The organism is Streptomyces rubellomurinus (assembly GCF_000961885.1).
Classification (GTDB): Bacteria; Actinomycetota; Actinomycetes; order Streptomycetales; family Streptomycetaceae; genus Kitasatospora; species Kitasatospora rubellomurina.
Map to the genome: position 1 here is coordinate 1 of NZ_JZKH01000048.1, position 57,624 is coordinate 57,624.

General features: G+C 73.7%; 43 protein-coding genes and 1 pseudogene. 29 read left to right on the forward strand and 15 right to left on the reverse strand.

Annotation, left to right across the window (positions count from 1 at the left end; translation table 11 throughout):
* Positions 1–196, reverse strand: a 196-nt coding sequence (locus tag VM95_RS22380; RefSeq protein ID WP_045699726.1) for a hypothetical protein, incomplete at its 3' end; no start/stop codon positions are given.
* A 103-nt stretch (positions 197–299) separates the two neighbouring features.
* On the opposite strand from VM95_RS22380, the gene VM95_RS22385 reads away from it, so the two are divergent.
* Both VM95_RS22385 and VM95_RS22390 read left to right on the forward strand, forming a co-directional pair.
* Positions 300–770: a flavodoxin family protein gene (locus VM95_RS22385; protein WP_045699728.1), complete on the forward strand. Its 471-nt coding sequence runs from the start codon at positions 300–302 to the stop codon at positions 768–770.
* Between the two features lie 164 nt (positions 771–934).
* A complete protein-coding gene (locus VM95_RS22390; protein ID WP_045699730.1) occupies positions 935–2,644 on the forward strand; it encodes a flavin monoamine oxidase family protein in 1,710 nt (569 codons plus the stop codon).
* A gap of 67 nt (positions 2,645–2,711) precedes the next feature.
* Here VM95_RS22390 and VM95_RS22395 read toward each other — a convergent pair whose 3' ends face one another.
* The 5 genes from VM95_RS22395 to VM95_RS22415 form a co-directional block, all read right to left on the reverse strand.
* Positions 2,712–4,478, reverse strand: a complete 1,767-nt coding sequence (locus VM95_RS22395; protein ID WP_157882165.1) for a tetratricopeptide repeat protein — start codon at positions 4,476–4,478, stop codon at positions 2,712–2,714.
* A 136-nt stretch (positions 4,479–4,614) separates the two neighbouring features.
* Complete coding sequence (locus VM95_RS22400) at positions 4,615–5,505, reverse strand: alpha/beta hydrolase (protein WP_425265344.1); 891 nt, start codon at positions 5,503–5,505, stop codon at positions 4,615–4,617.
* A gap of 204 nt (positions 5,506–5,709) precedes the next feature.
* Positions 5,710–6,810, reverse strand: a complete 1,101-nt coding sequence (locus VM95_RS22405) for a D-TA family PLP-dependent enzyme (protein WP_045699734.1) — start codon at positions 6,808–6,810, stop codon at positions 5,710–5,712.
* A 165-nt stretch (positions 6,811–6,975) separates the two neighbouring features.
* Complete coding sequence (locus tag VM95_RS22410) at positions 6,976–9,642, reverse strand: RICIN domain-containing protein (protein ID WP_078860351.1); 2,667 nt, start codon at positions 9,640–9,642, stop codon at positions 6,976–6,978.
* Positions 9,643–9,817: 175 nt separating this feature from the next.
* The gene (locus VM95_RS22415; RefSeq protein WP_208615509.1) at positions 9,818–11,098 is read right to left on the reverse strand and encodes an ROK family transcriptional regulator; all 1,281 of its coding nucleotides are present in this window, start codon (positions 11,096–11,098) and stop codon (positions 9,818–9,820) included.
* A gap of 181 nt (positions 11,099–11,279) precedes the next feature.
* Between VM95_RS22415 and VM95_RS22420 the strand changes: the two genes are divergently transcribed.
* The 15 genes from VM95_RS22420 to VM95_RS22490 all read left to right on the forward strand — a co-directional run bounded on the left by VM95_RS22420 (position 11,280) and on the right by VM95_RS22490 (position 28,269).
* Complete coding sequence (locus VM95_RS22420; RefSeq protein WP_045699739.1) at positions 11,280–12,596, forward strand: ABC transporter substrate-binding protein; 1,317 nt, start codon at positions 11,280–11,282, stop codon at positions 12,594–12,596.
* A gap of 98 nt (positions 12,597–12,694) precedes the next feature.
* Entirely contained in the window at positions 12,695–13,639 is a 945-nt protein-coding gene (locus VM95_RS22425; protein ID WP_045699740.1) for a carbohydrate ABC transporter permease, read from the forward strand.
* Positions 13,636–14,499: a carbohydrate ABC transporter permease gene (locus VM95_RS22430; protein ID WP_045699741.1), complete on the forward strand. Its 864-nt coding sequence runs from the start codon at positions 13,636–13,638 to the stop codon at positions 14,497–14,499. The genes VM95_RS22425 and VM95_RS22430 overlap by 4 nt, the downstream gene beginning before the upstream one ends.
* 11 nt (positions 14,500–14,510) lie before the next feature.
* On the forward strand, positions 14,511–16,520 hold the full coding sequence (locus VM95_RS22435; protein WP_045699743.1) for a hypothetical protein: 2,010 nt from the start codon (positions 14,511–14,513) through the stop codon (positions 16,518–16,520).
* Between the two features lie 128 nt (positions 16,521–16,648).
* Positions 16,649–17,521 (forward strand): SIS domain-containing protein, encoded by an 873-nt coding sequence (locus VM95_RS22440; RefSeq protein WP_045699745.1) that lies wholly within the window; start codon positions 16,649–16,651, stop codon positions 17,519–17,521.
* Complete coding sequence (locus VM95_RS22445; protein ID WP_045699747.1) at positions 17,518–18,438, forward strand: ROK family protein; 921 nt, start codon at positions 17,518–17,520, stop codon at positions 18,436–18,438. The genes VM95_RS22440 and VM95_RS22445 overlap by 4 nt, the downstream gene beginning before the upstream one ends.
* Positions 18,435–19,367, forward strand: a complete 933-nt coding sequence (locus VM95_RS22450) for a 1-phosphofructokinase family hexose kinase (RefSeq protein WP_045699749.1) — start codon at positions 18,435–18,437, stop codon at positions 19,365–19,367. Before VM95_RS22445 ends, VM95_RS22450 begins: the two co-directional genes overlap by 4 nt.
* On the forward strand, positions 19,367–20,209 hold the full coding sequence (locus VM95_RS22455) for a class II fructose-bisphosphate aldolase (protein ID WP_045699750.1): 843 nt from the start codon (positions 19,367–19,369) through the stop codon (positions 20,207–20,209). Before VM95_RS22450 ends, VM95_RS22455 begins: the two co-directional genes overlap by 1 nt.
* Positions 20,210–20,409: 200 nt before the next feature.
* The gene (locus tag VM95_RS44550) at positions 20,410–22,095 is read left to right on the forward strand and encodes an ABC transporter substrate-binding protein (protein WP_244178894.1); all 1,686 of its coding nucleotides are present in this window, start codon (positions 20,410–20,412) and stop codon (positions 22,093–22,095) included.
* Positions 22,092–23,018, forward strand: coding sequence for an ABC transporter permease (locus VM95_RS44555; protein WP_045699754.1), 927 nt, complete (start codon positions 22,092–22,094; stop codon positions 23,016–23,018). The genes VM95_RS44550 and VM95_RS44555 overlap by 4 nt, the downstream gene beginning before the upstream one ends.
* A complete protein-coding gene (locus VM95_RS22470) occupies positions 23,015–24,007 on the forward strand; it encodes an ABC transporter permease (RefSeq protein WP_045699756.1) in 993 nt (330 codons plus the stop codon). The genes VM95_RS44555 and VM95_RS22470 overlap by 4 nt, the downstream gene beginning before the upstream one ends.
* On the forward strand, positions 24,004–24,816 hold the full coding sequence (locus VM95_RS22475) for an ABC transporter ATP-binding protein (RefSeq protein WP_052707500.1): 813 nt from the start codon (positions 24,004–24,006) through the stop codon (positions 24,814–24,816). The genes VM95_RS22470 and VM95_RS22475 overlap by 4 nt, the downstream gene beginning before the upstream one ends.
* A complete protein-coding gene (locus VM95_RS22480; RefSeq protein WP_045699758.1) occupies positions 24,813–25,778 on the forward strand; it encodes an ABC transporter ATP-binding protein in 966 nt (321 codons plus the stop codon). Before VM95_RS22475 ends, VM95_RS22480 begins: the two co-directional genes overlap by 4 nt.
* Positions 25,778–27,058 carry an alpha/beta fold hydrolase gene (locus VM95_RS22485; protein ID WP_208615513.1) on the forward strand — a complete coding sequence of 427 codons (1,281 nt, stop codon included), beginning with the start codon at positions 25,778–25,780 and terminating at the stop codon, positions 27,056–27,058. Before VM95_RS22480 ends, VM95_RS22485 begins: the two co-directional genes overlap by 1 nt.
* Positions 27,059–27,087: 29 nt before the next feature.
* Complete coding sequence (locus VM95_RS22490) at positions 27,088–28,269, forward strand: M6 family metalloprotease domain-containing protein (RefSeq protein WP_244178895.1); 1,182 nt, start codon at positions 27,088–27,090, stop codon at positions 28,267–28,269.
* A gap of 174 nt (positions 28,270–28,443) precedes the next feature.
* Here VM95_RS22490 and VM95_RS22495 read toward each other — a convergent pair whose 3' ends face one another.
* Complete coding sequence (locus tag VM95_RS22495; RefSeq protein WP_045699799.1) at positions 28,444–29,154, reverse strand: TetR/AcrR family transcriptional regulator; 711 nt, start codon at positions 29,152–29,154, stop codon at positions 28,444–28,446.
* Positions 29,155–29,287: 133 nt separating this feature from the next.
* Between VM95_RS22495 and VM95_RS22500 the strand changes: the two genes are divergently transcribed.
* Together VM95_RS22500 and VM95_RS22505 are read left to right on the forward strand one after the other, a co-directional pair.
* Positions 29,288–29,989 (forward strand): NAD(P)-dependent oxidoreductase, encoded by a 702-nt coding sequence (locus VM95_RS22500; protein ID WP_045699762.1) that lies wholly within the window; start codon positions 29,288–29,290, stop codon positions 29,987–29,989.
* A 219-nt stretch (positions 29,990–30,208) separates the two neighbouring features.
* Positions 30,209–31,426 carry a M6 family metalloprotease domain-containing protein gene (locus VM95_RS22505; protein ID WP_045699765.1) on the forward strand — a complete coding sequence of 406 codons (1,218 nt, stop codon included), beginning with the start codon at positions 30,209–30,211 and terminating at the stop codon, positions 31,424–31,426.
* A 49-nt stretch (positions 31,427–31,475) separates the two neighbouring features.
* Here VM95_RS22505 and VM95_RS22510 read toward each other — a convergent pair whose 3' ends face one another.
* The gene (locus VM95_RS22510; RefSeq protein WP_045699767.1) at positions 31,476–32,423 is read right to left on the reverse strand and encodes a LysR family transcriptional regulator; all 948 of its coding nucleotides are present in this window, start codon (positions 32,421–32,423) and stop codon (positions 31,476–31,478) included.
* A 356-nt stretch (positions 32,424–32,779) separates the two neighbouring features.
* On the opposite strand from VM95_RS22510, the gene VM95_RS22515 reads away from it, so the two are divergent.
* The 3 genes from VM95_RS22515 (at position 32,780) to VM95_RS22525 (ending at position 36,098) form a co-directional block, all read left to right on the forward strand.
* Positions 32,780–33,874 carry a sugar ABC transporter substrate-binding protein gene (locus VM95_RS22515; RefSeq protein WP_045699770.1) on the forward strand — a complete coding sequence of 365 codons (1,095 nt, stop codon included), beginning with the start codon at positions 32,780–32,782 and terminating at the stop codon, positions 33,872–33,874.
* Positions 33,875–34,044: 170 nt separating this feature from the next.
* On the forward strand, positions 34,045–34,833 hold the full coding sequence (locus VM95_RS22520) for an ATP-binding cassette domain-containing protein (RefSeq protein WP_078860353.1): 789 nt from the start codon (positions 34,045–34,047) through the stop codon (positions 34,831–34,833).
* Positions 34,830–36,098, forward strand: coding sequence for a sugar ABC transporter permease (locus VM95_RS22525; RefSeq protein ID WP_045699774.1), 1,269 nt, complete (start codon positions 34,830–34,832; stop codon positions 36,096–36,098). Before VM95_RS22520 ends, VM95_RS22525 begins: the two co-directional genes overlap by 4 nt.
* Positions 36,099–36,197: 99 nt before the next feature.
* Here the strand turns inward: VM95_RS22525 and VM95_RS22530 are convergent, their stop codons facing one another.
* Genes VM95_RS22530 through VM95_RS22540 form a run of 3 tightly spaced genes read right to left on the reverse strand, consistent with a single transcriptional unit; the run spans position 36,198 to position 41,651 of the window.
* Complete coding sequence (locus VM95_RS22530; protein ID WP_045699776.1) at positions 36,198–38,027, reverse strand: alpha-keto acid decarboxylase family protein; 1,830 nt, start codon at positions 38,025–38,027, stop codon at positions 36,198–36,200.
* Positions 38,024–40,144, reverse strand: a complete 2,121-nt coding sequence (locus VM95_RS22535; RefSeq protein WP_052707501.1) for a flavin monoamine oxidase family protein — start codon at positions 40,142–40,144, stop codon at positions 38,024–38,026. The genes VM95_RS22530 and VM95_RS22535 overlap by 4 nt, the downstream gene beginning before the upstream one ends.
* A gap of 16 nt (positions 40,145–40,160) precedes the next feature.
* Positions 40,161–41,651, reverse strand: a complete 1,491-nt coding sequence (locus VM95_RS22540) for a Dyp-type peroxidase (protein WP_045699778.1) — start codon at positions 41,649–41,651, stop codon at positions 40,161–40,163.
* A 496-nt stretch (positions 41,652–42,147) separates the two neighbouring features.
* On the opposite strand from VM95_RS22540, the gene fusA reads away from it, so the two are divergent.
* A complete protein-coding gene (gene fusA / locus VM95_RS22545; RefSeq protein WP_045699780.1) occupies positions 42,148–44,211 on the forward strand; it encodes an elongation factor G in 2,064 nt (687 codons plus the stop codon).
* Between the two features lie 178 nt (positions 44,212–44,389).
* Entirely contained in the window at positions 44,390–45,109 is a 720-nt protein-coding gene (locus VM95_RS22550; RefSeq protein ID WP_045699782.1) for a hypothetical protein, read from the forward strand.
* Positions 45,110–45,120: 11 nt separating this feature from the next.
* On the opposite strand, the gene VM95_RS38985 is transcribed toward VM95_RS22550, so the two are convergent.
* A complete protein-coding gene (locus tag VM95_RS38985) occupies positions 45,121–45,858 on the reverse strand; it encodes a hypothetical protein (RefSeq protein WP_244178896.1) in 738 nt (245 codons plus the stop codon).
* Between the two features lie 148 nt (positions 45,859–46,006).
* Complete coding sequence (locus VM95_RS38990; protein WP_052707503.1) at positions 46,007–48,313, reverse strand: FG-GAP-like repeat-containing protein; 2,307 nt, start codon at positions 48,311–48,313, stop codon at positions 46,007–46,009.
* Between the two features lie 239 nt (positions 48,314–48,552).
* On the opposite strand from VM95_RS38990, the gene VM95_RS22565 reads away from it, so the two are divergent.
* The 4 genes from VM95_RS22565 to VM95_RS22580 all read left to right on the forward strand — a co-directional run bounded on the left by VM95_RS22565 (position 48,553) and on the right by VM95_RS22580 (position 54,503).
* Positions 48,553–49,674 (forward strand): sugar ABC transporter substrate-binding protein, encoded by a 1,122-nt coding sequence (locus VM95_RS22565; RefSeq protein ID WP_045699784.1) that lies wholly within the window; start codon positions 48,553–48,555, stop codon positions 49,672–49,674.
* A gap of 69 nt (positions 49,675–49,743) precedes the next feature.
* Entirely contained in the window at positions 49,744–50,523 is a 780-nt protein-coding gene (locus VM95_RS22570; protein WP_045699786.1) for an ATP-binding cassette domain-containing protein, read from the forward strand.
* Positions 50,524–50,594: 71 nt separating this feature from the next.
* Positions 50,595–51,863 carry a sugar ABC transporter permease gene (locus tag VM95_RS22575; RefSeq protein WP_045699807.1) on the forward strand — a complete coding sequence of 423 codons (1,269 nt, stop codon included), beginning with the start codon at positions 50,595–50,597 and terminating at the stop codon, positions 51,861–51,863.
* A 534-nt stretch (positions 51,864–52,397) separates the two neighbouring features.
* The gene (locus VM95_RS22580) at positions 52,398–54,503 is read left to right on the forward strand and encodes a SpoIIE family protein phosphatase (protein ID WP_078860357.1); all 2,106 of its coding nucleotides are present in this window, start codon (positions 52,398–52,400) and stop codon (positions 54,501–54,503) included.
* 3 nt (positions 54,504–54,506) lie between these two features.
* Here the strand turns inward: VM95_RS22580 and VM95_RS22585 are convergent, their stop codons facing one another.
* Positions 54,507–55,475 carry an NAD-dependent epimerase/dehydratase family protein gene (locus VM95_RS22585; protein WP_045699789.1) on the reverse strand — a complete coding sequence of 323 codons (969 nt, stop codon included), beginning with the start codon at positions 55,473–55,475 and terminating at the stop codon, positions 54,507–54,509.
* A 246-nt stretch (positions 55,476–55,721) separates the two neighbouring features.
* On the opposite strand from VM95_RS22585, the gene VM95_RS38995 reads away from it, so the two are divergent.
* Positions 55,722–57,110, forward strand: a complete 1,389-nt coding sequence (locus VM95_RS38995; RefSeq protein WP_157882166.1) for a serine/threonine-protein kinase — start codon at positions 55,722–55,724, stop codon at positions 57,108–57,110.
* A gap of 234 nt (positions 57,111–57,344) precedes the next feature.
* Here VM95_RS38995 and VM95_RS45680 read toward each other — a convergent pair.
* A pseudogene (locus VM95_RS45680) lies at positions 57,345–57,470 on the reverse strand (transposase); the annotation flags it as partial.
* Positions 57,471–57,624: the final 154 nt, after the last annotated feature.

A 57,624-nucleotide genomic window follows, 5' to 3' on the forward strand; every position in this document is an offset into this window, starting at 1 on the left:
GGAGGTAGCCGAGGTAGTCCTTGCCGCTGCGCCCGTCCGGCGCGCGCAGCAGCGCCTCGACGGCCTGGTGAACCGTCACCTTCATGGTGCCGTGGAGGGTGTGGGCGAGGCGGGCGGCGGCGCGCTCCGCCAGAGCTGTGTGCCGGCGGTACGCGGCCGGGTTGCACGAGGGGGGTGGGTCGAGCGCGTCACGCACGACCCACCCCCGCTGATTCACCTAGTGGTTGGCACCGTGTCACACCTGGCGGCGCTGCGCTGTCCTTCTTGCGGAAGCGGAAACGAGAGAAGGGATCGTGAGGATGAAGGCCGTCATCGTGTGCGCGTCCGTGTCGCACGGCAATACGCGTCGTGTCGCCGACAGCATGGCCGAGGTGCTGGGCGCGAGGGTCGTTTCCCCGGAGGGGGCCGACCTGGCGGAGCTGGCTGCCGCCGACCTCGTGGGATTCGGCGCGGGTGTCTTCCACGGCCGGCTCCACCCCCGGCTGACCGAGTTCGTCAAGGCGCTGCCCGGCGGGCGGGGCCGGGCGTTCGTGTTCGCCACCAGCGGGTTCCCCGAGCTGCCGCTGGCGCCTTTCACCCGCCCGCTGGTCCGGCTCCTCGAACGCAAGGGCTTCGAGGTGGACGGGAGTTTCTCGTGCCGGGCGCTCGACACCTGGGCGCCGTTCAAGCTCGTCGGCGGCATCAACAAGCAGCGGCCCAACGCCGGTGACCTGGCCGCCGCGCGGGCGTTCGCCGAACGACTGCGGGACGGGCGGGGGAGGTCGTCCTGACGGGCGGGCGGTCGGTCCTCGGCCAGTTCTGCGGCGATCTTCGGCCCCGGGGTGCCGTTCCGGTGCGAACCGGTCGTGGACGGCCTGGTGGGTGGCGATGATGGCGGTGGCGGCGTTCCTGCCGGAAGTCCTGCCCGGCCCCGCCCAGGAGAGAGGACCTGTCCATGGCGCGCACCCCCCACCTCCGGAACCTCAAGCGGTTGATCGCCGACCACGCCGTCGCCGAGCGGCTGCGGATGCCCGTCGACGAGTACCGCGGGCTGCGCGGCGAAGCCCGGGCCGAGTCGGACGGGCCCTCCCGGCGGGCCCTGCTCGCCCGGGCGGCGGCGCTCGGCGTCGGTGTGAGCGCGGCGGGCGCGGTGGGCGCCGCGCAGCCGGCCGGTGCCGCGCAGCCGGAGCCCGTGACCCGCTCCGGCGCGGCGCCCCGGGTCGCCATCGTGGGCGCCGGCATCGCCGGGCTCAATGCCGCGCTCACCCTGGCCGACCGCGGCATACCGTCGACCGTCTACGAGGCCAACCCCGGCCGGATCGGCGGCCGGATGTACTCCGGCGGCGGCGCCGGCTCGCCCGGCCTCTGGGAGCAGGGCCAAGTCTCGGAATTCGGCGGCGAGTTGATCGACACCGCGCACAAGACGGTGCAGCGGCTGTGCCGCCGCTTCGGGCTGGGCCTCACCGATGTCCTCAAGACGGCGCCGGCCGGTGCCGACCAGGTCCGGTGGTTCCACGGCCGCTACTACCCCCGCTCCCGGGCGGACCAGGACTTCGCGCCGGTCTGGAAGGCCGTCCAGGCGGACGTCCGGGCCACCAGCGGGTCGCCGACCTGGGACCGGCACACCGCCCGCGACGTCGCGATGGACGCCCTGTCGGTCCGGGACTGGATCGACTCCCGGGTGCCCGGCGGGTACTCCAGCGACCTCGGCGCTCTCCTCGACGTGGCCTACGCCGTCGAGTACGGCGCCGACACCACCGCCCAGTCCGCGTTCGCCCTGCTCGGGCTGATCTCCGAGCAGGCGGACCCGGCCCACTTCTCCGTCTGGGGCGCCTCCGACGAGCGCTACCACGTCGACGGCGGCAACGACCGGCTCCCGCGGGCCATCGCGGACCACCTGCCGCGCGGCACGGTCCGGCAGGGCTGGCGGCTGCAGGCGGTGGCCGCGAACGCGGACGGCAGCCAGTCCCTCACCTTCGCGGTGGACGGCGGCCGCACCCGGACCGTCACCGCGGACCACACCGTGCTGGCCCTGCCGCTGCCCGTCCTCCAGCGGGACGTCGACCTCTCCCGGGCCGGGCTCGACCCGAGGATGCGCGGCGTGCTCGCCCACCTGACGATGGGCCACTGCACCAAGCTCAACATGCAGTTCACCGCGCGCCCGTGGCAGGGCACCGGCCCCTGGCCGGGCGTCTCCGCCGACGAGTGCTTCGCGGACCTGCCGTTCCAGCAGGCCTGGGACGTCACCCGCGGCCAGCGCGGATCCCACGGCATCCTGGTGCAGTACGGCGGCGGCACCCCCGCCGCCTCGCTCACCCCGCCGCGGGCCTTCACCGACGCCTCGGTGCCGTACACGGCGGGCCTCGTCCGCAGCAACCTCGGCCAGATCGACCGGGTGTGGCCGGGGACCGGGGCGGTGTGGAACGGGCGGGCGACCCTCTCCGCCTGGCACCTCGACCCGTACACCCACGGGGCCTACTCCTACTGGCCGGTGGGCTACCTCACCACGTACGCCGGGTACGAGGGGACGGCCCAGGGCCGGCTGCACTTCGCGGGCGAGCACACCTCGTACGACTTCCAGGGCTTCATGGAGGGCGGCGCGGAGTCCGGTGCCCGGGCGGCCGGGGAGGTGCTGACGGCGATCGGCGCCCGCCCGAAGCCGTGACGACGGGCGGGGCCGGCGCGGCGTCGAGGTCCGCGCCGGCCCCGCCGGTGGGTGGCCGGGGCCGGCCTCAGCGGCGGCGCAGGGCGGCCGCGGCGCGGGCGGCGGCGCGGCCGTGGCGGCGGTGGCCGCGGGTCTTGAGGTACCAGGCGAGCCAGTGCAGGGAGTCGGCGAGTCCGGCGAGTTGGGCCCGGGGCGCGGTGCGCAGCGGGCCGTCGAGCAGGGCCAGGACTTCGTCGACCAGCGCCGGGACGGGCGCGGTGTGCTCCAGGCGGGCTTCGCGCAGCGCCAGGTTGCCGAGGGCGTGGGCGAGCCCCGGGAGCTCGTCCACCGGCGGTGGGGCGCCGCGGTAGCGGGCCACCGACTCCCGGGACGCGGTGCGGGCGTCCTCGTGGCACTCCAGGTCGGCGCAGCGGATGCTCAGGTTGTTGAGCATCCTGGCCAGTTCCCGGGGCTGCGCGGCGGGGTCGGTCCCGCCGTGCAGCCCCGAGAGGCTGCCGGGGCGCGGGGCGTCCGCCGGTGCGTCGACGGCGAGACGCATCAGCTGGACGGCCTCCGCCGTCGCGGCGAACGCGTCGCGGTGGCGTCCGCAGGAGGCCAGGCGGGAGCCGAGGGCGTCGAGGGAGCCCGCGAGCAGCGGGCGGACCGGCGCGGGGAAGGACCGCAGCAGCCGGCGGTGCAGACCGATCGCCTCGGTCAGGGGTGCGACCGCCTCCGCCGGGCGGCCGACCGTCCCGAGGAGGAGGCCCAGGTCGTGGAGCGTGGCGGCCAGCCCGAGGACGGCGCGCGGGTCGTCCTGGCGCAGCCCCCGGCAGTAGGTCACGGCTTCGCGGCGGGTGGCGAGTGCCCCGGCGAGGTCCCCGCGCGTGCTCTGCTCGCGGGCTCGGCGGGCCAGTTCCTCGATCCGGTCCCACGGGGCCGGTGACGCGTCCTCGGGGGGCGCGGACCGGCCGTGGAAGCCGGTCTCGTCCATCGTGAAGCCGCGGCTGCCGAGCAGGGCGTTGACGGCGGCCAGCCCCGCGGGGCTCTCGACCGCGAGGCGCCGGTGGACGGTCGCCATCAGGGCCCGGCACTCCCGGGCCTCGGGCCCCTCGCCCGCGCCGGTCTGCCGCAGCGCCTGCGCGAACACCGACAGCGCCGCCCAGTAGGCCTCGCCGTCCGCCTGCCGGGCCGCGTCGAGCGCCTTGTAGCGGGCCACCGCCTCGCGCAGGACGTCGACGGCCCCGGCGAACGCGCCGCTCTCACCGAGCAGGATGCCGAGGTCCGCCAGCGCGGAGGCGAGCCCGTTCCCGCTCGCCGGGCCCGGCCGTACCCGGGCCTCGACCCGGCGCAGTTCCAGGGCCTCCCGGACGGTCTCGACGGCCTCGGCGCGGGTGGCGTGCGGGGAGAGCTGGTTCGCCAGGTTCTCCAGGGCGGCGGCGAGCAGGCGCCGGTACTCGTCCGGCTCCTCGGCGGCCAGCGCCCGGAACAGGGCGACGCCCTCGCGGGCGGGCGCCACCGCCTCCGCGCGGCGCCCGCGCACGCCGAGGCACCTGGCCTGCTCGACCAGCGCCTGCGCGAGCCAGGGCCGGCAGTCCTCGTCCACCACGACGAGCCGTCCGAGGGCGACGCGCTCGGCGAGCACCGCCTCCAGCTCGTCGAGCCGGGCCGGCAGGTTCGCGGGGCCGCTGAGGAGTTCGCTCAGCCGGTCCAGGGCCTCCGCGAGCTCCAGCTGGTGGCGCAGCCGGGTCGCCCGCGGCACGTCGCCGTCCAGCCGCAGCCGCTCGACGCAGAGCTCGACCTCCATCCGAGCTCGCGTCAACTGCCCTTCCAGGTCGGTTCCTTCGTGCTGGTTCATCGGCCCCCCGCCTCGCGCTCCCAGTCGGCACGGTCCAGCGTAGCCGGGCGGGCCGCCGACGCGACCGTTCCGCGGCGGGACCGTCCGGCCGGGGACGGCGGTGGACGGCGGTGGACCGCCCGGGCCGGTCGCGGTGTCAGCCATCGCTCTGGGGGCCGGCGAGGTTCGCGGTGAGCCATTCCAGGGCCTTCGGGATCATCTTCGCGAAGTCCACGGTCAGGTGCTGGCCGCCCGGTTGCTCGTAGTACTCGACGGTGGTCGGGGCGGCGGCCCTGGCCGCCCAGTTCTTGACCAGCTCGGCCTCGAAGGCGTTCGCCCCGCCGGCGGTGGCGAGCAGCCGAACGTCGGCCTTGCCCTGACCGACCAGCACGTCCGGGCTGTTGGCGGCCTGTTCGGCCTCGTGGCCCTTCCAGAGCGTGGAGTCCGGCTTGAAGTAGCCGTCGACGAGCGCGGCGGCCTTGTAGAGGTCGGGGCGTTGCAGGGCCAGTTTGGCGCTGCAGAAGGCGCCGTTGGACACGCCCAGCAGGCCCCAGCTGTCGCGGCCTTCGAGGGTGCGGAAGTTGGCGCGGACGAAGTCCGGGACGTCTTCGGACAGCCAGGTGCCCATCCTGGGCTGGCCGGGGATGTCGGAGCAGTCCAGGGACCGCTCCACGTCGCTCGTCAGGTTCTGCACCGGCATGATCATGATGAAGGGGTGGGCCTTCTGCTGCTGGACGAGCTGGGCGTCGATCTCCTGGACCGGCAGCTGCTCGTTCGCCCAGGTGTTGTAGCCGTTGCTCTGGCCGCCCGCGTAGAGGGTGAGGACGGGGAAGCCGTACGCGGCGTACTTCGGGTCGTCGTACTGCGGCGGCGACCTGCGCCTCGGAGAGGTCCTCCCAGTAGCGCAGCACCACCACGGTCCGCTGCCGCAGGGGCAGCCCCGGCGAGCGCGGCGAAGAGAACCTGGCGCTGGTCGGTCTGCGTCAGGCCCTCCGCGTCGTGCCGGTTGCCGGTCAGCAGGTACGCCGTCCGGACCAGCGCGTTCCACCGGCCCTGGACGAAGTCGTTGACCTCCGCCTCCTCCCCGCAGCTGGCCACAGCATCACCTCCCTCACCCGTACGGACCACACGATCCGTTGATCAGGTTGCCTGCCTCCGCCCCTCGGGTTTCGGCCGCCCGGCGAGGCGGCCGAAACCCGGGCCGGCGGCTGCGGGGGAGGGCGTACCGGGGCGTCCCGGTCAGGCGTTCCGGTCAGGCGTTCCGGCCGCGGGCGGCGACCCGCCAGCGGTCCACCAGCTCGCCGCCGCTGACCACGGCGACGTCGTCGACGAGGTTCACCGCCACGCAGACGTGATTGGGGATCACCCGCAGCCGCGCGCCGAGCGCGGGCAGGTCGGTGCCGGCGGGCCAGACCACGGTGGCGTGGTGCTCGGACAGCGCCGTGATGCGGGCGTCGGGGTGGTCCATGAGCCGGCCGAAGCCCGTCGTCCACGCGGGCCGGTCGCCGCCGAGCACCTTGCTGCCCGCGTCCAGGACGAGCCGCCGGGGCGTGCTGTCGTCCCCCTCGTGCCGGCTGACGACGGTCGCCGCGACCGTCAGCGCGATGTCCGCCGTGCGGCACCGGCCGAGTTCGAGCTGCTGGGCGTCGCCGAACACGTAGACGCCCGGGCGCGCCTCGGTGGCCGTCGAGGCCCCGGTCAGCTCCGCGGTCGGGGTGGAGCCGCCGCTCACCCGCGTGACCTCGAAGCCCGCGGCGGCGAGCAGGTCGGCGGCCTGCCCGAGGGCCTGCTGCTCCTCCTCGGCCGCCTTCGCCGGCATGCCCGGCGCGTAGCCGTGGCCCGGGAAGGTGAACACTCCCGCGACGCGCAGCCCGGCCCGGGCCGAGGCCCGGGCCACCGCCACGGCCTGTTCCGGGCGGACGCCGCTGCGGTGGTGGCCGCTGTCGATCTCCACCAGGACCTCGATGTCGGCGGCCGAGGCCCCGAGGTGACGGCCCGCCGCCTCGGCGGCCTCGACGGAGTCGGTGCCGATCGCGATCCTCGCCGTCGCGCCGAGCCGGCGCAGGCGCTCCGCCTGCCGGGGCCCGATCCAGAGCGGATAGGCGATGAAGAGGTCGGTGGCGCCGTGCTCGGCGAAGACCTCGGCCTCCCCGATGGTCGCCACCGTCAGCCCGACCGCCCCCGCCGCGAGCTGCCGCGCGGCGACCTCCGGCATCTTGTGGGTCTTGGCGTGCGGGCGCAGCCCCAGGCCCTTGGCCCGGAGCGCCGCCGCCATGCGCTCGATGTTCCGTTCGAGGACGTCCCGATCGACCAGGATGTCGGGGGTGTCGATCTCCGCCGGGATTGTGCTCATCTGCTTCCTTTTCGACTCGGTTCGCGCAGCACGCATTCTCGCTCCCCGGGGATCGGTTCGACCAAATCCTCCGGGGCGGCCCGGGCGGGGAGCGGCGCGGACGCGGCGCAGGCCGGTGGGAGGCCTGCGCCGCGCCGGGGTCGGAAGGGCAGCGGGGTCAGCGGGTCAGTCGAGGGTCCACTGCTGCAACGGCGAGCCGGTGTCCGGCTGTTGGGAGAGCAGGGCGCCGTCCGCGCTGCCGGAGGTGGTCAGCAGCAGTCCGGTGCGGACGTTGGTGAGGGTGTAGGCGCCGCTCGGGAGCCGGGTGGCCGTCCAGTGCTGGTTGTCGTTTCCGGTGCAGGTCCACTGGATGACGGGGGTGCCGGGGGCGGTGGCGCCGCCCTGGTCGTCGGCGCACAGCTGGGAGTGGGCGTTGGTGAGGGTGTAGGAGCCGTCCGGCTGCCGGGTGAAGGTCCAGCTCTGGTTCCGGCCGCCGTTGGTCGTCCAGGTGTCGAGCCGGGTGCCCGGGGCCGTGGACCAGTCGGGGTCGTCCAGCGCCTTGCCGGAGCCGGAGACGGAGGGGACGTGGGTGCCGTCGAGGCCGGGGGCGGTGGTGGTCGGGGTGAGGGCGAGGGTCTGGGCGGCGACGGGGCGGGTGTCGCCGCCGGTGCCGGGGTTGTCCCAGGTGCGCTGGGGCGAGGTGGCCACGGCGCGGGTGCCGGTGGTGCCGGCGGTGAGGCTGAGCGCCAGGTCGCTGTAGCGGTTGACCAGGCGGTAGCCGCCGGCGGGGGTGGACGGCCCGCTGCTCGCCGGGCTGCTGACCAGGGTCTGGACGGACCACTGCTGGCCGGTGGTGGGGCTCGCGCCGCGCGGCTGGAGGGTCGGGGCGGCGCCCCAGGCGCGTCCGGCGTCGGCGGTGGAGTCGACGCCGAGCAGGCGCCCGGAGCCGGTGTTGGCGATGGTGTAGAAGCCGTCGCCGGTGGGGGTGAAGGTCCACTGCTGGGCGGTGGTGCCGGCGCTGGTGGAGGTGGTGAGGGCGTTGCCGCTCTGGGCCAGGTAGCGGCCGTTGCCCGCCCCGAGCTGGTACGACACGCCGCTGCTGACCGGGGCCGGCGGCAGGGTGGTGGCGGCGGTCGGGGTGACGGTGACCTCGGCGTACTCGCCGTCCCCGGTGGAGCAGCTCCACCAGCAGTACGAGCGGAAGGTCTTGCCGACGACGGTGGTGCCGGTCCTGCTGCCGGAGTCCACCAGCCAGCGGTACCAGGAGCTCTGCGGCCCGCCGGCCGTGCCGATGTCGGTCCACCGCTGGGTGGCGAGGTCGTCGGTGACGTAGAAGTGCTGGGGCTGGTTGGAGCCGGCCTCGTTCTCGGGGGTGCCGATGTACCGGCCGAGGTAGGCGTCCCAGGCGATGTTCAGCACGGACAGCTGCGAGGGGGCGGGCATCGTCCCGGCGGCGATCTGGGTGCTGATGCTGCCCGCCCTGGCGGGGGAGTAGCTGTCGCCGGGGGCGAGGTAGCCGGTGCCGACGCCCTGGGCGGGGACGAGGTCGCTCTCGGCGCCGCCGACGCCGGGGGTGGACCAGGAGCCGTCGTGCCACTTGGTCCAGGAGGCGGCGGTCATCTTGCCGGAGATCGGCGCGCGGGCGACGTGCTGCTCGAAGCCGCCCCAGCCGCCGTGCTTGTCGACGGCCCGGGACATGTAGAAGACGTAGAAGTAGCCGGAGCGGTAGTCGGTGAACAGGCGCGGGTCGCCGTCGCCGTAGGAGTAGGTGCTGTTCGGGAAGGTCGCGTCGTCCCCGCGCACCGTGCTGTACGGGGTGGTGATCGCGTGGTCGGTGATGGCCCAGGTGCGGCCCTGGTCCTTGGAGACGGCGGAGTCGATGGCGTCGTAGTGCAGGCCGTCGCCGAACGGCTGCGGGGTGAACTCGTTGTGGACGAGCCCGTACCACCAGCCGGTGTCGGGGTCGACCCAGACGCCGACCAGGTCGCAGTAGTTGCGCTGGGCGTAGCCGGAGCCGGCGGGCGCGTTGGTGGCGGCCAGGCCGGTGGGGCTGTTGTTGCAGCGCCAGGTGGTGTCGGCGTTGCTGTCCTGGGGGTTGCCCGGGTTCACCGCGCCGCTGATCGGCGCGCGGGTGGCGGTGTCGAAGTTCGAACCGCTGTAGAACTGCCAGCTGCGGCCGTCGGTCGCGCCGTACAGCGAGTGCGCCGCCTGGTAGTAGAACCGCCCGTTGGCGTCGGTGTAGCCGGCGGCCGGGGTGTCGTCGGCGTTGCCGAACGCGACGGGCTTGCCCGCCGAGAGGGTGTACGGCGCGGGCGGGGCGGCGGTGCCGCCCCAGACCTGGGCGGCGGACGGGGTGCACGGGGCGAGGCCGACGCGGGCCCGGTCGACCGCCGAACCGCCCTGGACGGCCAGGCACTTGGCGGACTTGACGGCGTAGACGGTGCCGTCCGGGAGCCAGCCGAACTTCTGGTTGGCGCCGGAGTTGCAGCCGTAGAGCTGGAGCAGCGCGCCGGTGGCGTTGGAGGCGTCGGTGACGTCCAGGCACTTGCCGAAGGCGGTGACGCTGCCGTCGGTGTGCCAGGTCCACTGCTGCCCGGCCGTGCCGTTGCAGCCGAGCAGCTGGACGGGGTTGCCGTCGGCGGTGCCGGCGTTCGCGTCGTCCAGGCACGTGCCGCCGATGGTGACCGTTCCGGCCGTACCGGCGGCTGTGGCAGCAGGCGCGGCAGGGGCAGCAGGGGCGGCGGGCGCGGCGGTGGCGTTCGTCGCGGAGGTGAGGGGGAGGCAGGTCGCCGCCGCCAGGGCGAGGACCGGCACGAGCGAGGCCCGGGCCGGCCGAGACGTCGTCCGTCTCATCGGGGGATCCTTCCGGAGGCGCGCTGCCTGCGGTGCGGGGGTGGCAGCGCGGACTGGCGATTAGTTCCGCCAGAATCCGAACATATTGGCCCGGGTGTCAACCCCCGTGCACGAGAACGGGTCCCCCGCGGGCGCCCGGTGGTCGCCCGGCGATCCCCCGGCGAGCGGCGGGCGGTCAGTGCCGATCGGGCGTCATGGCGCTGGTCGGGTCCTGGTAGACGGCGTCCAGGGCGAGCAGGGCGCCGCCGCGCGCGGTGCCGGTCAGGCCCGTGCCGGACAGCACGATCTCGCAGCCGCCGGCGTCCGGCGCCATCACCCGCTCGCGCACCCGGGCGGTCACGCCGTCGAGCAGGTACTCGCCGAAGAAGGCGAAGTGGCCGCCGAGCACGATCAGCCGCGGGTTGAGGATGTCGGCCAGCAGGGCCAGCCCGGGGGCGAGGTTGTCGCCGATCCGCCGCAGCGCCTCCAGCGTGCGGGCGTCCCCGGCGCGGGCGCGCTCGCGCAGCTCGGCCAGGCGGCGCTCCAGGTCCACCATCGGGTCCCAGACCAGGTCGCCGGGGTCGGCGGCGTACCGCAGCAGGGCGCCGCGGCCGATGGTGGTCTCCCAGCAGCCGCGCCGGCCGCACGCGCACAGCTGCTCGGAGGGCACCAGCTGCAGGTGGCCGACCTCGCCCGCGTGGCCGCGGGTGCCGCGCAGCAGCTGCCCGCCGGCGATGATGCCGACGCCGACGCCGGTCTGGCCGGTGACGAAGACGAGGTCGCGCACGCCCGCGGCGGAGGCGGTCACGTACTCGGCGAGCGCGCCGAGCTTCGCGTCGTTCTCCAGGTGCATCTCCGGGGCGCCCGGCCCCAGCCGCTCGCGCAAGCCGGCGATGGCCGGCACGTCCCGCCAGCCGATGTTGGAGGCGAACCGGACCGTGCCGGTGGCCAGGTCGGTGGCGCCGGGGGTGGCCAGGGTGACCCCGGCGACGCGGCCGCCGTCGCGGCGCAGCGCGTCGATCTCCCGGGCGACCAGCTGTGCGGTGGTGTCCAGGGTGGCGTCCGGCCCGGCGGCCCGGACGTCGAAGGGGATCCGCTGCTCGGCGGTGACCTCGCCCTTGAGGTTGAGGGCGAGCAGGCTGACGTAGTCGACGTTGATCTCGGCGCCGATGCCGTGCACCCCGCTGCCGTCGATCTCCACGGCCTGCCCCGGCCGGCCGACGGTGCCCCGGTCCCGCTCGGCCTCGCCCTCGCGGATCAGCCGGCCCTCCAGCAGCTCCGCGGTCAGATTGGAGACGGTGGCCTTGGGCAGGCCGGTGTCCTCGGAGATGCGGGCGCGCGAGCGGGGGCCCTCGTCGCGCAGCAGGCGCAGCACCATGCCGAGGTTGGCCCGGCGGGAGGACGAGCGGTCGCGGGCGACGGCCGGCCCCGCCATGGCCAGGCTCCGTACGCCCGACCCCTGAAGTGCTGCCTTCACCAACGGCTCCTTGTCTGCGTCCGCACCGGGGCCGGTCGGGCTCGTGCCGCGTGACCGGTGGTCACGGGCCCCTCCGGTGGTGCTGTCGCCACCTCTTGACTTTATCAGGGTTGGTTCAAACAATAACCGAACGAATTCCCCGGTTCCCACTTCCCTCCCTCCGGGGCACGAGGAGACACACGTGAAGGCACCTGTTTCGATGGCCGCGGCGCTCGCGGTCGTGACGGCGGCGGCCCTCGTCGCCGGCTGCTCGTCCAGCGGAGGCGGCAGCGGCAGCGCCGGCCCGGGCGCCGCGTCGGGCCCGGTCACGCTCGACTTCTGGGGCTGGGCCCCGGGCTACGAGCAGTCGGTGGTGCTGTTCAACAAGACCCACCCGGACATCCAGGTCACCTTCGACAAGACCGCCTCCGGCTCCAAGGGCGGGTACACCAAGATGCTCACCGCCGCCAAGGCCGGCAACGCCCCCTGCCTGGCCCAGGTCGGCTACGAGACCCTGCCGAGCTTCGCCGCCGCCGGCGCGCTCACCGACGTCAGCAAGGAGACCGCCGGCGCCAAGGGGCAGTTCGCCGACTGGACGTGGAACCAGGTCACCGTCGACGGCCACACCTACGGCGTCCCGGTCGACACCGCGCCGATGGCGCTGATGTACCGCAAGGACCTGTTCGCCAAGTACGGCATCGACAAGCCCCCGGCGACCTGGGCCGAGTACGCGGCCGACGCCGCCAAGGTCAACGCCGCCGACCCCACCGTCCACCTCGGCAACTTCGGCAACGACGCGTACACCTACGCCGGGCTCGCCTGGCAGGCCGGCGCCGCGTGGTTCGGCACCGCCGGCGACCAGTGGCACGTCACGCTCGACAGCGACGCCAACCGGAAGGTGGCCGGCTTCTGGCAGGACCTGCTGGACCGGAAGCTGCTGACCACCGACCCGAGCAACGACGCCTCGCAGTTCACCGGCATGGCGAACGGCAAGATCCTCTCCGACGTCAACGCCGTCTGGGACGCCCCGATCATCGCCAGCAGCGTGAAGGACGGCGCCGGCCAGTGGGCCGTCGCCCCGATGCCGGTCTGGGACGCGGCCGCCCCGGTCTACGGCAACGACGGTGGCTCGGCCACCGCCGTCCTCAAGGGCTGCGCCCACGCCAAGGAGGCCGCCGAGTTCGCCGCCTGGATGAGCACCGACGCCGACAGCGTCGCGAACCTGATCAAGGTCACCGGCATCTACCCGGCCGCGACCTCGGGCCTGGCCAACCCGGCGCTCGCCCAGCCGGACCCGTTCTACGGCGGGCAGGTGGTCTACGACGTCTTCAAGGCCGAGACCGCCCACATCGCCACCAGCTGGCAGTGGGGCCCGACCATGACGCAGACCTCCACCGACCTCGGCGACGGGCTCGGCAAGGCCGGCAGCGGCGGCACCACGCTGCCGAACGTGCTCGCCGACGTGCAGGGCAGGACGGTGGCCGGCCTGAAGCAGCAGGGCCTCGCCGTCGCCGGCTGACGCCCCACCGACCGGCCCCGCACCACCCCCACGGGTGCGGGGCCACCCCTCGGCCCCGCATCCACGACCCGGGCCGGCTCGACTCAAGGGAGTGACCCATGACCACCGCCCTCCCGGGGCGGACGGCACCGCAGGACCCGACCGCCCGCCCGGCCCGGCGCGCCCGCCGCCCGGCCCGGACCGCCGCGATGTTCCTGGCCCCGTTCCTGCTGCTGTTCACGGCCCTGTACCTGGCGCCGATCGGCTACACCGTCCAGCAGAGCCTGTTCCGCATGCACCGCTCCGGCCTCGGCCTCTCGGCCCCCACCGAGGTCTTCGCCGGCCTCGGCAACTACGCCACCGCGCTGGGCGATCCGGCCTTCCGCGGCTCGCTGCTGCGGGTGCTGCTGATCGGCGTCGTCCAGGTGCCGCTGATGCTGCTGCTGGCGCTCGTCCTGGCGCTGCTGCTGGACGCGAAGTCGACGATGTTCAAGCGGTTCTTCCGCCTGGCGTTCTTCCTGCCGTACGCCCTGCCCGGGGTGGTCGGCGCGATCATGTGGTCCTACCTGGTCGCCCCCGGCCTGAGCCCGATCACCGCGGCCGCCCACCACCTGGGCCTGCACCTGAACCTGACCTCGGACGGCATGCTCGGCCCGACCATCGGCAACATGCTGACCTGGGGCTGGACCGGCTACAACATGCTGATCATCCACTCCGCCCTGCAGGCCATCCCGCCGGAGGTCGTCGAGGCGGCCACCATGGACGGCTGCTCGGCCTTCGGGACCGCCTGGCGGATCAAGGTGCCGATGATCCGCCCGGCCCTCGTGCTGACCACGGTGTTCTCCATCATCGGCACCGCCCAGCTCTACAACGAGCCCGCCATCCTGCACAACGTCGCGCCGAACCTCAGCAGCACCTACACCCCCATCTACGCCGCCCACAACGCCGTGGACGCCAACGACTTCAACCTCGCGGCCACCGAGTCCGTGGTGCTCGCGCTGCTGGCGTTCGTGCTGTCCTTCGGCTTCCTCAAGCTCGTCCAGCGCCGCGGAGCCGCCTCGTGACCACCCCGACCCGCCCGGCCCGGTACCCGGCCTCCCGCTGGCTCACGCTCGGCGTGCTGCTGCTCGCCTCCGTCTACTTCCTCGCCCCGGTGTGGTGGCTGCTGGTCGCCTCGACCAAGACCAGCAGCGGGCTGTTCTCCGGGAACGGCTTCTGGTTCGGCGACTTCGCCCTCCTCGACAACCTGCGGGACGTGTTCACCCGCCAGGGCGGCATCTACTGGCAGTGGCTGGGCAACAGCGCCGTCTACGCGGTGGGCGGCGCGGGCGTCAGCACCCTGATCTCCGCGATGGCGGGCTACGCGCTCGCCAAGTACCGCTTCCGCGGCCGGGAGTTGACCTTCAACGCGGTGCTCGCCGCGGTGCTCGTCCCGCAGCCGCTGCTGGCCGTGCCGCTCTACCTGATGTTCTCCCAGCTGCACCTGGTGAACTCCTTCTGGGCGGTGCTGCTGCCCAGCATGGTCAGCCCGTTCGGGGTCTACCTGGCCCGGATCCACGCCGCCGCCGCGGTGCCGGACGAGCTCATCGAGGCCGGACGGATCGACGGCGCGGGCGAGTTCAGGATCTTCGCCACCATCGCGCTGCGGGTGATGTCCCCGGCGCTGGTCACGATCTTCCTGTTCCAGTTCGTCTCGATCTGGACCAACTACCTGCTGCCCGTGCTGATGCTCGCCGACGACCACCTCCAGCCGGTCACCGTCGGCGTCGTCGGCTGGCAGGCCCAGCGCGCGATCGGCCCCGGCGCGCCGCCGCTCAACGTCGTGGTCACCGCCGCCATGGTCTCCGCGATCCCCCTGGTCGTCCTGTTCCTGTCCCTGCAACGCTTCTGGCGCGCCGGCCTCACCGCGGGCAGCGTCAAGTGAGGAGGCCCGGCGTGCCCGCCCGGTACCACCTGCGGTTCCAGCTGCACCCCACCCCGGACGCCGCCGAACACGCCGCCGAACTCGCCGCGTTCTGCCGGGAGTCGGGCGTCGACGAGGTCGTCCTGCTGCTCGGCGCCGAGGAGCTCTACACCGGCCACCCCACCGGCGGGGCCGAGGACCGCCTGTACGACACCGCGGCGACGGCCGTCCGGGTCCTGCGCGCGGCCGGGCTCGACGTCAGCCTCAACCCCTGGGTCACCGCCGGCCACGCCGACCGCGGCCGGACCGACCGGCTCGGCTTCGCCCCCATGGTCGGACCGGACGGGACGGTGGCCACCGCCCAGGCCTCGCTGGCCTGCCCGCGCTTCCGCTCCTGGCTCGCCGCCCACTACGCCCGCTTCGCCGACCTCGGGTTCCGCGTGCTGTGGCTGGAGGACGACTTCCGCTACCACAACCACGCCCCGCTGCCCTGGGGCGGCGGCTTCGAACCGCTGATGCTGCGGCGCCTCGCCGAACTGCTGGGGGAGCAGCCGACCCGGGAGCGGCTCGTCGCCGCCGTCACCGCCCCCGGCCCCCCGCACCCGTGGCGGGCCGCCCTCCAACAAGTCTGGCGCACCGCGCAGTTGGAGGTCGCGGCCGAAGTGGCGGCAGCGGTCGCGAAGGCGTCCGGCGGGCGCTCGCAGCTCGGCCTGATGAGCTCCGAACCCGGCGTCCACTCCGTCGAGGGCCGCGACTGGCCGGCCCTCTTCGACGCGCTCGCGATCGACGGTCGGGTCTCGCACCGTCCGCACTTCGCCCGGTACGGCGACGCCCCCGGACGTGAACTCAGCTTCTCCGTCTGGATGCTGGAGCTCCAGCGGGCGCTGCGGCCGGCGTCCGTGCGCAGCGAACCCGAGGTCGAGAACTGGCCGCACACCGCCTGGTCCAAGTCCGACACGCAGACCTGGTCCGAGCTCGTCGCCGCCCAACTCGCCGGCTCCGACGCCCTGTTCCTCAACGTCCACCCGATGCAGTCCGGCCGCGCCCGGCGCTTCCCCCGGGTCGCCGAACTGCTGCGCCGCTCCCGGCCCGCGCTGGACCTGCTCGCCGGGCCCGCCCGCCGTACCCACGGGGTGGCGCTGCCGGTGCGCCCGGACGCCGCCGCGCACGTGCGCACCCGGCGCGGCGGCGACCTCGCCGAGCTGGCCGTCGACCCCGGCCCGGCCGCGGACTTCCTGCTGCGCTACGGCGTGCCGGTCACCGCCGAGGACGCCCCGGTGCGGGTGCTGTTCGGGCAACTCGCCTGGGCCTACGAGGACGAGGAGATCCGCCGGCTGCTGGCCGGCGGGCTGCTGCTGGACGGCACCGCCGCGTACATCCTGCGGGCGCGCGGGTTCGGGGGCCTGCTCGGCGTCACCGTCGAGGACGTCGTCGAGCGCGAGGGCTCGGGCGGGGGCTCGGGCGGCTGCGAGGGTACGGACCAGCCGGGCCCGTACGCGCTGGAGCGGGTGCGGGCGGGGGAGGACGCCGGCGCGTACCTGAGCGTCAACGTCCAGCCGGCCCTGGCGCGGCTGCGGCCCGGGGAGGGCGCCGAGACGTGGACCGAGATCCTCACCCCGGACCACCGGGTGTGGGGCGCCGGGCGCTGCGTCTTCACCAACGAACTCGGCGGCCGCGTCGGGGTGTTGGCGGCCACCGCGGTCGAGCTGCTGCCCTTCGACGACGACGGCCAGCGCCTGCTGCACGCGATGGTCCGCTACCTGGAGGGCGACGCGCCCGCCCTGCCGCTGGTCGCCGGCGGCCCGCACCTGATCCCGCAGCTGACCCGCACCGAGGACGGCTGGCGCCTCGCCGTCGCCAACGGCAGCGCCGACCCGGCCCGCCCCCGGGTGCACCTGCCCGGCGCCCCCGCGCGCGTCGAGGGCACCCTGCTCCGCCCGCTGGCCGAGCCCGAGGCCGTCGACGCCACGGCCTCCGGCCGCAGCCTCGGGGTCGACCAGGACCTGCCGCACCGCGGCTGGCTGCTCCTCGACTGGCGGTAGCGGCCGGCCCGGGATGGTCGGGCGGTGCGCGGCATTGCTCATACATGAGTGCTCGTAGTAAGTAATAACCGCTACTGCTCAAAACCGAGCAGTCATTGCGCAGAAATGCGCAGAAGGAGGGGGTCGTCATGAGTCACGTCGAGCAGGAGATCGCCAGCCAGCCGGAGTGCTGGCGCCGGGCCCTGGAGCTGAAGCCCGCCGGGCTGCCGGGGACCGGTGAGCGGGTGGCCGTCATCGGCTGCGGGACGTCCCTCTACATCGCGCAGGCCTACGCGGCGCTGCGCGAGTCCGCGGGCCTGGGGGAGACCGACGCGTTCGCGGCCTCCGAGTTCCCGGCCGCCCGCCGCTACGACCGCCTGGTCGCCATCAGCCGCTCCGGCACGACCACCGAAGTGCTCGCCGCCCTCGCCCGCGCCGAGCACATGCCCACCACGGCGCTCACCGGCGACCTCGACACCCCGATCCGCACCGCCGCGCACACCGTGGTGGACCTGGAGTTCGCGGACGAGAAGTCCGTCGTGCAGACCCGCTTCGCGACCACGGCGCTCGCCCTGCTGCGCGGCCACCTGGGCCTCGCCCCGGCCGACCTGCCCGCGCAGGCCGACCGGGCCCTGACCGAGCCGCTGCCCGAAGGCGCCGTCACCGCGGACCAGTTCACCTTCGTCGGCACCGGCTGGACGGTCGGCCTGGCCAACGAGGCCGCGCTCAAGCTCCGCGAGGCCTCCCGCGCCTGGACCGAGTCCTACCCGGCGATGGAGTACCGGCACGGCCCGATCAGCATCGCCGCCCCCGGCCGGCTGGTCTGGTTCTTCGGCGAGCCGCCGACCGGGCTGCTGGCGCAGGTCCGGGGCATCGGCGCCCACACCTCGGTGACCGCCCTCGACCCGATGGCCGACCTGGTGCGCGCCCAGCGCCTGGCCGTCGAACTGGCCAGGGCCGGCGGCCTCGACCCCGACCAGCCGCTCAACCTCACCCGCTCGATCGTGCTGACCCAGCCGTGACGACGGTCATCGCCCTCGACGTCGGCGGCACCCGCGTCAAGGGCGGCGCGGCCGACGAGGACGGCCTCCTGCGGGACACCGACAGCTGGCCCACCGGCGCCGACCGCGGCCCCGAGGCCGTGCTGGAGACGGTGCTGGCGGCCGCCCGCGCGCTCGCCGGCCGGCACCGCCCGGCGGCCGTGGGCATCGCGGTGCCCGGCATCGTCGACGAGCCGTCAGGGACCGCCGTCCTCGCGGCCAACCTCGGCTGGCGCCGACTGCCGGTCCGCGACCGGCTCGCCGAGCACCTGGGCCTGCCCGTGGTGCTCGGCCACGACGTCCGGGCCGGCGGCCTGGCCGAGGCCCGCATCGGCGCCGGGCGCGGCAGCCGGGACTTCCTCTTCGTCCCGGTCGGCACCGGGATCGCCGCCGCCGTCATGTCCGAGGGACGGGCGGCCGCCGGCAGCCACGCCCGGGCCGGGGAACTCGGACACCTGGTGGTCCGGCCCGGCGGCGACGCCTGCCCCTGCGGCGGCCGGGGCTGCCTGGAGACGGTCGCCTCCGCCGCCGCCGTCGCCCGCCGCTACGCCGCCGCCACCGGGGAGCACGGCGTCACCGCCGAGGACGTCGCCGCGCGCGCCGCCGCCGGGGAGCGGGCCGCCGTCACGGTCTGGACCGAGGCGATCGAAGCGCTCGCCGACGCCCTGACCACCGCGATCACCCTGCTCGACCCCGAACGCGTCGTCATCGGCGGCGGCCTCGCCCGGGCCGGCGACCCGTACCTCACCGCGCTGCGCGCGGCGGTCGCCGAGCGGCTCACCTTCCAGACGATGCCGCCGATCCTGCCCGCCGCACTCGGCGACCGGGCGGGCTGCCAGGGCGCCGCCCTGCTGGCCCGCGACCTGCTGGCGCACGACCTGCGGCGGGCCGTCCGGTGATCCTCACCGTCACCCTCAACACCGCCCTCGACGTCACCTACCGCGTCGACCGGCTGCGCCCGCACGGCAGCAACCGGGTCCGGGCGAAGGCCGAGCGCGCCGGAGGCAAGGGCGTCAACGTCGCCCGGGTGCTGCGCGCCCTCGGCCGCGAGGCGGTGGTCACCGGCTTCGCGGGCGGCACGGCGGGCGCGGCGCTGCGGCGCGAACTCGCCGAGGCCGGCCTGCCCGAACGGCTGCTGCCGATCGCGGGGGAGACCCGCCGCACGGTGGCGGTGGTGGACGAGAGCGCCGGGGACACCACCCTCCTGCTCGAACCCGGCCCGACCGTTCCGGCCGAGGACTGGGAGCGGATGCTCCACCACCTCGGCCGACTGCTGCCCGGCGCGGCGGCCGTGGTGCTCTCGGGCAGCCTGCCGCCGGGCGTGCCCGAGGACGCCTACGGCCGGCTGGTCCGCCTGGCGCACGACCACGGCGTCCCGGCGGTGGTCGACGCGGACGGCGCCGCCCTGCGGGCCGCGCTGGCGGCCGGGCCGGACCTGGTCAAGCCGAACGCCGACGAGCTCGCCGCCGCCACCGGCCTGGCCGACCCGGCGGCCGCCGCTGCCGCACTGCTCGACGGCGGGGCCGCGGCGGTGGTCGCCTCGCTCGGCCCCGATGGCCTCATCGCCTCGACACCGCAGGGGAGTTGGCGGGCCCGCCCGCCGCGGCCACTGGCCGGGAACCCGACCGGAGCGGGCGACGCCGCCGTCGCCGCCCTGACACTCGGCCTGGTCGACGCCACCCCCTGGCCGCAGCGGCTGGCCGAGGCGGTGGCCCTGTCCGCCGCCGCCGTGCGCGCCCCGCTGGCCGGCGACTTCGACCCCGACGTCCACCGCCGCTTGCGGCCGCTGGTGGACGTCCGACCCCTCCACCCTCCGAGGAGTGCCTGATGCCCCTGGCCGGAACCGGCGCCATCGTCACCCCCGCGGCCCGTGCGGCGCGCGGGGTGGGCGCCTTCAACGTCATCCAGCTCGAACACGCCCAGGCCATCGTGGCCGGCGCCGAGGCCGCCGAGGCCCCGGTGGTGCTGCAGCTGAGCGAGAACGCCGTCCGCTACCACGGGGCGCTCGCCCCGATCGCCGCCGCCGTGCTCGCCACCGCCCGCACCGCCGCCGTGCCGGTCGCCGTCCACCTCGACCACGCGACCTCGGCCGAGCTGGTCGCCGAGGCCGTCCGACTCGGCTTCTCCTCGGTCATGTTCGACGCCTCCGCGCTGCCCTACGAGGAGAACGTCCGCACCACCGCCGAGGTCGTCGCCCACTGCCACGCGGCCGGTGTGTGGGTGGAGGCCGAGCTCGGCGAGGTCGGCGGCAAGGACGGCGTCCACGCCCCGGGCGCCCGGACCGACCCGGCCGAGGCGGCCGCCTTCGCCGCCGCCACCGGCGTCGACGCCCTCGCCGTGGCCGTCGGCTCCTCGCACGCCATGCTCACCCGCGACGCCGTCCTCGACTTCGACCTGATCGCCGACCTGCGCGCGGCCGTCCCCGTCCCGCTCGTCCTGCACGGCTCCTCCGGCGTCGCCGACGAGCACCTGACCCGGGCGGTCGAACGCGGCATGACCAAGGTCAACATCGCCACCCAGCTCAACCGCGTCTTCACCGGCGCCGTGCGCCGCACCCTCGACGACGCCCCCGCACTCGTCGACACCCGCCGCTACCTCGGCCCCGGCCGCACCGCCGTGGCCACCGAGGTCACCCGCCTGCTCCACGTCCTCAAGGCCCGCCCGGCCTGAGGCCCGCGCCCCGCCGAGGCCCGCCCCACCCAGGGACGGGCCTCGGCTTCGCGCTGCCCGAGCACGGGACGAGGCCGCCCGGGCCGCATCACCCCAGGCTCCATAACCCGATGTGATGAGGGGCTGGGATCTTCTGGGCGGTGCCCGGATCCGCCAATCTTCTCCCACGCATGAAATGTCACATCGCGCATGGAGGACACGTGGGACAGCGCAGAGTCGGCCCGGCCCTCGCCGCGGCCCTGGGGCTGCTGGCGGTGGCCGGCTGTACGGGGTCCGGCGGCGGCGCAGCCGCCGGACCGGACGCGGCAGCGGTGAAGGGCGGCACGCTGCACGTGCTGTCCACGCTCGACCTGGAGCACCTGGACCCGGCGCGCAACTACGTCACGTCCTCCCAGGACGTGGGCCGGCTGGTCTACCGGACGCTGACCACCTTCAGCGCCGCGCCCGGCGAGGCCGGCGGGACGGTCGTGCCGGACCTGGCCACCGACACCGGCCGCCCGAGCGACGGCGCCCGGACCTGGACCTTCACCCTCAAACCCGGCGTCAAGTTCGAGGACGGCCGGCCGATCACCAGCAAGGACGTCAAGTACGGCGTGGAGCGGACCTTCGCCGCCGAGCTGCCCGAGGGCCCGCCGTACGCCCGGATGTGGCTGGCCGGCGGCGAGGCGTACCGGGGCCCCGCCAAGGACCCGGCCGGGCTCGCCGCGATCGAGACGCCCGACGACGCCACCGTCGTCTTCCACCTCAAGCAGCCGGTGGCCGACTTCGGCTCGGCGGTGTCCCTGCCGATGTTCGCCCCGGTGCCGCAGGACAAGGACACCGGCGTCGGCTACGACTCCCGGCCGTTCTCCTCCGGGCCCTACAAGATCGACGCCTTCGAGCCCAAGAAGCGGCTCACCCTGGTCCGCAACCCCAACTGGGACCCGGCCACCGACACCGTCCGCAAGGGCCTGCCCGACCGGGTCGTCATCGACCTGGGGCTCGACGCCGCCGTCGTCGACCAGCGGCTGATCGCCGGTCAGGGCGAGGACGCGAACGCCGTCGCGCTGGAACCGATCGGCCCCGCCTCGGTGGGGCAGGTGCTGACCGACCCGCGGCTCAAGAGCCGGCTGGTCGTCGGCGACTCGATCAACACCCGCTACCTGAGCATCAACACCCGGCACAAGCCGCTCGACGACGTCCGGGTCCGCCAGGCCATCGCGTACGCGCTCGACAAGGACGCCCTGCGCACCACCCGCGGCGGCCCGATCGCCGGCGACCTGGCCACCAGCCTGCTGCCGCCCTCCCTCGGCTACCAGGCCGAGGACCCCTACCCGAGCAAGGACGGCAAGGGGGACCCGGACAAGGCGAAGGCACTGCTCGCCGAGGCGGGCCACGGCGCCGACCTCGACCTGACCCTCGACGCCCCCGCCACGACCGCCGGCAAGGCGCAGGCCGAGGCGATCCAGGCCTCGCTCGGCCGGGCCGGCATCACCGTGAAGATCAACGAGATCAGCTCCTCCGCCTTCTACAGCACGGTCGGCAACACCGGCCAGGAGCACGACCTGGTGATCGCCGGCTGGTCCCCGGACTGGCCGGGCGCCTCGACCTACCTGCCGATCGTGTTCGACGGCCGCCTGATCACCCCCCAGGGCAACAACAACTACGCCCAGTACGACTCCCCGGCCGTCGACGCCCGGATCGACGAGATCGCCGCGCTGGGCGACCCGGCCGCGGCCCGCACGGCGTACGGGCAGCTCGCCCGGCAGATCGCGCAGGACGCCCCGGTGGTGCCGTTCCTGTGGGACAAGGCGCCGGTCCTCATCGGGCCGAACGTCGCCGGAGCGTACGGGCACATCGCCTACGTCGGCCGGCTCGACCTCGTCTCCCTGGGGTTGCGCAAGTGACCGCGACGCACGCGGCCGCACCGCACCGGGCCGTGCGTCAACCGACCGTGCTCCGAACGCTGTTGGCCCGCCGCTCGGCGGCCCTCGCGCTGGCCGTGGTGGCCGCCCTGGTCCTGCTCGCGCTCGCCGCGCCGCTGGTCGCCTGGCTCACCGGCAACTCGCCGACCGCCTTCCACGGCGACGCGGTGGACCCGGCGCTCGGCGGCCTGCCGCGCGGCGCGGCGGGCGGGATCAGCACCCGGCACTGGCTCGGCGTGGAGCCGGTCAACGGCCGCGACGTGCTCGCCCGGGTGCTGTACGGCGCGCGGGTGTCCCTGCTGATCGCCGTCCTCGCCACCGCCCTGTCGGTGGTGCTGGGAACGGCGCTGGGGCTGGTCGCGGGCTTCTTCGGCGGCTGGGCCGACACCGTGATCGGCCGCACCATGGACCTGCTGCTGTCCTTCCCCAGCCTCATCTTCATGATCGCGCTGATCTCGGCGGCGCCCGGCACGGACCGCCGGCTGCTCCTGGTCGTGGTGCTCGGCTTCTTCGGCTGGCCGTACGTCGGGCGGATCGTGCGCGGGCAGGCGATGGTGCTGGCCCGGGGCGAGTTCGTCGCGGCCGCCCGGGTGCTCGGCGCCTCCCGCCGGGCGCTGCTGCTGCGCGAGGTGCTGCCCAACCTGACCGGCCCGGTGCTGGTGGTGGCGACCATGTCGATCCCCGGCTGCATCGCCACCGAGGCCGGCCTGTCCTTCCTCGGCGTGGGCGTCCAGGCCCCCACCCCCTCCTGGGGCCAGATGATCGCCACCGCCGTGCCCTGGTACGCCGCCGACCCGGTCTACTTCCTCGTCCCCGGCGTCTTCCTGTTCGTCACCGTGCTCGCCTTCAACGTGCTCGGCGACGCCGTCCGAGACACGCTCGATCCCCGGAGCCAGCGCCGATGATCCTCTACCTGTTGCGCAGACTGGCCGTCACGGCGGCCATCCTGCTGGTGATCTGCGCCGCCACCTTCGCCATCTTCTACCTCATGCCCGCCGACCCGGCCCAGGGCGCCTGCGGCAAGGCCTGCAGCCCCGAGCGGATCGACACGATCCGCGCCACCCTCGGGCTGGACCACTCGCCCCTGACCCAGCTCCGCGACTACCTGTCCGGCATCGTCACCGGACGGACCTACGGCAGCGGCCCGCAGGCCGTCGGCTGCCCCTTCCCGTGCCTGGGGTTCAGCTTCCAGACCGACCAGCCGGTCTGGGACCTGCTCACCAGCCGGCTGCCCGTCAGCTTCTCGATCGCCATCGGCGCCGCCGTGCTGTGGCTCGCGGTCGGCGTCGGCGCCGGCGTGGTCTCCGCCCTGCGGCGCGGCAGCCTGTGGGACCGCGCGGCGATGACGGCCGCCCTCGGCGGGGTCTCGCTGCCGATCTACTTCACCGCCCTGGTGCTGCAGTACCTGCTGGTCGTCCAGCTCCAGCTGCTGCCCTACCCGCAGGTCGTCCCGTTCACCGAGGACCCGTTCGGCTGGGCGCAGTCGATGCTGATGCCCTGGATCACCCTCGCCATGCTGTACGCCGGGATCTACGCCCGGGTCACCCGCAGCGAGATGCTGGACAGCCTCGGCCAGAACTACGTGCGCACCGCCCGCGCCAAGGGCCTGCCCGAGACCACGGTCGTCCGGCGCCACGCGCTGCGCCCCGCCCTGATGCCGATCGTCACCATCTTCGGCATGGACCTCGGCGCGCTGCTCGGCGGCGCCCTCATCACCGAGTCGGTGTTCGGCCTGCCCGGCGTCGGCAAGCTCGCGGCCGATGCCATCGCCTCCGCCGACCAGCCGGTGATCCTCGGGGTGACGCTGTTCGCCGCCTCCTTCGTGGTGCTCGCCAACCTCCTCGTGGACCTGGTGTACGCCGTCCTCGACCCGAGAGTGAGGGCCGTCGGATGACCCTGCTGACGGTACGTGACCTGACCGTGGAGTTCCGCTCGGGCGTGCGCGCCGTGGACGGCCTCGACCTCGAACTGGACGCCGGACAGGTGCTCGGCGTGGTCGGCGAGTCCGGCAGCGGCAAGTCCGTCACCAGCCTGGCCGTCCTCGGCCTGCTGCGCGACGCCCGGGTCGGCGGCGACATCCGCTTCGACGGCCAGGAGTTGACCGCACTCGGGCAGCGCGCACTGCGCCGCCTGCGCGGCAACCGGATCGCGATGGTCTTCCAGGACCCGCTCTCCTGCCTCAACCCGTACTACTCGGTGGCGTTCCAGATCGCCGAGGCCTACCGGGCCCACCACCGCAGCACGCGCCGGCACGCGCACCGGGTCGCGGTGCGCATGCTGGACCGGGTCGGCATCCCCGAGCCCGAGCGGCGGGCGAAGGCCTACCCGCACGAGTTCTCCGGCGGCATGCGGCAGCGGGTGATGATCGCGATGGCGCTCTGCCTGGAGCCCGACCTGCTGATCGCCGACGAGCCGACCACCGCGCTGGACGTCACCGTCCAGGCGCAGATCCTCCAACTGCTGCGCGAACTACGGGAGGAGAAGGGCACGGCCGTCATGCTGATCACCCACGACATGGGCGTGGTCGCCGGACTGGCCGACCAGGTCGTGGTCATGCACCAGGGCCGCGCGGTCGAACGCGGCCCCGTCCGGGACGTCTTCCACCACCCCCGACAGCCGTACACCCGCGGCCTGCTCGCCTGCGTCCCGCGGATCGACGGCCCCCTGCCGGACCGACTGCCCACCCTGGGAGCCGCGGAATGAACCTGCTCGACGTACGGAACCTCGGCAAGCGCTACCCCGTGCGCCACGGCCTCACCCGGCGCCTCGCCGGCCACGTCGCCGCCGTCGACGGCGTCTCGCTGAGCGTCGGCCCCGGCGAGACCCTCGGCCTCGTCGGCGAGTCCGGGTGCGGGAAGTCCACCGTCGCCAAACTGATCACCCGCCTGGAACGGCCCACCTCCGGCAGCATCCACTTCGCCGGGCGCGACCTCGCCGAACTGGACGAGACGGCGCTGCGCCCGGTCCGCCGCGAGCTGCAGATGGTCTTCCAGGACCCCTTCTCCTCGCTCAACCCCCGCCAGACCGTGCGCCGGATCCTCACCGCCCCCGCCCGCTACCAGGGCCTCGAACCGCAGGAACCGGTCGAGGACCTGCTGGCCCGGGTCGGCCTGCGACCGGAACACGCCGACCGGCACCCCCACGAGTTCTCCGGCGGCCAGGCCCAACGCATCGGCATCGCACGGGCGTTGGCCCTACGCCCGAAACTGGTGGTGTGCGACGAACCGGTGTCCGCCCTCGACGTCTCGGTCCAGGCACAGATCCTCAACCTGCTCAAGGACCTCCAGGACGAGCACGGACTGAGCTACCTGTTCATCGCGCACGACCTCGGCGCCGTGCGCCAGATCAGCACCCGGATCGCCGTGATGTACCTCGGATCGGTCGTCGAGACCGCCGACCGCGACACCCTCTTCGCCCACCCCGCCCACCCCTACACCCGCGCCCTGCTGTCCGCCGTACCCCTGCCCGACCCGGACGCCGAACGCGACCGGGAACGCATCGTGCTGCGCGGCGACCTGCCCAGCCCGCTGAACCCGCCCACCGGCTGCCGGTTCCGCACCCGCTGCCCCAAGGCCGCCGACCGCTGCGCCACCGACCGCCCCGACCTGCGGACGATCGCCCCCGGGCAGCAGGTCGCCTGCCACTACCCCGAGAGGACGCCGTGATCCGCGCCCAGTACCGGCTGCCCGGCCTCGCCGTGACCGACCACGCCTTCGCCCTGCCGCTCGACCACGCCGAGCCCGCACGCGGAACCATCGAGGTCTTCGCCCGCGAGCTCGTCGACCCGGCCCGCGCGGACGAGCAACTGCCCTGGCTGCTCTACCTCCAGGGCGGCCCCGGCGGGAAGTCCCCGCGCCCGCTGAACGCCACCGCGGGCTGGCTCGGCCACGCCCTGAAGACCCACCGGGTGCTGCTGCTCGACCAGCGCGGCACCGGCCGCTCCACGCCGCTCACCGCGCGGACCGCCGCCCGCTTCGGCACCGCCCGTCAACTCGCCGACCACCTGGCCCGGTTCCGCGCCGACTCGATCGTCGCCGACGCCGAACTGATCCGCCGCCACCTGTGCGGCGACGCCCCCTGGGAGACGCTCGGCCAGAGCTACGGCGGATTCCTCACCCTCAGCTACCTCTCCGCCGCCCCCGAGGGCCTGCGCGCCTGCTACGTCACCGGCGGCCTCCCCGGCCTCGACACCACCGCCGACGACGTCTACGCCGCCACCTACCCCCGCGTGCGCGAGAAGACCGCCCGCTACTACGCCCGCTACCCCGACGATCGCGAACTCCTGCGCCGACTGGCCGACCTGCTCGACCGCCAGCCCGTCCACCTCCCGGACGGCGACCGGCTGACCGTACGGCGGCTGCGCACCCTCGGCCTGCTGCTCGGCATGGGGGAGGGCGCCGAACGCCTGCACTGGCTGCTCGACGAGGCGCTCGACCCGGACGGCCGGCCCTCGGCCACCTTCCTCCACCAGGTGGCGAACCTGACCGGCTTCACCGACAACCCGCTGTTCGCCGTCCTCCAGGAGTCCATATACGGCCGCCCCGGCACGGCCACCGACTGGGCCGCCGCCCGGGCGATGCCCGACCACCCCGAATTCGCCGAAGCCGCCGACCCCCTGCTGCTCACCGGCGAGATGTTCTACCCGTGGATGTTCGAGGAGATCGCCGCCCTCCGCCCCTTCGCCGAGGCCGTCCACCTGCTCGCCGAACGCACCGACTGGCCCGAGCTGTACGACCCGGCGCGGCTCGCCGCCAACCCGGTGCCGGTCGCCGCGGCCGTCTACCACGACGACATGTACGTGGACGCGGGCCTGTCCCTGCGCACCGCCCGGGCCGTCGGCTCGCTGCGCGCCTGGGTCACCAACGAGTGGGAGCACGACGGCGTCACCGCCTCCGGCGACCGGGTGCTCGCCCGCCTGATGGACCTGGCCGCCGGCCGCCGCTGACCACCCCACCCCGCATCCGAAGGAGAATGATGAAACTGCGCCCGCTCACCGCCGCCCTGGCCGTGACCCTCCCGCTGATCGCGGCCGCACCGGCCACCGCCGCCACCGACGACGCCGAGGACCACGCTCGCCCGGCCGCCGCCTGCGCCCTCGCCGGGAAGACCGGCTGGACCGACGAGGGCCACGACACCGACTACCACCAGTTCCAGCAGCCGCTCGGCACCAAGCACGTCCTGATGCTCTTCGTCGACTTCCCCGACGCCCCGGCCGCCGGCGCCCCCGACGACTACTACCGCCAACTCGCCCCGGCCGCCGACTGGATGGAGCAGGACTCGTACGGCCGGGCCCGGCTGGACATCACGCCGCTGAAGCGCTGGATCCGCATGCCGCAGGACTCCGCCTCCTACGGCTTCCAGCGCGGCATCACCTTCGAGCAGCACGAGGCGTACGTGAAGCAGGCCGTCGAGGCCGCCCAGCCGTACACCGACTTCTCGTCGTACGACATGCTCTACATCGTCCCCACCAAGACCGCCTCGGCGATCAGCTTCTCGCCCACCTACCTCTACGACCCGACCAGCGCCGGGATCACCGCGAACGGCAAGCGGATCAAGTGGGCGGTCACCTTCGGCCAGGACATGAACCACTGGGGCTACAAGGTCGCCGACCACGAGACCAGCCACACCTTCGGCCTGCCCGACCTCTACGCCTTCACCGCCACCGACTACCACCGCTACGTCGGCGGCTGGGACCTCATGGGAAACATCGCGGGCGCCGCCCCGCAGCACCTCGGCTGGGAGCGCTGGAAGTTCGGCTGGATCGACGACCACCAGGTCGCCTGCCTGCCCGGCGCCGGCAGCCGCACCGTCCACCTGAAGGCCGTCGAACGCCCCGGCGGCACCAAGATCGCCGTGATCAGGACCAGCGACACCACGGCCTACGTCGCCGAATCCCGCCGAGCCGTCGGCGCGGACGACAAGGCCTGCTCCACCGGCGTGCTCATCTACAAGGTCGACACCTCCGTCGCGACCGGCAACGGCCCCGTCCAGGTGGTCACCAACCCCGGCGCCGCCGCACCCACCGGGGCCTGCACCGCCCTCGACATGCAGGCCTACCAGCCCGGCCAGTCCTTCACCGACCCCACCACCGGCGTCACCATCGACGTGCAGCGCCGCGGCCCGCTGACCGACACCGTCCGCCTCACCCGGCGGTGACCACCCCCGAACTCGCGCCGTGATGCCACGGGGTGACTCCCCACGGCATCCCCGCTGTGTACGGCGCGACCCCTCCCGGCCGGGGCGACCCCCCGGCCGGGAGCCGTCTTTCCGGGCCTCCTCGCCCAGGGCGGCAGTGCGTCGCGCGCCCGGCAGGGATCCAGGACACGGGCCCTAAGCGACGAGGCCCAACGATCGGATCAGCTGGACGAGTTCGGCGTGGAAGAGCTTGTCCGGCGAGAGCGTCTGGGCGCGCAGGTGGCCGTAGACCTCCAGCGCGACCAGGCCGTGCAGGTGCCCCCACATCCGCAGCGCCAGGGCCACGCCGGCCGGCGGTAGCGCGGGGAACGCCGGGCGGACCTTGCCGAGCAGGCCGGGGTCGAAGTCGTCCCAGTCGAAGTCGCCGTCCCCGTGCGACCGTTCGGCGCTGCCCCAGGCCGTGTCCGCCAGTGCGGCGATGCCGACGCAGACCCGCCGGGCGGCGTCCGGTGCGGCGCCGCCGGTCGGGGCCTGGTAGCCGGGGACGGGGTCGCCGTAGATCAGCCGGAAGCCCTCGGGGTTGGCCAGCGCCCAGTCGCGGAAGGCGTGGGCCCAGGCCTGGATCCGCTGCGCCGGGGCGTCCTTTGCGGAGGCGGCCCAGGCGGCGTCGACGGCGTCGGCGAGCGCGGTGTAGACGTCCTCGATGAGGGCGGTGACCAGGTCGTCGCGGGTGGCGAAGTAGCCGTAGATGGCGTTGGCGGTCATGCCCATCTCGCGGGCGATCGCCCGCAGCGTGATCGCGTCCGGGCCGCCCGAACCCATCAACTGCAGCGCGGTGCGCTTGATCTCGGCGGTCGTCTCGGCCCGCAGTCGTTCGCGTCGTCCGGTGCTTCGGGTGGCTGCCACCGGCTCACTGTACAGCGTCACTGCACTGATTGCTGTGCGGAAACTTCACGCCGTATAGTTTTCGCACGGCGTGAGGTCATCCGGCCTCACGCGTCCGTCCGGCATGACCACGGCATGAACCAAGGGGAGCACCATGCACATCGGCGTCATCGGAGCCACCGGCACCATCGGCAGCAGGGTCGTCACCGAGGCCCTCCGGCGCGGACACCGCGTCACGGCGTTCAGCCGGGACGCCTCCGCGATCACCGACCGGCGGGAGAACCTCGGCTGGGCGAGCGTCGACGCCCTGGACGCCGCGAGCATCGCGGCCGCTCTGCCCGGCCTGGACGTCCTGATCAGCGGCTTCCAGCCCGGGAACGCGGCGAAGGACTTCGCCGACACCGTCCGGCGCTCGATCGCGGACCCGACCGTCTACGCGGCTGCCGCCAGGGCCCTGCTCAAGGCCCTGGAGAGCCACCCCCGCACCCGACTGATCGTCATCGGCGGCGCCGGCAGTCTGGAGATCGAGCCGGGCGTCGTCCGTGCCGACCACGACGAGCTCATCCACGCGTCGCTCGACGAGCTCGGCCTGCCCCGCGAATACGCCGCCGCCGTCCGCGGCCACCGAGAGGCGCTGGACGTCCTGCGCGCCTCGAACCGGCTCTGGACCTACTTCAGCCCCGCCGAGCAGATCGCCCCCGGCGAGCGCACCGGCCGCTTCCGCATCGGCGGCGACCAGCCCGTGCTGAACGCCGAAGGCGTGAGCCGGATCTCGGCGGAGGACGCCGCGGTCGCCCTGGTGGACGAGGTGGAGCTGCCCCGCTTCGTCCAGCGCCGGTTCACCGCGGGCTACTGAGCCGCCTGCTGACCCGGTGTCCGTTTCCATAACGCGAGGTGATGGGGAGTCGGGAGCTGTCGGCGGCATCGATCGATCCGGACGATAGCCTGCACGCTCCCCGCGCGGCGGCGACGGCCGACGACCCGCGGGAGCGCTCAGGACGCCCGGCCGCCCGCCCGCGAGGGCGCGGCGGCCGGGTCCGTCACCCGGACCGGACCGATCTCCCCGGAGGCCCCCATGGATCGCTCAGTCAGACCCCGGACCTCGCTGCCGGCGGCGCTCGCCCTCGTCATGGCCGCGCTGCTCGCCCTGCTCGTCATCCCGGCCCACCCCGCCCGCGCCGACGACGGGAGCGGCTCCGCCTGCGCCCTGCAGGGCACGACCGGGTACCTCGACGAGGGGCAGCGGACCGACTACACCCGGTTCCAGAACCCGATCGGCACCAAGCACGTCGGCGTGGTCTACGTCGACTTCCCCGACGCCACCGGCACCGCCCTGCCCCTCACGTCGTACGACGACACGCTGAAGGGCGCCGCGGACTGGATGCGCAACGCCTCCTACGGCCGGACGGCACTGGACATCCGGGCTCCGTACGCCGCCTGGGTCCGGATGCCGAAGAACTCCACCGACTACAACTGGGCGCGCGGCTTCTCCTGGACCACGCACCAGGCCTACGTGAAGGACGCGCTGACCGCCGCGGCCGCCGCCGGAGTCGACCTCTCCCCGTACGACATGTTCTACGTGGTGCCGACCGCCACCGCGACCGCGATCGGGCACACTCCCACCTTCGTCCAGGACCCGGCCGTGCCGACCTGGGTCTGGAACGCGCCGACCGGCAGCTGGGTGCTGGTCCACTGGGCGGTGACCTTCGGCCAGGACATGTGGCACTGGGGCTACAAGGTGGCCGACCACGAGACCGCCCACACCTTCGGCCTGCCCGACCTGTACGCCTACAGCGGCGACCAGCACCGGTACGTCGGCGGCTGGGACCTGATGGGCCGGATCTCCGGCCCGGCCCCGCAGTACTTCGCCTGGGAGGCCTGGAAGCTGGGCTGGATCACCGACGGCCAGGTGTCCTGCCTGGCCACGGCGAACAGCTACGCCACCACCCTGACCGGGCTGGAGTACGGCGGCACCGGCTACCGGCTGGCGGTGGTCAGGACGGGCGCCACCACCGCGTACGTCGCCGAGTCCCGCAAGGCCGCCTACGACGACGCCGGCGCCTGCGCCACCGGTGTCGTCATCTACAAGGTCGACACGTCCGTCACCACCGGCAACGGCCCGATCCAGGTGGTCGGCAACCCCGGCGCCGCCGCGCCCACCGGGACCTGCACGGCGCTGGACATGCAGACCTGGCGGCCCGGCCAGTGGTTCCAGGACGACACCGCCCGCGTGCGGATCTACGTGAACGGCTCCGACGCGTCCACCGACACGGTCTGGACGTACAAGTGGTGACGACCGGTCGGCCCGGGCTCCGGCTCCGATGAACGAACGCCACCGGCCGTCACGGCCGGTGGCGTTCGCGCCATGCGCGGTGGACGGCGCTGCGGGCGCACGCCGCCTCGTACGCCGCGACGACGTCCCGGACGAGCGCGGGCCCCGAGGCGGCCAGCGGCCCCTCCTCGTGCCAGGCGAGCAGGTGCCGGTACGAGAGCGGGCTGCCGACGATGGGACGCACCGCGATGCCCGGCACCTCCTCGAAGGTGGCCTGGCAGAAGCTCACCGCGTGGCCGTGCCGGACGATGTCCAGGAGCAGCCGGCCCTCCGCCTCGTGGACGACGCGCAGCCGGTGGCCGAGGACGAGCAGGGTGCTGGACCAGTACTCGCGGATCCGGTCGTTGTCCGGGCGCGGCGCGGCCCAGTCCTCCTCCGCCAGGTCGGCGAGCGCGACCTCCTCCTCGGCCGCCAGCGGATGGGCGGCGGGCAGGGCGACGAAGAGCGGTTCGGTGGCGATCGGCGCGACGGCGACCCCCGGCGGGGCCGCGAGCTCGTAGCCGGGGCTGTCGCCGACCACCGCCGCTTCGAGCCGGCCGTCCGCGACGTCCTCGACGAGCGGGACGGGGCACCCCTGGCCGCGTGAGCTGATCTCGGCCTCCGGGTGGTGCTTCCTGACCGCCGTGATCAACCCGCCGAGCAGGGGGGCGTTGACGGAGCCGAGCCGGACCCGGTGCGGCGGGCCGTCGGTCCGTGCGGCGAGGGCCGAGACGCCCAGCAGTTCGTCGACGGTCGGCAGCACCGCCCGGGCCCGGCTGAGGACGACCTCCCCGAACGCGGTCGGGACGACGCCCGACTGCGCGCGGCTGAACAACTCGCCGCCGAGCACCCGCTCGATCCGCGTCAACTGGGCGCTGAGGCCGGGCTGGGTGAGCCGCAACGACGCGGCCGCCCGGGTCAGGCTGCCGCTCTCCGCGATGCTGCAGATGATCCGCAGGTGCCGAAGTTCGAGCTCCATGGCGTGATCGTAGGGAGATCGGGCCGACAGCAACAGGGGTGTGACGCAAGCGCCTTGGCCATCGACACCTAGTGAACGCAGCAGCCCCGCGCAGGGCGGGGCGACGCCGATCCCGCCCCGCCGGTCCGACCGGGGTGAATTCCGCGCCCGAGCACGGTACCAGGGGTTTCCGCCCGGAACCGCACGCGCCCATGGCGAGCGCGAGGGGCGGCGAGGGTAGCTGTCTTCAGGAAGATAACGAATGAGTCGAAGTTTGCCGCTCATTGGATTTACTTCTTGACTACGTCCGGCAGATCCGGATTGACTCCCTCCACCCCGCCGCAGCGTTGCGGCGCCGTCAGGGAGGCACCCCCCACATGAACGCAACGATGCGTCGCGCCGTCATTGCCACCGCCGCCGTCACGATGGCCCTGTCCATGGCCGCGTGCGGCAAGGCCGGCGGCGACAAGAAGGATGCCGCCGCCTCCGGCGACTCCAAGTCCATCGGCCTGCTGCTGCCCGAGAACGCGTCCTCGGCGCGCTACGAGTCCTTCGACCGCCCGTTCATCGAGGCCAAGGTCAAGGAGCTGTGCGCGGACTGCAAGGTGCTCTACAACAACGCCGAGGGCAGTGCCGCCAAGCAGAAGCAGCAGTTCGACACCCTGATCGCGCAGGGCGTGAAGGTGATCGTCCTGGACGCCTTCGACGCCACCTCCACCGAGTCCTGGGTCAAGGAGGCCGCTGCGAAGGGCGTCAAGGTCGTCGCGTACGACCGCCTGGCCACCGGCCCGGTCGCCGGGTACGTGTCGTTCGACAACGAGAAGGTCGGCGAGCTCCAGGGCCAGGCCCTGCTCGACTCCCTGGGCGGCAAGGCCGCCGACGCGAACATCGTCATGATCAACGGCGACGAGTCCGACCCGAACGCCGGCCAGTTCAAGGCGGGCGCGCACAAGGTCCTCGACGGCAAGGTCAAGAAGGTCGTCTACGAGCAGTCCGGCGAGTGGAAGCCCACCGTGGCCGGCCAGAAGATCGGCGCCGCGATCACCCAGCTCGGCAAGGACGGCTTCCAGGCCGTCTACTCCGCCAACGACGGCATGGCCGCCGCCATCATCACCCAGCTCAAGGGCGCCGGGATCACCGTCCCGGTCGGCGGTCAGGACGCCGGCCTCGACGCGATCCAGCGCATCGTGAACGGCGACCAGGCCTACACCATCTACAAGGCCTACCGGCCGCTCGCCGACAGCGCCGCCGAACTGGCCGTGGACCTGCTGCAGGGCAAGGACGTCAAGTCGGTCGCCTCCTCCAGCATCGACAGCGCCACCGACAAGGGCATCCCGGCCAAGCTGCTCGACCCCAAGGTCGTCACCAAGGCGAACATCAAGGACACCGTCGTCGCGGACGGCCTCTACAAGGCCTCCGACATCTGCACCGCCGACTACGCCGCCGCCTGCGCGGCCGCCGGCCTGAAGTAGTCCCACCCGGGCGGTGCCCCCGACCCTCCCCGAGGGGAGCACCGCCCGCACCGAGCGGCGGGCCCGGCCCGCCGCCCCCTTTCGTACGCACGCACACCCGCCCGCCCCGCACGGCGCGCGGGCCAGCCCGGCCGCCACCCCACCATCACGGCGCGCGCGGGAAGAAGGAGATGGTTCACGTGACAGGCGCACCCGTACTGGCGTTGCGCGGGGTCTCCAAGCGCTTCGGCGCCGTCCAGGCGCTGACCGACGTCCACCTGGAGGTCCACGCGGGCGAGGTGGTGGCCCTGGTCGGCGACAACGGCGCCGGAAAGTCCACGCTGGTGAAGACCATCGCCGGCGTCCACCCCATCGACGAGGGAACGATCGAGTGGGAGGGCACGGCGGTCTCCATCGGCCGCCCGCACGACGCCCAGGCCCTCGGCGTCGCCACCGTCTACCAGGACCTGGCGCTCTGCGACAACCTCGACGTGGTCGGCAACCTCTTCCTCGGCCGCGAGCTGAAGAAGTACGGCATGCTCGACGAGGTCGGCATGGAGAAGCGCGCCCGCGAACTGCTCGACACCCTCTCCATCCGCATCCCGAGCGTGCGCATCCCGATCGCCGCCCTCTCCGGCGGCCAGCGCCAAGTGGTCGCCATCGCCCGCGCCCTGGTCGGCGACCCCAAGATCGTCATCCTGGACGAGCCCACCGCCGCCCTCGGCGTCGAGCAGACCGCCCAGGTCCTGGACCTCGTCGAGCGCCTGCGCGACCGCGGCCTCGGCGTCATCCTGATCAGCCACAACATGGCCGACGTCAAGGCCGTCGCGGACACCGTCGCCGTCCTGCGCCTGGGCCGCAACAACGGCGTCTTCGAGGTGGCGAACACCTCGCACGAGGAGATCATCTCCGCCATCACCGGCGCCACCGAGAACGCCGTCACCCGGCGCCAGGCCCGACTCGCGGAGGACGCGAAGTGACCACCGAACAGACCACCGCGCCCACCGTCGAGAACGCGGCCCCGGCCGCGGTCGACCCCCGCCTGCTCGTCCGCGAAGCCGGCCTCGCCGGCTACCTCGCCGAGTTCAAGCGGAAGTTGAAGAACGGCGACCTCGGCTCGGTGCCCGTCGTCCTCGGCCTGATCCTGATCGGCGCCATCTTCCAGGGCATCACCGGCGACTTCCTCAAGGCCGACAACCTCACGCACATCACCCAGTGGATCGCCGGCCCCGGCCTGATCGCCGTCGGCGTCGTCTTCGTGCTCCTCCTCGGCGAGATCGACCTCTCCCTCGGCTCCCTCGCCGGCGCCTCCGCCGCCATCGCCGCCAACCTGTCCGCGCGCGCCGGCTACAACGAGTGGCTGTCCTGCCTCATCGCCCTCGCCGCCGCCGTCGCCATCGGCGCCCTGCACGGCTTCTTCTTCGCCAAGATCGGCGTCCCCGCCTTCGTCGTCACCCTCGCCGGCCTGCTCGCCTGGAGCGGCCTGCAGCAGTACGTCCTCGGCGACAAGGGCACGGTCAACGTCGTCCACGACGGCTTCCTGGCCAACCTGGACTCCTACTTCCTCGGCGACGGCGACATCGCCTACGCCTGGGGCCTCGCCGTCCTCGGCACCGCGCTCTACGCCGCCGGGCAGCTCCTCGACGCCCGCCGCCGCACCGCCGCCGGCCTCGCCGCGCGGCCGATGGGCGAGATCGCGCTGCGCACCGGCGTCCTCGCCGCCGTCGCGCTGACCGCCGCCTACACGCTCAACCAGGACAGTGGCCTGCCGCTGGCCCTGCTCGTCTTCCTGGCCGTCGTCGTCGTGACCGACTTCGTCCTGCGCCGCACCAGCTACGGCCGGCAGATCTTCGCGGTCGGCGGCGGCGTGGAGGCGGCCCGGCGCGCGGGCATCAACGTCGCCTGGATCCGGATCTCGGTCTTCATGATCTCCGCCGGGATGGCCGCCCTCGGCGGTCTCTTCTACGCCTCCCAGCAGGGCTCCGCGGACAAGATCCTCGGTGGCGGCAACGTCCTGATGAACTCGATCGCCGCGGCCGTCATCGGCGGCACCAGCCTGTTCGGCGGGCGCGGCAAGACCTGGTCCGCGCTGCTGGGCATCCTGGTCATCCAGAGCATCACCACCGGCCTCGACCTGGTCCACGTCAGCCAGGCCATCCAGTACATGATCACCGGCGCCGTCCTGCTCGCCGCCGTCGTGCTGGACTCGGTCTCCCGCCGCACCCGCAAGACCGCGGCGCGCTGACGACCGCGCGCTGACCGGCAGTTGGACAACGGCGAGGGCCGGGCCGGCACCCGTGTGGACGGGTGCCGGCCCGGCCCGCGCGCGTCAGCGGGCCACGGGCTACGGACACCTCTCGTCGATCTTGTACTGCAGCGCCCGCGGGTAGTCGTGCCGGCTGAGCCGGACGCGGGCCAGGATCGGCGCGTGGTTGAGGTCGTCGCCGGGGTCGGCGATCTCCGCCAGGAGCGCGTCGAGCTCGGCGTGGGTGCTGACCTCGCGCCCGTGCATCCGGTCCTTGTCGGTGCCGAAGACCTCGGCCAGCTTCTCGTACCGCCACGGGTGCAGCACGTTGTAGAAGTCGGCCCCGTTGGACGGCCTGTCCTTGTAGTAGCAGGGGCTGACCAGCATCTGCTCGATGCCGTAGAACCCCTCGTTGTCCAGGACGAAGACCACCGGCCGCAGGTGGTGGCGCACCTGGGTGGACAGCTCCTGGCAGATCTCCTGGAACGAGCCGTCGCCGACGAACACCAGCGGCCGCTTCATCGGCTGCTGCCGGCCCAGCGCCACGCCGGTGGCCGCGCCGACCGAGTAGCCGATGGACAGCCAGCTGTTCTGCGCCAGGAAGCCGGCCCGCTCGGTGATCCGCAGGTTCATCGAGCCGAGCAGCGCGAACGCCGCGTCCGAGACCACGGTGAACGGCGAGGGCGCCTGCGGGTCCCCGCCGGTGGCCCGGTGCTCCAGGAAGTGGTTCATGTGCGCGAAGAAGCTGTCGTACGTCAGCTCCGCCGGGTACTCGGTGGCGCTCAGCGAGTCCAGGAAGGCGGCCGTGCTGGCGGGGACGTCCAGGCCGGCCGCGTGCGCCAGCGCGAAGTGGTCGGCCGGGAAGGTCCGCCCGCTCAGCGCGTCGCGCAACGCCCGGATGAACCGGCCGAGTTGGACCTCGGGGAAGTACTTGGAGCCGACGCTGACGCCGTCCCGGGCGGCCACGATCCAGTCGTCGCCGATCGACTGCTCGCCGCCGAGGTTCTTGGACGTGGACCAGGTCCCGAGGCCGATCCGGCACCCGGCGTTCTGGAAGGTCTCCCGGATCTCGGGCAGGCTCGCCCTGCCGTTGTAGACCCCGGCGAAGCGCGGATGCCGTTCGGAGACCACGGACTTCGCGCCGACCGTGGTGCAGAACTGCATCTCGGTGCTCTGCACGAAGTCCAGCAGCTCGTCCTCCAGGCGGTGGCGGACCAGTTCCTCGCCGGCCCAGACGATCGGGGTGCCGAACGCGTCGATCAGCGCCACCGCGGCCTTGACGGCCTTGGCCAGCATCTCCTCGTTCCGCTTGGTGAACGTCCGTCCGTGCGCCCGGAGTTCGCCCTGCGGGGGCGCGCATGGCGCGTGCCAGAGGTCCTCCATCACCTCCAGGTAGACGGGCTTGCGCTCGGTCAGGCAGGCGGTGATCGCGCTGTCGATCTGGGAGGGCGCGAGCCCCGGGTTGGAGAGCAGCTGCGCGTCCACCGTCACCTGCCGGTAGACCGCCAGGTTGCTCTCCCGGCGCGGGCTCATGTGCGAGGTGAGCAGGCCGACCGCCTGCTGGTTGAGCCACTGCTCGTACGAGGGCGCCGCGTTGATCGCGATCAGCGGCACGTCCTCGACGTAGGCGCCGCCGATGGCGTTGAGCAGGCTGAACGCGCCCACCCCGTAGGTCACCGCGACGGCGCCGACGCCCACCTCGCCCTTCTCCGGGTCCGTGTCGGCGGCCCGCACCCGGGCGTAGGCGTCCGCGGCGTAGCCGCCGCCCATCTCGGTGGGGGTGCCGATCCAGCGCACGCCGGTGGTCTCCTGCATGATCGTCAGGAACGGGCCGAGGAAGTCGCCCGGCACCCCGAACAGGTACCGGATGCCCAACTGCTCCAGCCTGGTGGCCAGGTAGCGCGCCACCGTCCATTCGTCGCCGCTCATCGGGTCATCGCCTCCTGCCGGCTCTCCCGGCTCTCCCGGCGGGCCTGCGCCTCGGGCCGGATCTCCGGCTGCGCCGGGGGCGGCGGCGGGGGCGCCTCGTGCACGGCGATGGCCGCCCGCACGGCGGTCTCCACCGCGCCCTCGATCCAGGCGTGCTTGAGCGAGACGTGCTCGCCCGCGAAGTGCACCGGGCCCTCCGGCTTGACCACGTCGAGGTGGAAGCTGGTCATCTGGTGCGGGGTGTACACCGCCGCCTCGCCGAAGGCGTACGGGTCGCGCAGCCAGCTCTGGGTCTTCCCGCAGCCGGTGTAGAACACCTCGATCCGCCGGCCGTGCACCGACTGGAGGTTGCGCAGCGCGTAGACGTAGCGCTCGTCGTCCTCCATGGAGTCCCAGCGCACCGCGTCGTCCGACCAGCTGTAGCTGGCCAGCACCACGCCGCCGCCCTCGCCGCCGGGCACCGGGTGCGAGGGGTAGTACATGAAGCGGTTCGGGTTGTCGGTGGTCGAGCCGCCGCCGAAGCAGTTGGTGGCCGGGCGCACGCTGGCCCGCAGCAGCGGGGTGTGCTCGTAGACCTCCCGCTGGCCCCGGCTGATCCGGCGCTCGTCCACGCTCGCGTGCGCGCCGAGCAGCAGGTCCGGCAGGTTGCGCGGCGGCCGGTGGCCGTTGTGGGCGGCGGCCGCGGCCGCCTCCGCGTCCTCCTCGCCGGCCCGCTGGTAGAACTCGTACAGACCGGGGGCGATGGAGTCGAGCTCGGTCTTCCAGTCCGCCTCGGTGAACTCCCACCAGCGGCGGGAGAACTCCAGCAGCACCTTGGTGGCCTGGTCGTAGTGGGTCTCGATGATCGAGCGGCGCTTCTTGTACGAGAACGGGGGAGTGACCTGGACGAACCGCAGGGCGGAGAACGGGACCGTGACGATCGCGAAGTCGCCCTTCCAGACCTCGGGTTCGGCGTTCGGGTCGTCCTCGGGGACGGTCAGCACGGCGACCTGCGGCCCGGTCGGGCCGACGTGCCGGGCGCCGCCGCCGTCCCGGCGCGGGTCCCAGTACTCCATCCGGATCATCCGCTCGCCCATCCGCAGCTCGTCCTTGAGCTCCTCGGCGAGCGCGCGGGGCAGGTTCCAGCTGCCGCCCTCGATCTCCCAGTAGGTGGCGTTCGGGTTGATGTCGCTGCGGCCCAGGAAGGTGTGGAAGAACGCCAGGTGCAGCCGGGAGGTCATGTTCTCGATCGTGCCGATCGCCTCGACGGCCTCGTCGCTGAAGCCCGCGTACTCGCGCAGGAAGCGGCCCATCGAGTAGCCGTCGAAGTCGTGGATCACCCGGGCCCAGCCGTCCAGCCACTCGTCGAACGGCTTGTTCACCCGCTTGCCGTCCTTGATCACCGAGTAGTAGTCGCGGACCGGCTCCAGGGCCTGGTTGACCATGTCGGCGGCGGTGATCCGCACCTCGTCGCCGGTGAGGTGGAAGCCCTCGTTGACGCAGCTCGGGTCGGCGGCGTACTCGCGCCGGCGGGCCTGGACCCGGTTGGTGCGGATCCAGGAGTTGAAGCGCTTGGCGGGCTCGCGGAAGTCCGGGCTGTCCGCGCCGTACGTCCAGACCTTGCCGGGCTCGAAGGACTCGTAGACCACGGGCGGGACGGGCGCGTTCTGGTTGCCGGTGTCCGGATCGACGTCGACGTTGAAGAACAGCTGCCGGTTCAGGCCGAGGCTGTCGACCAGGGCCAGGGTGAGCGGGTGGAAGCTGGGCAGCCGCATCGCCCCGGCCTCCGCGTACTGCATCGGGTCGCGGAACGGCCCGTCCGGCTCGCCGTCGGCGGCGCGGAAGGTCTTGATCCGCCCGCCCACCCGGCTGGCGTTGGCCTCCAGGATGGTGACGTTGTGCCCGGCGTCCTTCAGCAGCTTCCCGGCGACCAGGCCGGCGATGCCCGCGCCGACGATCAGCACGTCCTTGCTCTCGTCCGCCGGCGGGATGCCGTCCTTGATCAGGACGTCGAGGTAGCGCAGCTTCAGGTCCCGGTCGTCCGGGCCGACCAGCAGCAGTTCGCGCGCCAGCTGCCGACAGGTCTGCCAGCGGGCCCGGTCCGTGGCCGTGCCCTCGATGACGGGGTTCTCACTCATCGCTTCTCCTCGCGGCTCAGGAGCCGACCGGCTCGTTGGGAAGGTCCTTGCCCTCGGCGAGCAGCCGCAGCGTGCTGATCGAGGGGGTGAAGGCGTAGAGCGCGCCCGTCGTACGGACGAAGCGCTTCATGTCGACCGTGCCGTGGGTGCCGTCCGCGAGGGCGATCGAGGCGTGGCCGGCCAGGCCGGTGACCTTGTCGAAGCCGTTGTGCGGGTGCGGCGTGGGGGTGTCGAGGCCGGGCGTGAACTCCGGGTCGTTGGACCAGTGCCGCTGGACCAGCTCGAACTGCGCCTCCAGCGAGGTGCCGTAGCAGACGAACATCAGCCCGCGGTCCTTGCCGTCGTCCGCGCCGCCCGGGAACTCGGGGCCGTACGGGATGCCGCGGCGCATCACACGGTGGCTCCTCGGCTTGTGGTCGCCGACGCCCGCGAAGGCCCGGGGGTGGGTGCGGCGGATGTGGGCGACCCAGGGGGTGTGCTCGCCCACGGGGTCGTTCTCGTAGTCGAAGTCGTTGCGGTCGCCGCCGAGACCGGCCACGGCGCTGACCGGCGGGGCGAGCGGCGTGCCGTTCTTCTCGCGGCCGACCAGGCAGGCGCCGAGCCGGTTGGCGTCCATGGTCCCGGTGAACTGCTTGACGCCGTCCACCACGGCCTCGTTCCAGCCCGCGACGTCCTGGCGCAGCCGGCGCACCACCTGGAGCGAGCCGTTCTTCATCCACGCCGGCGCCTTCCGGTCGCCCATCTCGCTCTTGTGGCCGAAGACGAACTCGCCCGGCTCGATCAGCTCGCTGCCGGCGCGGTTGTCGCGGAACCCCTTGTGCTCCGGGTCCTCCCGGTGGAAGTCCTTGACGCCGGGCTGGGAGATGCCGTCCTTGTAGCCGAAGTGCTCGTGGCCCTTCATCGCGCCGGTCAGGGTGCGGCCGTGGTCCATGTGGACCCGCTTGATCCCGTGCGTCTGCTCGACGGTGTCGAGGTTCCTGAGCTTCTCCTGCAGCAGCTCGTCGGTGTCCGCGGCGACGATCAGGACCGCGTGCACGACCTTGTCGCCCGTCCCGGCGCCGAACAGCCAGTGCCCGGGGTCGCTCTCGGCGGTGTCCCCGAGGTCCTTGGCCCGGGCGGCCGCGCCCGCGCAGAACGCCGTGAAGGTGCTCAGGTCCTTCCTCACCTGGTCGGGCTTGACGGCGACGGTCAGCAGGCCCTCGAAGGTGAGCGAGACCCCGCAGCGGACGACCGCCGCGACGGGGTCGCGGCCGAAGGCCCGGCGGGCCAGCGAGAACTGCTCGTTGAAGTCCTCGGTCTCGCTGGTCGTCGCGACGGTGTTGAGGATCGCGGCGAGCCAGCCGCGGCCCTTGGCGGCGTCCGGGAAGTGCAGGTAGCGGAAGTCCGTGAAGTCCTTGTTGAACGCGGCCAGGACGTTGCCCTGGATGTCGGTGTTCGTGCGCAGCTTCGGCTGCGGCAGCTGCTCGATCGAGGGCACGGCGGTGGGACGGGTGGGGGTCGTGGTCATGCTGGGGTTCCTCGCGATGGTGGGCGGGCAGGCACAGAAGTCACGAAAGGTGAGAGGCCTGCTACCCAACGTAGCTTCGTCGTCGAGAGTCCTGTCAACCGGTGGTGGCCCGCTCGACGGGACGGCGCGGAATAACCCGGTGCGGCGCGCGGCGGGCCTTCCCTAAGCTCTCCCACGGACACGCGCCGCCTCCCGTTCGACCGGGCCCCGCGGCGCGCCCGAACGACACCGGAAGCAGCGGAAGGGGGGAGCGGCCGTGACCGCGCAGCGCACCGCCGCACCCTCCCCCGCGTCCCGGTTCGAGGTGATCCTGGTGTCCCCGCTCGTGCGGTGCCCGCTGCGCGGCCGGCACCGCTGGAGCCCGACGGCCTCCTGAGACCCGCGGCCTTCGCCGCCATCGCCCGTCCGGTCGGCGAACCGACCCCCGACGTGCCGTCAGCTCACCGATCGCGCGCCCCTCCTCCTTCCGCGGTACTTCCGAAAGGGCACCCGGGCCATGCGCACCACCACGAGCACCAGCACCAGCACCGGCACCACCGCCAGCACCGGCACCATCGCCGCCGTCCGCAACCTCGGCATCCTCGCCCACGTCGACGCCGGCAAGACCACCGTCACCGAGCGGATCCTCTACCTCGCCGGCGAGACCCACAAGCGCGGCGAGGTGCACGAGGGCACCACCGTCACCGACTGCCACCCGCAGGAACGCGACCGGGGCATCACCATCTTCGCCGCGGCCGTCAGCTGCGCCTGGAACGGGCACCGGATCAACCTCATCGACACCCCCGGCCACGTCGACTTCGCCGACGAGGTCGAGCGTTCACTGCGCGTGCTGGACGGCGCCGTCGCCGTGTTCGACGCCGTCGCCGGGGTCGAGCCGCAGAGCGAGTCGGTGTGGCGGCAGGCCGAGCGGCACGGCGTACCGAGGATCGCCTTCGTCAACAAGCTGGACCGCGCCGGCGCCGACCTCGACACCGCGCTGGCCTCCATCCGCGAGCGCCTGCACCCGCAACCCCTGGCCGTGCAGCTGCCGATCGGCGCCGAGGACGCCTTCACCGGCGTCGTCGACCTGCTGCGCCTGCGCGCGCTCACCTGGGCGGACGACGCCCTGCGCGAAGGGCCCGTCCCCGAGGACCTGGCCGCCGAGGCCGCCGCCCGCCGGCACGCCCTGGCGGAGACCGTCGCCTCCCTCCACCCCGGCGCGCTGGAGGAGTTCTGCGCCGCCGGCACCCTGAGCGCAGCCACCCTCGCCGCCGCCCTGCGCGAGCTGACCCGCACCGGCGAGGCCGTCGTGGTGCTGTGCGGATCGGCGTACCGCAACCGCGGGATCGAGCCGCTGCTGGACGCCGCCGTCGCCTACCTGCCCTCCCCGCTGGACGTCCCCCCGGTCGCCGGCGTCACCGGTACGGCCGACGACACGCCGCAGCAGCGGGCCGCCGATCCCGAACAGCCGTTCACGGCACTGGCGTTCAAGGTGAACGTCACCGCCACCGGACGGCTGACCTACCTGCGCGTCTACGCCGGCCGACTGGAGAAGGGGGACACCGTGCTGGACACCACCACCGGCCGCCCCGAACGCGTCTCCCGGATCCTGCGCGTGCAGGCCGACAGCCACCGCGAGAGCGACCACGCCGTGGCCGGGGACATCGTCGCCGTGATCGGCCCCAAGGCGGCCCGCGTCGGCGCCACCCTGTGCGCGCCCGCCGCGCCGATCCTGCTGGAGGCGCCGGTCAGCGCCGAGCCCGTCGTCACCGTCGCCGTCGAGGCCCGGCGCACGGCCGACACCGACAAGCTCGCCCAGGCGCTGGCCCGCCTGGCCGAGGAGGACCCGTCGCTCCGGGTGCGCACGGACGCCGAGACCGGGCAGCGGACGCTGTCGGGGCTGGGGGAGCTGCACCTGGAAGTCGCCGTGGAGAAGATCCGCCGCGAGCACGGCGTCGACGCCGTGACCGGCCGCCCGCAGGTCGCCCACCGCGAGCGGCTGGTCGAGGGCGTGACCGGGTTCGTCCACCGGCACGTCAAACAGGAGGGCGGCGCCGGCCAGTTCGCCCACCTGGTCCTCGACGTGCAGCCGGGCGGGGAAACGGAGGACTTCGTGTTCGGCTCCACCGTGATCGGCGGCCGCGTCCCGCGCGAGTACGTCCAGGCCGTGGAGGCGGGGTGCCGCGAGGCCCTCGCCGAGGGCCCGCTGGGCGGGCACCCGGTCACCGGCGTGCGGGTGACCCTCACCGACGGCAGCACCCACCCCAGGGACTCCTCCGACCTGGCCTTCCGCACCGCCGCCCGCCAGGGCCTGCGCGAGGCACTGCGCGCGAGCCGCCTCCAACTCCTGGAGCCGGTCGCGGAGGTGACGGTGACCGTACCGGAGGACGCCCTCGGCGCGGTGCTCGGCGACCTCGCGGCGCGGCGCGGCCAGATCCGGGAGACCGGCCCCGGCCGGGTCGCGGCGGTGGTCCCGCTGGCCGAACTGTTCGGCTACGCGAGCCGCCTGCGCAGCCGCACCCAGGGCCGCGGCACCTTCACCACCCGCCCGGCCGGCTACGCGCCCGCGCCCGGCGCGTGAACCGGCCCGGCTGCCCCCGCCCCCGCCCCCGCCCCTGCCGCGGAGCGGGGGCGGCCGGCCTCCCGCGTGCGGACTCGCCTGTCCGGTCAGGGAGTTGGGGGCGAGCGCGACCGAACAATTTCCTCACCGAACCGGCGAAGGCCTGGCGCCGGGGCGCCCGCCGCTGGATGCTGGGGTGATGGCGATCGATCGGATGACGACCCCGACAGCCGTCGAGCCGGCCTTCGTGCGCCGTGCGGCCCTGGGCGCGACGGGCGTGGTCCTGGCAGGGGCCCTCACCACCGCGTCGGGGGCCTGGTGCTCACCCCAGTGGAAGGCCGGTTGGCTGATCACGGGTCTCGGCGTGATCGCCGGAACCGCCGTGTGGCGGCGGCGGGTCCGCCGAGTCCCGCAGACCGAGCGGAAACTGCGCGCATCGACCGTCGTCGCCTTCCTGATGGCCGTCCTGGTGTGGGTCGGTAGCGCACTGTTCGCGCTCTGCCTCAGCGCCTGGCTCCACGGCCGCGACCTCGACGACACCGCGACGCTCAAGGTCCCGGCCCTGACGGCGGAGTGCGATTCCACCGGGGACCGCGGGCAGAAGTGCTTCTACACCTACGTCGTGAACGGCCGGACGTACCACGGCACGGGCGAGCACGGAGGGTCCCTCCCCGTGACCCTCCGGATCGACCCGGCGCACCCCGGGGACCTGGGGAGGGCGGACAACACCTACCAGCTCCTGTGGATCGCCATCGTGCTCTCCGCGCTGGTGGCCGGAAGCTCGGCCTGGGGGCTGGCGGACTCCGAACGGGGCCTCACCCGGCTCCGGTCCGCCGGGGCGGGCGGACAGCCCGGGAGCGCCACCGCCCCCGCTGCCGGTGAACCCCGGCTCGGCCCGGAGGGCGTTCGGCAGGGATGAGGGGCGCCTGCTCACGAGTCCCACGGGTACTCCGGCGGCCAGCGGTAGCCGAGCTTCTCGGCGGCCGCCGGCGAACCGCCCCAGACCTGCGCCGTGGCACGGGGATCCTCGGAGGTCAGCCGGGCTTCGAGTCGCTCCGCCTGGCCGACCGGGTCGTCCGCGGTTATCGGCAGCCTGATCCCGAACTGGAGCCAGTGGTCCTCGCGCTCGTCACAGCCGCGGGGATGGCGCAGCACGACGTCGATCCGGTCGGGTTCGTTCCAACCGTCCCAGATCGCTTCGAGTTCGCAGTCCCACGCGGCCAGCCCGCTGCCGTCTCCCGTCAGCTTCGCCTCGAGCAGGTCGGCGACCATCGTGCCGGGCCACTGCCACCTGCGGTCCGCCTCGGCCCGGGCGACCTCGGCGTCGTACTGGGCGGCGGAGAACCGGCAGGCGGGCAGGCCGAAGTCGTCGTCCATCGGATTGCGCCAGCCCGTCCAGAGCACGTGCTCCGCCTCGCGCCTGATCGTCACGTGGACGGCGCCGCAGCACTCCTCCGCGCATCCGGTCGTGGCGATGCGGACCTCGCGAGGGGTGGCGGTGGCCCGCAACGGCCCGGCCGAACCCAGCAGGTGCCTCGGTCTGACGCTCCGGTAGCGGGAGCCGGCGAACACGTCCCGTCCGCCGATGATCGGGCGGACCTCCAGCCCGACCTCGGCAGCCGGCGGGCAGATGATGCGCAGTTCCAGAACGTCCACGGTGTCGGCCACCGACCGATCATGGTCGACCTGGCCGGCCGCTGTCATCCGCATTACCGCGGCCTGCGGGGCGGTTGACCGCTGTCGCGGGCACGGACCCGGTCGCCAGGAGAACCTGGAACCGAGTCCGTGCCGCAGGAATCCCGTGCCGAACGCCCGCTCAGAGCTTCTCGCACTGCCCGGTGCGCGGGCCGCTGACGGTGTCGGGCCGGCCGTCGTCGCTCGGCGGCGGGGTGTTGCCCGAGCAGGCGAGGGAGCCGGCGATGGTGTTCGCCGCGATCCGGGCCCGGTCGTCGTGCGGGAACGGGCCCGCGCCGCTGGTGCCGTCGACGACGGTGCTGCCGCCGATCCGGTTGTCGACGAGCGCCAGCCCGCCGGCGTTGTCCGTCAGGACGACCGAGCCGTCGATCCGGTTGCCCGCGCAGCCCTCGTCGACGGGGTCGCCGATCGCCACGAACCCGCTGGAGCCGTCCACTTCGACGGACCCGGTGACGGTGCTCGCGCACACCCCGAGGAAGGCGGCGCCGTGCGAGACGAGGCTCCCGACCGTCGAGCGGGTGACGAACAGCGCCGCTCCCGGCTCCGCCACCACCGCGTCGGCCGTGGCGTCCACCAGGCAGGTGCTCGGCCCGGTGGCCACCACCGACCCGGCCGGGCCGGTGATCGTCCGCTCGCAGCCGATCTGCTGCGAGCGGCTCTCCACCGCGCCCGGCAGGTAGTCGTCGTCGCCCGAGTACTGCGCGGTGACGGTGTGCGTCCCGGGCAGCAGGTGGGACCAACTGATCTGCGTGGACGAGCAGTTGGTGCCGCCGCCCGGGGCGAGCCGGCCGGTGCCGAGGGTCGTGCCGCCGTCCGCGAAGGTCACCGTGCCGGTCGGCGCGGCGGCCGGGCCGGTGCTGGGCGGCGCCGGGCAGACGGTGTCGGTGAAGGTCACCGGGCTGCCGAAGGGGGCCGGATCGGCGGAGGAGTCGAGCGTGGTGACGACCGCGGCCCGCGTGACGTCCTGGGTGAGGACGTCGGAGGTGGCGCCGAGGTCGCGGTCGTCGCCGGTGTACTCGGCGGTGAGGTCGTGCGGGCCCACGGCGAGGGCCGAGGTGCTCAGCGTCGCCAGGCCGCAGCGGGCACTGCCGTCCGGCTGAAGGGGCGAGCTGCCGAGCACGGTCGCGCCGTCGCGGAAGGTCACCGAGCCGGTGGGGGCGCCGGCGCTCGCCAGGACGGGGCAGACGGTGGCCGTGAAGGTCACCGGTTGGCCGTAGCCGGAGGGGTTGGCGGAGGAGGACAGGGCGGCGGTGACCGGGCGCTTGCCGATGTTCAGCAGGACGTCGACCGAGCTGTCGTCGCCCGCGACCACGTCCGGCTTGCCGTCGCCGTTGAGGTCGCCGACCGCGAGCCGCGCCCCGAACGCCGAGATCCGGTAGTCCTGCCGCGGCTGGAAGGTGCCGTCGCCGTTGCCGGGCAGCACCGAGACGTTGGCGTCGTTGAGCCCGCCGGCCAGGTCGAGGTGGCCGTCGCCGTTCAGGTCGACGACCGCCACGTCGGCGGGGAAGCTGCCCTTGTCCAGCGGGAACTCGGTCGGCGCGCCGAAGGTGCCGTCCCCGTTGCCCGGCAGCACCGCGAACGCGTCGTCACCGGCGGCCGCCACCACCAGGTCGGGGTGCCCGACGCCCCGCAGGTCGCCGACCGCGACTCCTCGGGGGAACTGGCCCACCGGGTAGTCGTGCCGGGGCTGGAACGTACCGTCGCCGTTGCCCAGCAGCACCGAGACGGTGTGGTCGTGGCTGTTGGTGACCACCAGGTCGATCCGCCCGCGGCCGGTGAGGTCCGCGAGCGCCAGGCCCTCCGGATCGTTGCCCACCGGGTAGTCGTGCCGCGGCTGGAAGGTGCCGTCGCCGTTGCCCAGCAGCACCGAGGCCGTGTTGTCGTTCTTGTTGACGGTCACCAGGTCGAGCCGCCCGGCGCCCCGCAGGTCCGCCGCCGCGAGCCCGGTCGGGGACGCCCCCACGTCGTAGCTGTGCGCGGGCTGGAAGGTGCCGTCGCCGTTGCCGAGCCGCACCTCGACCGAGCCGACGTTGCTCGTCGGGTGCGCCCCGGCGACCACCGCCAGGTCCGTCCGCCCGCTGCCGGTGAACCGCGCGGCCACCAGCTGACCGGGCTCGTCGCCCACCGGGAGGGTGCTCGGCGCGCCGAAGGTGCCGTCACCGTTGCCCGGGAACAGCGAGACGGTGTTGTCCATGTTGTTGCCCGCCACGATGTCCAGGTGGCCCGTCCCGTGGAAGTCCCCGAGCGCCACCTCGAACGGATAGTGCCCCGCCTTGTACGCCACCTTCGGCGCGAACAGCGGCCCGGCCGGCGCCGCCGCGCCCACCGCGCCGGCCGACCCCACCACCCCCGCCGACCCGGCCACCGCCACCAGCACCACCGCGAGGAGCGCCCGCAGCGACCCCCCGATCCACCGCATCCTGCCCATCCACCTCTCCCTCCGGCCACCGACCCGAGCGGACCCGACAGGGACCGGTCGGTCACGAACGTCTCCGATGCTCGGCCATCCCCCCACCCACCCCCGTCAGCGACACCCCGGCCCCGCCGCCGGCGGCGTGCGGCACCCGGGCGGATCCGCAACCCGTTCGGCGCACCGGGATCGTCGTGGCGCCCGAAGCTTCCCAGACTCGGAGGCGAGGGGGTGGACCCAACCGGAGAGGCATCCTCATGAGCATCGGGCTCCGCCGCGTCCTCGCGGTCACCGCCGTCGTGTCCCTCGGCCTCGGCGCCGCGTCCTGCGGCAGTGCCAAGCAGTCCTCCGGCGGCGGCTCCTCGGGCGGCGCGAGCGCGAGCGGCGGCGCCGCGGTGGGCGCCGTCCGGATCGGCCTGCTGCTGCCGGAGACCAAGACCACCCGCTACGAGCAGTTCGACCGGCCGCTGCTCGAGAAGAAGATCAAGGAACTGGCGCCGCAGGCACAGATCGACTACTACAACGCCAACCAGGACGCGACGCTCCAGCAGACCCAGGTCGACACCGCGCTCACCAAGGGCGACAAGGTGCTGATCCTGGACGCGGTCGACTCCAAGGCGATCCAGTCCTCCGTCCAGAAGGCCCACGACGCCGGCGTCAAGGTGCTCGCCTACGACCGGCTCGCCCAGGGCCCGGTCGACGCGTACGTCTCCTTCGACAACCACAAGGTCGGCGAACTGCAGGGCCAGGCCCTGGTCGCCGCGGTCGGGGACAAGGCGGGCGCGGGCGAGATCTTCATGATCAACGGCTCGCCCACCGACCCCAACGCGGCCGACTTCAAGGCCGGCGCGCACAGCGCGATCGACGGCAAGCTGAAGGTCGGCAAGGAGTTCGACACCCCGCAGTGGGACCCGAACACGGCCAACCAGGAAGCCGCCGCCGCGATCACCGCGATCGGCGCCGCCAACGTGGTCGGCGCCTACTCCGCCAACGACGGCATGGCCGCCGGTGTCGCGACCGCCCTCAAGGCGGCCGGCCTCAGCGTCCCGCTCACCGGCCAGGACGCCCAGCTCGACGGCATCCAGCGGATCGTCGCCGGCACCCAGACCATGACCGTCTACAAGCCGCTCAAGCCGGAGACCGACGCGGCCGGCCAGATCGCGGTCGGCCTCGCCTCCGGAAAGCCGCTGGACTCCACCCTCGTGCCGACCACGGTGACCAACGGCAGCGGCAACACGGTGCCCGCCAACCTGCTCACCCCGATCGTCGTCACCAAGGACAAGGTCAAGGACACCGTGGTCGCCGACGGCTTCTACACCGTCGCCCAGATCTGCACACCGGACTACGCCGACGCCTGCAAGGCCGCCGGCCTCCAGTAGCAGCCGGAACCTCCGAAGCCGAACACGCCCCGCCTCCACGAGGGAGGCGGGGCAAGGGAGTTGGTCACTGTGGCAGGTGAGACCGTACTGGCCCTGCGCGGGGTCTCCAAACGGTTCGGCGCCGTCCAGGCGCTCACCGACATCGAACTGGAGGTGCACGCCGGCGAGGTCGTCGCCCTGGTCGGCGACAACGGCGCCGGGAAGTCCACCCTGGTCAAGGCGATCGCCGGCGTGCACCAGCCCGACGAGGGCGTCATCGAGTGGCAGGGCAGGCCGGTGACCATCCACCGCCCGCAGGACGCCCAGCAGTTGGGCATCGCCACCGTCTACCAGGACCTCGCGCTCTGCGACAACCTCGACGTGGTCGCGAACCTCTTCCTCGGCCGCGAGATCCGCCGCCTCGGCATCCTCGACGAGGTCGCCATGGAGAAGCGCTCCCGGGGCCTGCTCGACACCCTCTCCATCCGCATCCCCAGCGTGCGGATCCCCGTCGCCTCGCTCTCCGGCGGCCAGCGCCAGGTCGTCGCGATCGCCCGCGCGCTGATCGGCTCGCCCAAGGTCGTCATGCTGGACGAACCGACCGCCGCCCTCGGCGTCGAGCAGACCGCCCAGGTGCTCGACCTGGTCGAGCGACTGCGCGAACAGGACCACGGCGTGATCCTGATCAGCCACAACATGGCGGACGTGATGGCCGTCGCCGACACCGTCGCGGTGCTGCGCCTCGGCCGCAACAACGGGGTCTTCGACAAGCGCTACACCAACCAGGAAGAGATCATCTCGGCCATCACCGGCGCCACGGACAACGCCGTGACCCGCCGCAGGGCCCGGGGCCAGGAGGGTTCCCAGTGAGCGACCACATCCCGGGAAACACCCCCGGCGGCGAACCCGGGCGCGACCGCGTCCCGCTGCCCGAGGACTCCATGCCCACCGGCGGCGTCAACGCCCCCGTCCCGGTGGCCCCCGAGGCCACCCCCGCGGTCGACCCCCGGCTGATCGTCCGCCAGGAGGGCATCAAGGGCTACCTGGCCGAGTTCCGCCGCCGCGTCAGCAGCGGCGAACTCGGCTCACTGCCCGTCGTGGTGGCCCTGATCGTCATCTGGGTGGTGTTCGGCAGCCTCAACAGCAGCTTCCTCTCCGCCCAGAACCTGTCCAACCTCTCCCAGCAGATCGTCGGCACCGGCATGATCGCGCTCGGCGTCGTGTTCGTGCTGCTGCTCGGCGAGATCGACCTGTCGGTCGCCTACGTCAGCGGCCTGTGCGCGGCCCTGTTCGCCGTCCTGAACGTCAACAACGGCGTCAACCAGTGGGTCGCACTCCTCGTCGCCCTCGCCAGCGGCGCCGCCGTCGGCGTCATCCACGGCCTCTTCTTCGCCAAGGTCGGCGTCCCGGCCTTCGTCGTCACCCTCGCCGGCAACCTCGGCTGGAACGGCCTGATGCTGCAGGTCCTCGGCGCCACCGGCACCGTCAACCTCTCCGGCAAGGACATCGTCTCCCGGCTCTACACCACCATCTACGGCCAGCAGATCGCCGCCTACGGCGCGGCGGTCATCGGCATCGCGCTGTTCGTCATCGCCTCCCTCGTCGACGCCGCCCGGCGCAAGGCGGCCGGCGTCCCGTACCGGCCGATGACCGACATCGTCGTGCGCACCGTCGTCCTCGCGATCATCGCCTTCCTCGCCGCCTACACCCTCAACCAGTACAAGGGCCTGCCGCTGGCGCTGCTGATCTTCCTGATCTTCATCGTGGTCCTCGACTTCGTGCTGCGCCGCACCACCTACGGCCGCAAGGTGTTCGCACTCGGCGGCAACATCGAGGGCGCCCGCCGGGCCGGCATCGACGTGGCCTGGATCAGGATCAGCGTCTTCAGCATCTGCTCCACCATGGCGGCGGTCGGCGGCCTCTTCCTGGCCGCGCAGATCCAGTCCGCCAGCCAGACCTCCGGCGGCGGCAACCTGCTGATGAACTCCATCGCGGCCGCCGTCATCGGCGGCACCAGCCTGTTCGGCGGCCGCGGCAAGACCTGGTCGGCCCTGCTCGGCGCCCTGGTGATCGGCTCGATCCAGTCCGGAATGAACATCGAGGGCCTGAGCAACGCCATCCAGTTCATGATCACCGGCGCGGTGCTGCTCGCCGCCGTCGTCGTCGACTCCCTCGCCCGCCGCACCCAGCGCGCCGCCGGCCGCGCCTGAACGGACGGACCGGCGAAAGGCCGCCGGCCCGTCCGGGCTCCCGACCGGCCTTCCCCGGGCCGGGCGGGTGCCGGCCCCGGGACGGACCGGCCCCGGGCGACCGCCCCGGGTGATCCCGACGGTGCGGGAAAGCCTCGCCGCGTCGCCGAGCGGTGCCGCCTACTGCGCGGCGGCGATGGACGTACTCGCGGCGCGGCACGCGCTGCTCGGCTCCGCCCAGTCGGACGCGCTGAAGGTACGTCGCGAGCGGGTGCGGGGTGCAGCGCGGGTCCAGCGAGGGGTACCGGGGGACGACGGCGTAGCCGTTCTCGCCGACGCCGCTCAGGTAGCGCCGGCGCCAGGCGTCGTTCATCAGCTCCCACTGGCACTCGCCGTCGCGGGGGACGAAGGCGTCGACGTACAGCAGGGCGGCGACACGCGCGGCGACCCGGTCGGCGGCCCGGCTGGCGGCTTCGGGCCGGGGCGGGACGATGGAGTGAACCGAAGCCGCCGTCGCCGCCGCGCACCGGCGCGCCGGCGGGAGGAGGTGGCCGGATGGACGCCGAGCACGACGTGCCGGAGGGCGAAGCCCCGCCCGACCGGGACCCCGCGATGGACCCGGGCGGGCTGCTGGACGTCCTGGGCGTCGCCGCCGTGGTGCTGGACGCGCAGGGCCGGATCGTCCTGTGGAGCCCGCAGGCCGAGGACCTCTTCGGCTACCGCGCGGCCGAGGCACTCGGCCACCCCGCCGCCCGAGTACTGGTCGACGAACAACACCGGGAACACGTGCTGTCACTGTTCGCCCAGGTCATGGCCGGCGGCGGGACGTGGGCCGGGGTCTTCCCGGTGCGGCACAAGGACGGAACCACACTGCTGGCCGAGTTCCGCAACATGCGCCTGGAGGACGTAAGCGGCCGGTACTACGCCCTCGGCCTGGCTTCCAAGCAGGCCACGCTGCGCCGCCTCGAACGGGACCTCGCACTGTCGTTGCGCCTGATGGAACAGTCCCCGATCGGCCTCGCGGTCATGGACACCGCCCTGCGCTACGTCCTGATCAACCCGGCGCTGGAACGCATCAACGGCATCCCCGCCGCCCACATCCTGGGCCGCACCGTCCGGGAGGCCCTGCCGTTCCTGGACGCCGACGCGATCGAGGCGGCGATGCGGGAGGTACTGGCCACCGGCACCCCGCTGCTGAACCAGTTCACCACCGGCCGCACCCACGCCGACCCCCACGCCGAGCACGCCTGGTCCGCGTCCTTCTTCCGACTGGAAGACCCCGCCCACCGGGTGATCGGCGTCGCCGTCTCGGTCGTCGACGTCACCGAACAGCACCGGGCCGCCACCGCCGCAGCCGCCGCCCGGCGCCGCCTCACCGTGATCGCCGACGCCGCCGAACGCATCGGCACCACCCTCGACCTCGACACCACCGCCCGCGAACTCGCCGACGTCCTCGTCCCGGAGTTCGCCGACATCGCCGCCGTCGACGTCCTCGAAGGCGTCCTCACCGACAGCCCGCCCCCGGCCGACAAGGGCGGCCCCACCCTGTTCCGGGCCCTCGCCGTCAAAGCCGGCTACCCCACACCCGCCACCGAGGCCGCCGACCCGGTCGGACAGATCGCCCGCTACGACGCCACCCGCCTGGTCGCCCGCTGCGCCCGCACCGGCCGCCCCGTCCTGCTCGCCCGCGTCACCGACCGCGACCTGCCGCGCATCGCCCGCGACGACCAGGCCGCCGAACGGCTCCGACAGGCCGGAGTCCACTCCTACCTGGCCGTACCGCTGCGCGCCCGCGGCCAGGTCCTCGGCGCCCTCGACCTCAAGCGCGCCCGCAACCCGCAGCCGTTCGACCACGACGACCTGGTGCTGGCCGGCGAACTCGCCGCCCGCGCCGCCGTCACCATCGACAACGCCCGCTGGTACCAGCGCCAGCGCCACGCCGCCCTCACCCTCCAGCGCCACCTGCTGCCCGGGCCGCTCCCGCGGCCGCCCGGACTCGAGGTCGCCTACCGCTACCAGCCCGCGGCGAGCGTCGGCGAGGTCGGCGGCGACTGGTTCGACGTCATCCCGCTGAGCGCCGACCGGACCGCCCTCGTCGTCGGCGACGTCATGGGCAGCGGCATCAACGCCGCCGCCACCATGGGCCAACTCCGCACCGCCACCAGAACCCTGGCCGGACTCGACCTGGCGCCCGCCGCCGTCCTCACCCACCTCGACCGCATCGTCGCCGGCCTCGGCGAGGCGATCGCCACCTGCGTCTACGCCGTCCACGACCCGCACCGGCACCGCTGCCGCATCGCCACCGCCGGCCACCTGCCCCCGGTCCACACCCGCCCGGGCCGCCCGCCGCTCCTCCTCGACCTGCCCACCGGCGCACCCCTGGGCGTCGGCGGCGTCGCCTTCCGCGACACCCTGCTCGGCCTCGCGGTCGACGACGAACTCGTGCTCTACACTGACGGGTTGGTGGAGACCCGCGACCACGACATCGACACCCGCCTCGCCGCCCTCACTGACCTCCTCGGCCGGCCCCGCCCCTCCCCGGAGGAGACCTGCGACCTCCTCCTCGCCGCCCTGCACCACCAGGGCGGACATGACGACGTCGCGCTGCTCGTCGCCCGCGCCCGTCCGCTGCCGCGCACGGGCAGGCCGGCGGGCCCGTGACGCTCAGCGCCGGTGCCAGGCGGTCAGCAGCTCGGCCTCCCGCTCGGGCGTCAGCGCCTGCGGCAGCGGCTCGAACGGCTCGATGTCCCGCGCGGTGTCGGCCACCGGACGCAGCGTCAGGCCGGTGGCGACGGCGGCCGCGGGGTCGCCGGTGCTGGTCGCCAGGGTCCGCGGGTCGGCGGACCACAGCGGCAGCGCGCGCTCGGGGACGCCGGCGGCCCGGAGGAAGTCGTCGTCCACCCAGGTGAGCGTGGTGCCGGCCGGGGCGACCGCCGAGGCCACGGCGTCGAGCAGGTCGCGCATGGTGAACGGCGGGGGAGTGGCGGCGTGGTAGGCGCCGGAGGCGCCCTGTTCGAGCAGGCCGAGCATCCAGGCGGCGAGGTCGCGGGCGTCCACGACCTGGACCGGCGCGCCGGGCCGGCCCGGGGCCAGCACCTCGCCGCCCCGGGCGAGGCGCTGCACCCAGTGGTCGAAGCGGTGGGTGTAGTCGTGGGGGCCGATCACGTACGTCGGGCGCACCAGCAGCGTGCCCGGCCCGAAGGCCTCCCGCGCCGCCCGCTCGCACTGGACCTTGAGGAGGCCGTACGTAGCGGGGGTGACGGCGTCGGGCTCCGGGCCGTCCGCCGGGAGCAGCGGGGAGTCCTCGGTGAAGGCCGGGCCGGCGGGGGTGTCGTACACGGACATCGACGACACCAGGAGGTAGCGCCCGGCGGCGCCGGGGTCGAGCGCGGCGGCCAACTCCCGGACCTGGCGCGGGAAGTAGGCGCAGACGTCCACGGTGGCGTCCCAGCTGCGGTCGCGGAGCACGGACAGGTCCGCGTCGCGGTCGGCGATGAGGTGGGTGGCGTCGGGGAGCAGGTCGGCACCGGAGCGGCCGCGGTGCAGCACGGTGACGTCGTGCCCGGCGGCGAGCGCCGCCCGGGCGAAGTGCAGACCGACGAACCGGGTGCCGCCCATGATCAGAATACGCATCAGGCCATCGTGGCAGGGCGACGGCCGCCGGACCATAGGGCGGCGTGCGGGACTGAGAACCCACCACGATGTGACGCTTGCGGCCGCGTTCGCGCACGTGTCGTACAGGGCGTCGCACCGGTACGCGGCATCCACGCTCGGGCTGCCTTCATGCATGCACCCGGCTGACGATCACCAACTGAGCCGCCTCGATCGAACTGAGGCCCACCGTAACCGGTACGACTACGGCGTCTAAGGTGGTGGCCCGTGACAGCAGCGAACGGGGCAGTTGTCGGGGGGCGTTACCGTCTCCTCGACCTCATCGGACAGGGCGGCATGGGCCGCGTGTGGCGGGGGTGGGACGAAACGCTCGGGCGGGACGTCGCCGTGAAGGAGGTGCTCCTTCCCGCGGGCGTCGCCGACGACCACCGCGAGCAGCTCCTCCAGCGCACCATGCGCGAGGCGCTCGCCGCCGCGCGGCTCAACCACCCGGGCATCATCACCGTGCACGACGTGGTCGAGCACGAGGGCGCGCCGGTCATCGTCATGGAGTACGTCACCGGCGCCTCGCTCGCCGCGGTGCTCGACCGGGACGGCGCCCTGCCGGTCCGGCGGGTGGCCGAGATCGGCATCGCGATGGTGAAGGCGCTGCAGCAGGCGCACGCGGCGGGGATCGTCCACCGGGACCTCAAGCCGGACAACGTCCTGCTGATGGACGAGCGGGTGATCCTCACCGACTTCGGGATCGCGCACATGGCGGACGCGACCACGGCCCTCACCCGGACCGGCGCCGTCATCGGCACCCCCGCCTACATGGCGCCGGAGCAGTTGGAGGGCAAGCCGCCGACCGCCGCCAACGACCTGTGGTCGCTCGGCGCGACCCTGTACGCGGCGGTGGAGGGCGAGGCGCCGTTCCACGCGGACACCTTCAGCGCCCTGTGCATCGCCGTGGTCACCCAACCCCCGCGCCCGATGCGGCGGGCCGGCGCGCTCGCCCCGGTGCTCGCCGGGCTGCTCGCGAAGCACCCGGCGCAGCGGCTGACGGCGGACCAGGCGCTCGCGGCACTGGAGTCCGTCCTGCGGACCGGGGCGGCCCCGGGCGTCCCGGCGCCGACCGTACCCGCGCCGCCGCTGGTGGCGCACGCCGCCCCGCATGCCGCCCCGCCCGGGTACCAGGCCCCGCAGCCGTGGGCCGGGCCGCCGCCGATCGGGAGCACCTGGGTGCCGCCGCAGCAGCCCGGCGCGGCGCCCCACCCGGCAGCCGCGTCCCCGGGTTCGAGCCCGGCCGCGGCCCGGACGGTGCGCTTCCTCGGTTGCCTGGCGCTGCTGTGGCTGGTCGGCACGACGCTGCCGTGGAACTACCTGGGCCGGATGCCGTCCTCCTTCGTCCCGACCGCGATCGGCACCACGGTCGTGGTCTCCCTCCTGCACGCACTGCCGCGCACGCGCCTGCACCCGGCGCTGATGTGGGTGCTCGTCTTCGGTTTCGACGTGGTGCTGTTCTTCGTCACCACACAGGTCGTCGCCGTGCAGATGCTGGGCCTCCGGACCCTGGGCTTCGGCGAGAGCCCGGTCGAGGTCCTGATCAACGTGCTGATCATCTCCACCGGCGCCTGGCTCCTCTGGTGGAAGATCCCCGGCAGCCGCCCCGCCTGACCCCGCCCCCCGACCCCGGCGGACCCGAACCGACCCGCCGGGGTCCGCCGTTCCCCGGCGGACCCATCCCGCGGGGCACCGCGCGCACGTAGCCGACAGCGCGGCGAGAGCGTCCTCGTCCTCGTCCTCGTCCGAGCCTGATGTGACAACGAGGACTAACTCGCTGGATGGCCGGCTCAATCGGCTCGACGACGAGGGGAGCGCCCTCGTCACCATCCGGGAGCGCGGGCCTCCAAGCCCGGCCCGCAGGCCGGGGTCCTGGCCGTAGGCCTCGTCGCCGGTCACCCACGACGCGGTGATTCCGGCGCCCAGCGCCTGCTCGATCATCTGCAGGGCGAGCCGGGGCTTGGTCGTGATGTCCTGGGCCCTCGCCGTCAGTTGTATCCGCGTGGTTAGTACTGCAACGGTGCTTACCGTGGCCTCGGCGGGCGCGTAGGCGATGTAGTAGGCGATCTTCGTGGGATCGGTGATGCTGCGGCGGGCCAGGGCCCAGTGCTTGCGGTCGGGGCGGTGC

What these genes read in the sequence shown, in the direction of transcription:
- VM95_RS22455 (WP_045699750.1), top strand. Translation starts at nt 19,367, where the DNA reads ATGCCCCTGGCCGGAACCGGCGCCATCGTCACCCCCGCGGCCCGTGCG.
- VM95_RS22565 (WP_045699784.1), top strand. Translation starts at nt 48,553, where the DNA reads ATGAGCATCGGGCTCCGCCGCGTCCTCGCGGTCACCGCCGTCGTGTCC.
- VM95_RS22385 (WP_045699728.1), top strand. Translation starts at nt 300, where the DNA reads ATGAAGGCCGTCATCGTGTGCGCGTCCGTGTCGCACGGCAATACGCGT.
- VM95_RS22480 (WP_045699758.1), top strand. Translation starts at nt 24,813, where the DNA reads ATGAACCTGCTCGACGTACGGAACCTCGGCAAGCGCTACCCCGTGCGC.
- VM95_RS22500 (WP_045699762.1), top strand. Translation starts at nt 29,288, where the DNA reads ATGCACATCGGCGTCATCGGAGCCACCGGCACCATCGGCAGCAGGGTC.
- VM95_RS22395 (WP_157882165.1), bottom strand. Translation starts at nt 4,478, where the DNA reads ATGAACCAGCACGAAGGAACCGACCTGGAAGGGCAGTTGACGCGAGCT.
- VM95_RS22580 (WP_078860357.1), top strand. Translation starts at nt 52,398, where the DNA reads ATGGACGCCGAGCACGACGTGCCGGAGGGCGAAGCCCCGCCCGACCGG.
- VM95_RS38990 (WP_052707503.1), bottom strand. Translation starts at nt 48,313, where the DNA reads ATGGGCAGGATGCGGTGGATCGGGGGGTCGCTGCGGGCGCTCCTCGCG.
- VM95_RS22440 (WP_045699745.1), top strand. Translation starts at nt 16,649, where the DNA reads ATGAGTCACGTCGAGCAGGAGATCGCCAGCCAGCCGGAGTGCTGGCGC.
- VM95_RS22540 (WP_045699778.1), bottom strand. Translation starts at nt 41,651, where the DNA reads ATGACCACGACCCCCACCCGTCCCACCGCCGTGCCCTCGATCGAGCAG.
- VM95_RS22530 (WP_045699776.1), bottom strand. Translation starts at nt 38,027, where the DNA reads ATGAGCGGCGACGAATGGACGGTGGCGCGCTACCTGGCCACCAGGCTG.
- VM95_RS22390 (WP_045699730.1), top strand. Translation starts at nt 935, where the DNA reads ATGGCGCGCACCCCCCACCTCCGGAACCTCAAGCGGTTGATCGCCGAC.
- VM95_RS22470 (WP_045699756.1), top strand. Translation starts at nt 23,015, where the DNA reads ATGATCCTCTACCTGTTGCGCAGACTGGCCGTCACGGCGGCCATCCTG.
- VM95_RS22490 (WP_244178895.1), top strand. Translation starts at nt 27,088, where the DNA reads ATGAAACTGCGCCCGCTCACCGCCGCCCTGGCCGTGACCCTCCCGCTG.
- VM95_RS22520 (WP_078860353.1), top strand. Translation starts at nt 34,045, where the DNA reads ATGGTTCACGTGACAGGCGCACCCGTACTGGCGTTGCGCGGGGTCTCC.
- VM95_RS22425 (WP_045699740.1), top strand. Translation starts at nt 12,695, where the DNA reads ATGACCACCGCCCTCCCGGGGCGGACGGCACCGCAGGACCCGACCGCC.
- VM95_RS22550 (WP_045699782.1), top strand. Translation starts at nt 44,390, where the DNA reads ATGGCGATCGATCGGATGACGACCCCGACAGCCGTCGAGCCGGCCTTC.
- VM95_RS22410 (WP_078860351.1), bottom strand. Translation starts at nt 9,642, where the DNA reads ATGAGACGGACGACGTCTCGGCCGGCCCGGGCCTCGCTCGTGCCGGTC.
- VM95_RS22535 (WP_052707501.1), bottom strand. Translation starts at nt 40,144, where the DNA reads ATGAGTGAGAACCCCGTCATCGAGGGCACGGCCACGGACCGGGCCCGC.
- VM95_RS22505 (WP_045699765.1), top strand. Translation starts at nt 30,209, where the DNA reads ATGGATCGCTCAGTCAGACCCCGGACCTCGCTGCCGGCGGCGCTCGCC.
- VM95_RS22575 (WP_045699807.1), top strand. Translation starts at nt 50,595, where the DNA reads ATGCCCACCGGCGGCGTCAACGCCCCCGTCCCGGTGGCCCCCGAGGCC.
- fusA (WP_045699780.1), top strand. Translation starts at nt 42,148, where the DNA reads ATGCGCACCACCACGAGCACCAGCACCAGCACCGGCACCACCGCCAGC.
- VM95_RS22585 (WP_045699789.1), bottom strand. Translation starts at nt 55,475, where the DNA reads ATGCGTATTCTGATCATGGGCGGCACCCGGTTCGTCGGTCTGCACTTC.
- VM95_RS22405 (WP_045699734.1), bottom strand. Translation starts at nt 6,810, where the DNA reads ATGAGCACAATCCCGGCGGAGATCGACACCCCCGACATCCTGGTCGAT.
- VM95_RS22515 (WP_045699770.1), top strand. Translation starts at nt 32,780, where the DNA reads ATGAACGCAACGATGCGTCGCGCCGTCATTGCCACCGCCGCCGTCACG.
- VM95_RS22510 (WP_045699767.1), bottom strand. Translation starts at nt 32,423, where the DNA reads ATGGAGCTCGAACTTCGGCACCTGCGGATCATCTGCAGCATCGCGGAG.
- VM95_RS22475 (WP_052707500.1), top strand. Translation starts at nt 24,004, where the DNA reads ATGACCCTGCTGACGGTACGTGACCTGACCGTGGAGTTCCGCTCGGGC.